Source organism: Kribbella sp. NPDC051952, assembly GCF_040680855.1.
Classification (GTDB): Bacteria; Actinomycetota; Actinomycetes; order Propionibacteriales; family Kribbellaceae; genus Kribbella.
In genome coordinates this window covers 1-49547 of sequence record NZ_JBFAXQ010000040.1, presented here as the reverse complement: position 1 = coordinate 49547, position 49547 = coordinate 1, and the positions used below count along the sequence as shown (strand labels likewise).

At 67.6% G+C, this 49547-nt stretch carries 53 protein-coding genes and 1 pseudogene; 33 read left to right on the top strand and 21 right to left on the bottom strand.

The features are described from left to right. Positions 1-75 precede the first annotated feature (75 nt). Positions 76-1320, bottom strand: a complete 1245-nt coding sequence (locus AB0L70_RS39195) for an AMP-binding protein (RefSeq protein ID WP_363691968.1) — start codon at positions 1318-1320, stop codon at positions 76-78. A 161-nt stretch (positions 1321-1481) separates the two neighbouring features. On the opposite strand from AB0L70_RS39195, the pseudogene AB0L70_RS39190 reads away from it, so the two are divergent. The 3 genes and pseudogenes from AB0L70_RS39190 to AB0L70_RS39180 form a co-directional block, all read left to right on the top strand. After that, positions 1482-1628, top strand: a pseudogene (locus AB0L70_RS39190) (restriction endonuclease); the annotation flags it as partial. A gap of 58 nt (positions 1629-1686) precedes the next feature. Next, a complete protein-coding gene (locus AB0L70_RS39185; protein WP_363691967.1) occupies positions 1687-2316 on the top strand; it encodes a nucleotidyltransferase domain-containing protein in 630 nt (209 codons plus the stop codon). After that, the gene (locus AB0L70_RS39180) at positions 2316-2693 is read left to right on the top strand and encodes a hypothetical protein (protein WP_363691966.1); all 378 of its coding nucleotides are present in this window, start codon (positions 2316-2318) and stop codon (positions 2691-2693) included. The genes AB0L70_RS39185 and AB0L70_RS39180 overlap by 1 nt, the downstream gene beginning before the upstream one ends. Here the strand turns inward: AB0L70_RS39180 and AB0L70_RS39175 are convergent. Next, positions 2686-3621 (bottom strand): DUF6454 family protein, encoded by a 936-nt coding sequence (locus AB0L70_RS39175; protein WP_363691965.1) that lies wholly within the window; start codon positions 3619-3621, stop codon positions 2686-2688. The genes AB0L70_RS39180 and AB0L70_RS39175 overlap by 8 nt on opposite strands. A 93-nt stretch (positions 3622-3714) precedes the next feature. On the opposite strand from AB0L70_RS39175, the gene AB0L70_RS39170 reads away from it, so the two are divergent. From AB0L70_RS39170 to AB0L70_RS39155, 4 genes are all read left to right on the top strand, one after another. Then, positions 3715-4332, top strand: coding sequence for an SIMPL domain-containing protein (locus AB0L70_RS39170; RefSeq protein WP_363691964.1), 618 nt, complete (start codon positions 3715-3717; stop codon positions 4330-4332). A gap of 149 nt (positions 4333-4481) precedes the next feature. Next, a complete protein-coding gene (locus AB0L70_RS39165; RefSeq protein ID WP_363691963.1) occupies positions 4482-5237 on the top strand; it encodes a hypothetical protein in 756 nt (251 codons plus the stop codon). Between the two features lie 68 nt (positions 5238-5305). Beyond that, positions 5306-6541 carry an Nramp family divalent metal transporter gene (locus AB0L70_RS39160; RefSeq protein ID WP_363691969.1) on the top strand — a complete coding sequence of 412 codons (1236 nt, stop codon included), beginning with the start codon at positions 5306-5308 and terminating at the stop codon, positions 6539-6541. Between the two features lies 1 nt (position 6542). Next, the gene (locus AB0L70_RS39155) at positions 6543-7337 is read left to right on the top strand and encodes a metallophosphoesterase (protein WP_363691962.1); all 795 of its coding nucleotides are present in this window, start codon (positions 6543-6545) and stop codon (positions 7335-7337) included. Here the strand turns inward: AB0L70_RS39155 and AB0L70_RS39150 are convergent. Further along, complete coding sequence (locus AB0L70_RS39150; protein WP_363691961.1) at positions 7302-7874, bottom strand: helix-turn-helix domain-containing protein; 573 nt, start codon at positions 7872-7874, stop codon at positions 7302-7304. The genes AB0L70_RS39155 and AB0L70_RS39150 overlap by 36 nt on opposite strands. Before the next feature lie 88 nt (positions 7875-7962). Here AB0L70_RS39150 and AB0L70_RS39145 point away from each other — a divergent pair, with 88 nt between their 5' ends. Further along, positions 7963-9027, top strand: coding sequence for a hypothetical protein (locus AB0L70_RS39145; RefSeq protein ID WP_363691960.1), 1065 nt, complete (start codon positions 7963-7965; stop codon positions 9025-9027). On the opposite strand, the gene dmpI is transcribed toward AB0L70_RS39145, so the two are convergent. Then, complete coding sequence (gene dmpI, locus AB0L70_RS39140; RefSeq protein ID WP_328526316.1) at positions 9028-9210, bottom strand: 4-oxalocrotonate tautomerase DmpI; 183 nt, start codon at positions 9208-9210, stop codon at positions 9028-9030. 85 nt (positions 9211-9295) lie between these two features. Beyond that, positions 9296-10168, bottom strand: coding sequence for a LysR family transcriptional regulator (locus AB0L70_RS39135; RefSeq protein ID WP_363691959.1), 873 nt, complete (start codon positions 10166-10168; stop codon positions 9296-9298). Positions 10169-10217: 49 nt separating this feature from the next. Here AB0L70_RS39135 and AB0L70_RS39130 point away from each other — a divergent pair, with 49 nt between their 5' ends. After that, entirely contained in the window at positions 10218-10634 is a 417-nt protein-coding gene (locus tag AB0L70_RS39130) for a DUF427 domain-containing protein (RefSeq protein WP_363691958.1), read from the top strand. Here the strand turns inward: AB0L70_RS39130 and AB0L70_RS39125 are convergent. Then, positions 10624-11403 (bottom strand): alpha/beta hydrolase, encoded by a 780-nt coding sequence (locus AB0L70_RS39125; RefSeq protein WP_363691957.1) that lies wholly within the window; start codon positions 11401-11403, stop codon positions 10624-10626. The two genes, AB0L70_RS39130 and AB0L70_RS39125, sit on opposite strands and share 11 nt — an antisense overlap. An 80-nt stretch (positions 11404-11483) precedes the next feature. On the opposite strand from AB0L70_RS39125, the gene AB0L70_RS39120 reads away from it, so the two are divergent. From AB0L70_RS39120 to AB0L70_RS39105, 4 genes are all read left to right on the top strand, one after another. Continuing rightward, the gene (locus AB0L70_RS39120) at positions 11484-12266 is read left to right on the top strand and encodes a GNAT family N-acetyltransferase (RefSeq protein ID WP_363691956.1); all 783 of its coding nucleotides are present in this window, start codon (positions 11484-11486) and stop codon (positions 12264-12266) included. A gap of 67 nt (positions 12267-12333) precedes the next feature. Continuing rightward, the gene (locus AB0L70_RS39115; protein ID WP_363691955.1) at positions 12334-14619 is read left to right on the top strand and encodes a helicase-associated domain-containing protein; all 2286 of its coding nucleotides are present in this window, start codon (positions 12334-12336) and stop codon (positions 14617-14619) included. A 115-nt stretch (positions 14620-14734) separates the two neighbouring features. Beyond that, on the top strand, positions 14735-16375 hold the full coding sequence (locus AB0L70_RS39110; protein ID WP_363691954.1) for a DNA repair helicase XPB: 1641 nt from the start codon (positions 14735-14737) through the stop codon (positions 16373-16375). Positions 16376-16615: 240 nt separating this feature from the next. Next, positions 16616-17233, top strand: coding sequence for an abortive infection system antitoxin AbiGi family protein (locus AB0L70_RS39105; protein WP_363691953.1), 618 nt, complete (start codon positions 16616-16618; stop codon positions 17231-17233). A gap of 43 nt (positions 17234-17276) precedes the next feature. On the opposite strand, the gene AB0L70_RS39100 is transcribed toward AB0L70_RS39105, so the two are convergent. The 4 genes from AB0L70_RS39100 to AB0L70_RS39085 all read right to left on the bottom strand — a co-directional run bounded on the left by AB0L70_RS39100 (position 17277) and on the right by AB0L70_RS39085 (position 20819). Then, the gene (locus AB0L70_RS39100) at positions 17277-18017 is read right to left on the bottom strand and encodes a DUF4145 domain-containing protein (protein ID WP_363691952.1); all 741 of its coding nucleotides are present in this window, start codon (positions 18015-18017) and stop codon (positions 17277-17279) included. A gap of 61 nt (positions 18018-18078) precedes the next feature. Further along, positions 18079-18789 carry an FCD domain-containing protein gene (locus AB0L70_RS39095; protein WP_363691951.1) on the bottom strand — a complete coding sequence of 237 codons (711 nt, stop codon included), beginning with the start codon at positions 18787-18789 and terminating at the stop codon, positions 18079-18081. A gap of 27 nt (positions 18790-18816) precedes the next feature. Continuing rightward, a complete protein-coding gene (locus AB0L70_RS39090) occupies positions 18817-19755 on the bottom strand; it encodes a dihydrodipicolinate synthase family protein (protein ID WP_363691950.1) in 939 nt (312 codons plus the stop codon). A gap of 8 nt (positions 19756-19763) precedes the next feature. Further along, complete coding sequence (locus AB0L70_RS39085) at positions 19764-20819, bottom strand: sialidase family protein (protein ID WP_363691949.1); 1056 nt, start codon at positions 20817-20819, stop codon at positions 19764-19766. Positions 20820-20884: 65 nt separating this feature from the next. Between AB0L70_RS39085 and AB0L70_RS39080 the strand changes: the two genes are divergently transcribed. The 5 genes from AB0L70_RS39080 to AB0L70_RS39060 all read left to right on the top strand — a co-directional run bounded on the left by AB0L70_RS39080 (position 20885) and on the right by AB0L70_RS39060 (position 27326). Then, a complete protein-coding gene (locus tag AB0L70_RS39080; protein ID WP_363691948.1) occupies positions 20885-22507 on the top strand; it encodes an ABC transporter substrate-binding protein in 1623 nt (540 codons plus the stop codon). Continuing rightward, on the top strand, positions 22508-23449 hold the full coding sequence (locus tag AB0L70_RS39075) for an ABC transporter permease subunit (protein WP_363691947.1): 942 nt from the start codon (positions 22508-22510) through the stop codon (positions 23447-23449). It begins immediately after the preceding gene. Further along, positions 23446-24363 carry a carbohydrate ABC transporter permease gene (locus AB0L70_RS39070; RefSeq protein WP_363691946.1) on the top strand — a complete coding sequence of 306 codons (918 nt, stop codon included), beginning with the start codon at positions 23446-23448 and terminating at the stop codon, positions 24361-24363. Before AB0L70_RS39075 ends, AB0L70_RS39070 begins: the two co-directional genes overlap by 4 nt. A gap of 207 nt (positions 24364-24570) precedes the next feature. After that, on the top strand, positions 24571-25263 hold the full coding sequence (locus AB0L70_RS39065; RefSeq protein ID WP_363691945.1) for a phosphatase PAP2 family protein: 693 nt from the start codon (positions 24571-24573) through the stop codon (positions 25261-25263). Between the two features lie 38 nt (positions 25264-25301). Beyond that, positions 25302-27326, top strand: coding sequence for an AAA family ATPase (locus AB0L70_RS39060; RefSeq protein ID WP_363691944.1), 2025 nt, complete (start codon positions 25302-25304; stop codon positions 27324-27326). Here the strand turns inward: AB0L70_RS39060 and AB0L70_RS39055 are convergent. The 3 genes from AB0L70_RS39055 to AB0L70_RS39045 are packed head-to-tail and all read right to left on the bottom strand — an operon-like array spanning position 27303 to position 30969. Beyond that, a complete protein-coding gene (locus AB0L70_RS39055) occupies positions 27303-28718 on the bottom strand; it encodes a hypothetical protein (RefSeq protein ID WP_363691943.1) in 1416 nt (471 codons plus the stop codon). The two genes, AB0L70_RS39060 and AB0L70_RS39055, sit on opposite strands and share 24 nt — an antisense overlap. Next, on the bottom strand, positions 28715-29740 hold the full coding sequence (locus tag AB0L70_RS39050) for a hypothetical protein (protein WP_363691942.1): 1026 nt from the start codon (positions 29738-29740) through the stop codon (positions 28715-28717). Before AB0L70_RS39050 ends, AB0L70_RS39055 begins: the two co-directional genes overlap by 4 nt. 38 nt (positions 29741-29778) lie before the next feature. After that, positions 29779-30969 carry an MFS transporter gene (locus tag AB0L70_RS39045; protein WP_363691941.1) on the bottom strand — a complete coding sequence of 397 codons (1191 nt, stop codon included), beginning with the start codon at positions 30967-30969 and terminating at the stop codon, positions 29779-29781. 88 nt (positions 30970-31057) lie between these two features. On the opposite strand from AB0L70_RS39045, the gene AB0L70_RS39040 reads away from it, so the two are divergent. Continuing rightward, positions 31058-31369, top strand: a complete 312-nt coding sequence (locus AB0L70_RS39040) for a helix-turn-helix domain-containing protein (protein ID WP_363691940.1) — start codon at positions 31058-31060, stop codon at positions 31367-31369. Positions 31370-31466: 97 nt separating this feature from the next. Further along, the gene (locus tag AB0L70_RS39035; RefSeq protein WP_363691939.1) at positions 31467-33728 is read left to right on the top strand and encodes a PQQ-binding-like beta-propeller repeat protein; all 2262 of its coding nucleotides are present in this window, start codon (positions 31467-31469) and stop codon (positions 33726-33728) included. Position 33729: 1 nt separating this feature from the next. Here AB0L70_RS39035 and AB0L70_RS39030 read toward each other — a convergent pair whose 3' ends face one another. Then, positions 33730-34551, bottom strand: a complete 822-nt coding sequence (locus tag AB0L70_RS39030) for a class I SAM-dependent methyltransferase (protein WP_363691938.1) — start codon at positions 34549-34551, stop codon at positions 33730-33732. Then, on the bottom strand, positions 34548-35159 hold the full coding sequence (locus AB0L70_RS39025; protein ID WP_363691937.1) for a TetR family transcriptional regulator: 612 nt from the start codon (positions 35157-35159) through the stop codon (positions 34548-34550). Before AB0L70_RS39025 ends, AB0L70_RS39030 begins: the two co-directional genes overlap by 4 nt. 239 nt (positions 35160-35398) lie before the next feature. Here AB0L70_RS39025 and AB0L70_RS39020 point away from each other — a divergent pair, with 239 nt between their 5' ends. After that, on the top strand, positions 35399-37777 hold the full coding sequence (locus AB0L70_RS39020; RefSeq protein ID WP_363691936.1) for a PQQ-binding-like beta-propeller repeat protein: 2379 nt from the start codon (positions 35399-35401) through the stop codon (positions 37775-37777). 290 nt (positions 37778-38067) lie between these two features. After that, complete coding sequence (gene tuf / locus AB0L70_RS39015; protein WP_363691935.1) at positions 38068-39255, top strand: elongation factor Tu; 1188 nt, start codon at positions 38068-38070, stop codon at positions 39253-39255. Positions 39256-39272: 17 nt separating this feature from the next. Here tuf and AB0L70_RS39010 read toward each other — a convergent pair whose 3' ends face one another. Then, complete coding sequence (locus AB0L70_RS39010) at positions 39273-39545, bottom strand: DUF4031 domain-containing protein (protein WP_363691934.1); 273 nt, start codon at positions 39543-39545, stop codon at positions 39273-39275. Next, positions 39542-40246, bottom strand: coding sequence for a copper homeostasis protein CutC (locus AB0L70_RS39005; RefSeq protein WP_363691933.1), 705 nt, complete (start codon positions 40244-40246; stop codon positions 39542-39544). Before AB0L70_RS39005 ends, AB0L70_RS39010 begins: the two co-directional genes overlap by 4 nt. A gap of 209 nt (positions 40247-40455) precedes the next feature. Here AB0L70_RS39005 and AB0L70_RS39000 point away from each other — a divergent pair, with 209 nt between their 5' ends. The 6 genes from AB0L70_RS39000 (at position 40456) to AB0L70_RS38975 (ending at position 44762) form a co-directional block, all read left to right on the top strand. Next, entirely contained in the window at positions 40456-41496 is a 1041-nt protein-coding gene (locus tag AB0L70_RS39000; protein WP_363691932.1) for a LacI family DNA-binding transcriptional regulator, read from the top strand. Positions 41497-41610: 114 nt separating this feature from the next. Next, complete coding sequence (locus tag AB0L70_RS38995; RefSeq protein ID WP_363691930.1) at positions 41611-41820, top strand: hypothetical protein; 210 nt, start codon at positions 41611-41613, stop codon at positions 41818-41820. Positions 41821-42034: 214 nt separating this feature from the next. Beyond that, positions 42035-42343 (top strand): hypothetical protein, encoded by a 309-nt coding sequence (locus AB0L70_RS38990; protein ID WP_363691929.1) that lies wholly within the window; start codon positions 42035-42037, stop codon positions 42341-42343. 57 nt (positions 42344-42400) lie between these two features. Next, entirely contained in the window at positions 42401-42802 is a 402-nt protein-coding gene (locus AB0L70_RS38985; RefSeq protein WP_363691927.1) for a hypothetical protein, read from the top strand. Beyond that, positions 42799-43248, top strand: coding sequence for a hypothetical protein (locus tag AB0L70_RS38980; RefSeq protein WP_363691925.1), 450 nt, complete (start codon positions 42799-42801; stop codon positions 43246-43248). Before AB0L70_RS38985 ends, AB0L70_RS38980 begins: the two co-directional genes overlap by 4 nt. Beyond that, entirely contained in the window at positions 43245-44762 is a 1518-nt protein-coding gene (locus AB0L70_RS38975) for a multicopper oxidase domain-containing protein (RefSeq protein ID WP_363691924.1), read from the top strand. The genes AB0L70_RS38980 and AB0L70_RS38975 overlap by 4 nt, the downstream gene beginning before the upstream one ends. Before the next feature lie 16 nt (positions 44763-44778). Here the strand turns inward: AB0L70_RS38975 and AB0L70_RS38970 are convergent, their stop codons facing one another. The 3 genes from AB0L70_RS38970 to AB0L70_RS38960 are packed head-to-tail and all read right to left on the bottom strand — an operon-like array spanning position 44779 to position 46108. Continuing rightward, the gene (locus AB0L70_RS38970; RefSeq protein ID WP_363691923.1) at positions 44779-45396 is read right to left on the bottom strand and encodes a DUF998 domain-containing protein; all 618 of its coding nucleotides are present in this window, start codon (positions 45394-45396) and stop codon (positions 44779-44781) included. Continuing rightward, on the bottom strand, positions 45396-45884 hold the full coding sequence (locus tag AB0L70_RS38965) for a Clp protease N-terminal domain-containing protein (RefSeq protein WP_363691922.1): 489 nt from the start codon (positions 45882-45884) through the stop codon (positions 45396-45398). The genes AB0L70_RS38970 and AB0L70_RS38965 overlap by 1 nt, the downstream gene beginning before the upstream one ends. After that, positions 45884-46108: a hypothetical protein gene (locus AB0L70_RS38960; protein WP_363691921.1), complete on the bottom strand. Its 225-nt coding sequence runs from the start codon at positions 46106-46108 to the stop codon at positions 45884-45886. The genes AB0L70_RS38965 and AB0L70_RS38960 overlap by 1 nt, the downstream gene beginning before the upstream one ends. Positions 46109-46232: 124 nt before the next feature. Between AB0L70_RS38960 and AB0L70_RS38955 the strand changes: the two genes are divergently transcribed. Genes AB0L70_RS38955 through AB0L70_RS38940 form a run of 4 tightly spaced genes read left to right on the top strand, consistent with a single transcriptional unit; the run spans position 46233 to position 48236 of the window. Beyond that, entirely contained in the window at positions 46233-46562 is a 330-nt protein-coding gene (locus AB0L70_RS38955; RefSeq protein WP_363691920.1) for a metalloregulator ArsR/SmtB family transcription factor, read from the top strand. 4 nt (positions 46563-46566) lie between these two features. After that, positions 46567-47034 (top strand): SRPBCC family protein, encoded by a 468-nt coding sequence (locus AB0L70_RS38950; protein ID WP_363691919.1) that lies wholly within the window; start codon positions 46567-46569, stop codon positions 47032-47034. A gap of 3 nt (positions 47035-47037) precedes the next feature. Further along, positions 47038-47643 (top strand): dihydrofolate reductase family protein, encoded by a 606-nt coding sequence (locus AB0L70_RS38945; RefSeq protein WP_363691918.1) that lies wholly within the window; start codon positions 47038-47040, stop codon positions 47641-47643. A 2-nt stretch (positions 47644-47645) separates the two neighbouring features. Further along, the gene (locus AB0L70_RS38940) at positions 47646-48236 is read left to right on the top strand and encodes a dihydrofolate reductase family protein (protein WP_363691917.1); all 591 of its coding nucleotides are present in this window, start codon (positions 47646-47648) and stop codon (positions 48234-48236) included. Here AB0L70_RS38940 and AB0L70_RS38935 read toward each other — a convergent pair. Continuing rightward, a complete protein-coding gene (locus tag AB0L70_RS38935; RefSeq protein ID WP_363691916.1) occupies positions 48215-48895 on the bottom strand; it encodes a peptidyl-tRNA hydrolase in 681 nt (226 codons plus the stop codon). The genes AB0L70_RS38940 and AB0L70_RS38935 overlap by 22 nt on opposite strands. Before the next feature lie 33 nt (positions 48896-48928). On the opposite strand from AB0L70_RS38935, the gene AB0L70_RS38930 reads away from it, so the two are divergent. Then, positions 48929-49547: thymidylate synthase (locus AB0L70_RS38930; protein WP_363691915.1), on the top strand; the 619-nt coding region annotated here is incomplete at its 3' end.

Sequence of the window (49547 nt, the reverse complement as noted above, 5' to 3'; positions counted from 1 at the left end):
GTCGGTCGCGTTCGCTCTGCCGACCCCCGATGCCGAGTGCGTGCGGGCGATCGCCGAAGGCGCGTTGCTGGGTCGCTACTCGTTCACGGCGTACACCTGGTCGATCGACTCGGCGGTCTTCTCCGGGTCGTTCCAGTAGCCGAGCATCACCGAGTACCCACGGGTGCACAGCTCGCCCGGCTCACCCCTCGGTACGGCGAGGCTCGTGACCGGGTCGATCAGCTTCACCTCGACGTGAGGCATCACCCGGCCGACTGTCGACGTACGCCGGTCCAGGTCGTCGTCGCGACGGGTCTGCGTCGACACCGGCGAGGTCTCGGTCATGCCGTAGCAGATCGCGACCTCGGCCATATGCATGTCCGCGACGCACCGCTTCATCACCTCAACGGGACAAGGCGATCCGGCCATCACGCCCGTCCGCAGACTGGTCAGGTCGTACTCGGCGAAGTCCGGCAGTCCGAGCTCGGCGATGAACATCGTCGGTACGCCGTACAACCCGGTGCACCGTTCGTCCTGCACGGCCTTCAGGGTTGCGGCCGGATCGAATCCGGGGGCCGGGATCACCATGCAGGCACCGTGGGTGGTGCAGCCGAGGTTGCCCATCACCATTCCGAAGCAGTGGTAGAACGGCACAGGTATGCAGAGCCTGTCCTCAGCGGTGAAGGCGATCGTCTCGGTGACGAAGAAGCCGTTGTTGAGGATGTTGTGATGGCTGAGCGTCGCGCCCTTGGGGAAGCCCGTCGTACCGCTGGTGTACTGGATGTTGATCGGGTCGTCGAAGGCCAGTTCGGCTTCCCTGTCGTGCAATTCGTCCACCGGGATGCGAGTGGCGTCGTCCCTGAGCGCGTCCCAATCGCCGGTGCCGATGTAGATCGTCTCTTCCAGCGACGGACAGTCCGGGCGAACCTCGTCGACCATCCCGCGGTAGTTGCTGGTCTTGAACTCGGTGTCGGAGATCAGGAGCCGGACGCCGGACTGGTTCAAGGCATAGGACAGTTCGTGCGTCCGGTAGGCCGGGTTGATGTTGACCAGGATCGCGCCGATCAGGGCGGTCGCGTACTGCGTGACCGTCCACTCGGCGCGATTCGGCGCCCAGATCCCGACCCGGTCGCCCTTCGCGATCCCCCGCGCCATCAGCCCGCGCGCGACCAACTCCACCTCGGCGCCGAACTCGTCGTACGTCCAGCGCCTTCCGGTCTGGACCTCCACCAGCGCGTCCCGATCGCCGTACTCGTGGATCGTCCGTCTCAGGTTGGCGCCGATCGTCTCGCCTAGCAACGGGACCTCGGACACCCCGGACGCGTACGACGGAAGGCTCATGGTTGTCATGCTCCCCGCGGTCAAAAGCCTCTGCAAGTGCACGCGCGGCAGGAAACAAGGGGTGGACGGCAAGCAATGTCCTTACCAACTCTCCGTCACAACGGTCGCACAGCGTGGTTGCACCGTTACCTCGATGGAGAGAGGTGTGAGGTGCCACCAAAGGCATCCTCATCACCACCAGCGGCTTCGGCCCCACCAGCTACCAGTTCGCCACCGGCAAGCCCCTCCAACTAATAGACGGCACCGCCCTCCTGTCCCTCTGCCACCACCACAACATCCCAGCCCGAATAATCCGCCGCGCTAGCTGAGCTATGTTCTGAAAAGTGGGCATATGCTTGATATAGTGGGCAATCGGAGGTGACGGCGGTGCAGTTCCCCGAGCCGGTGTCGAGTGTGATCCCTGGGCTGCACGGGCGGGTCCTCGGCGTGCTCGCGCGCACCGGGCGACCGCTGACCGGACGTGCGGTGACGTCGTTGCTAAGGGCACCGGCCAGTCCGAGCGGCGTACAGAAGGTTCTGGATGATCTCGTCGGCAACGGCGTGGTGATCGCGGAGCCGGCCGGCCGTGCGCGGCTCTACACCCTCAACCGGAATCACGTTGCCTATCAGGCGATTGATCACCTGGCGCGACTCCGAGACGTTCTGCTCGAGCGCATCAAGGCAGAAGCGGAGACCTGGGAGCTGCGAGCGAAAGCTGTCTGGCTCTTCGGCTCGACCGCCCGCGGGCAAGGCGACGCTCACAGCGATCTCGACCTGTTGATCGTGCGGCCCGACAAGGTCGACGAATCGGACCCGCGCTGGCTCGAACAAGTCGAGACACTGGCGGCACACGCAAGCCTCTGGTCCGGCAACTCGTGCGAAGTCGTCGAGTACAGCGCACAAGAGGTTCAGGAACTCATCAGTCACGGCGAGCGCCTCGTCACCGAACTGCGTCGCGACGCCGTACCCATCACCGGCACCACACCCCAGCAAACCCTCAACCGAAAGGCCGGCTAGTGACCTCACTCGACGAAGCCCGAGCCCACCTGGCAAAGGCTCGCGAGTTTCTCGAAGCGGCCGAGCTGACGAACGATCTCCAACTCTTCAACGCCGCGGCATCGAATGCGGTGACCTCTGGCATCAACTCCAAGGACGCGATCTGTCCTGCGTTGACCGGCCGGACCGAGAAGTCCGACAACCACGCGGAGGCGGTCGCGGAGTTGAAGGGCTCTGGTTCTGCCGGCCGGGACAGCAGTTCGACGCTGTCCCGGCTGCTGAAGCTCAAGTCGAAGTCGCAGTACCAGGCGGGCTCCGTGTCAGCCTCGGAGGCGACGAAGAGCGTCGGGTGGGCTGGCCGGTTACTGGACAGCGCTCAGGCCGTTACCCCTAGCTGAGGGGGGATTCGTAGATTTGGAGTTCGGTGCCTTGGGGGTCTTCGCCGTCGTCGGGGGCGGTGTAGAGGCGGAGTTTGGTGGCGGTTGTTTCCAGGGCTACTGGGTTTCGGGTGGCGTTGTGGTTGGTGGTGGGGGAGAAGGCTGGGAAGGGGATCTCGTGGAGGATGCGGTTGGTGCGGAGGTCCAGGAGGGCGAGGCCGCCTAGGTCGTACGTCGTGTTGTTGGGGCCGGGGAGGGTGGTCACGCCGCCGCAGAGTTGCTTGCCGCGGGCTGCGTAGTCGCAGTCCTGGTAGTCGAGGATGTGGGACTCGTTGGCGGCGACGTCGAGCTGACGGCCGGTGGGGGTCCAGTTGTAGAGGGTGCGGGATCCCCAGCTGACTCCGTGCACCTGACCGGTGGTTTGGTCGCGGACCACTCCCCCGACGTGGTCCTTCACCCGGAAACGCTCAGTCACCCGGTAGGTCTTCGGGTCGACGGTATACACGATCGCCCGTGAGTTCGGCCGGTACTCCGCCGCCGGCACCCACACGTTCCGCCCGTCGTAGTCGATCCCGCCCGGGTGGTACGCCGTACCCTCGCCGATCCGGATGTCCTTTTTCAGATTCCCCTGCCGATCCAGCACGAACAGGTGCCCGATCCCCTTGCCCGGCGTCCGGTCGTACCCGTCCACCGGCACCGGATACTTCACCGGCGCCTCCAGCACCTCCACGCTGGACAGGAAGATCAGATCCCCCACCAGCGCGAACCCCTGCGGGTGGTACGTCGGGAACTTCAACGGAATCCGCTCCACCAGGGACCACGCCGTACTCCGGTCCGTCTTTTCGAACGCGCGCGTGACACCGGAGTCCTTCCCGGTCGCGTCGGCGGTGGTCAATCCGGTGAGCAGGACACCGGCGAGAGCGGTGCAAGTGAGGATCCGGCTGCGCATCTGAGTCTCCTTGGGCGATCAGAGGTCGATGGTGCAGTGTGCAACGCCAGAGTGACACCCAAACCGACACCAGATGATGCCAAACTGGCCGCTATGGAGACTGGCGTGCGGGTTGTCGGGTCGGGACAGGTCAGTGCGGCGCCGGATGTGTTGCGGGTGTCGTTCAGCATCGAGCATGTTGCGCCGGATGTGGCGTCTGCGGTGGCGCGGGTGGCGGAGCAGACGGACGCGGTGACTGCGGCGTTGCGGGAGCAGGGGGTCGACGCCGCCGATATCGGGACCACGACGGTGAACGTCTTCCAGGAGTACCGCGAGAAGGAGACGGACAGGGCGTACCGCGGTTCGCATCAGCTGACCGTGACGACCAAGGACCTGACCGGGTTCGGCCGGCTGCTGAACGCGGCGGTGGATGCCGCTGGCAACGGCCTCGGCCTGAACGCGCTCCAGTTCGACATCGAGGACAAGAGCGAACTGCTCGTCCAGGCCCGTGAGCTCGCCTTCCAGCAGGCCCGCGAGAAGGCCGCGGAGCTCGCCGCGCTGGCCGGCTACTCGCTCGGCTCGGTCACCTCGGTCAGCGAAACCTCCGGCCACCACCCGATTCTCCGGGCGGCGCGAAACGCCAGCAAGAGCTTCGACGCGGCGGCGATCGCCATCACCCCCGGCGACAACACCGTCGAGGTCTCCCTGGAAATCGCCTTCTCCTGGGCCTGAACCGGCAACTGAGCGGCGCGATCGGCTTGATTGCGACCTGATTGCGGTCTACCACCTATTGCCCGAAAGACTCTCGTCGCGACCGCTCCCGGGTGGATAGGCTCCTCCCTCACGCGCCGGAAGGTGCCTGATCCTGGGGGAGATCTCTCATGCGACCTTTCGTCTCCGTTGCCGTCGCGGCCGGTCTCGCCGTGAGTCTGGCCGCCTGCAACGACTCCAAAACCAACTCGGCCACACCGAGCACCTCGACCAGCAGTGCGCCGGCCACCACCCCGGCGCCGACCCCCACCGCAACCGCCAGCAAGCCATCCGTGACGCCGGCCGCGCCCGCACCGCGGACCCAGGCCGCGCTCACCAAGGCCCTGCTGGCGTTGCCGGATCTGCAGCCCGGGTTCGCGATCGACCCCGATGCCGGGGGTGACGACGGGACCAAGCTGTCGTCGTCGAACCCGAAGTGCGCGAAGCTGGTCGAGCTGTTCAACGCCGACAAGTCGCCGGGCGCGAAGGTCGCCGTGACGCGCGGATTCTCCGGCGGCCAGAACGGCCCGTTCGTCGAGCAGACCCTCGAGGCGATGCCGTCGGCCAAGGCGACGGCTGCCCACCTGGCCGTGATCAAGACCGCGATCAAGTCCTGCACCAAGGCCAAACTGACCATCTCGGGCGCCGGATCCTCGACCATGACGGTCACCGAGGTCGCCGCGCCGAAGACCGGGACCGCTCCGGTCGCGGTCCGGTTCGCGGCCGACTCCGGGGCGCTGGAAGGCCTCGAGGTGTACTTCGCGTTCACCGGCCTGGACGACGTACTGCTGTCGATGAACTTCGACTTCGCGGACATCGGCGCGCCGATGCTCGCCGCCTCGGCGAAGGCGAGCAAGACGCTCGGCACGTCCACCACCGGCGCCTAGCTGTAACCAGCCTGTCTCAAAACCAGAACGGGTGTTGCGTTGTCGGTGCTGTCATGGAGACTGCTTCCATGTACGCACCGGCGCCACTGCGGCGGCAACTGAACCGGTCCGGGCTCCTGCTGCTCGGACCGGCGTTCGTCGCGGCCGTCGCCTATGTGGACCCGGGCAACTTCGCCACCAACATCGCCGCGGGGGCGACGTACGGGTATCTGCTCTGCTGGGTGGTCGTCGGGGCGAACCTGATGGCCGTCCTGGTGCAGTATCTGGCCGCCAAGGCGAGTATCGCGACCGGCCGGACGCTGCCGCAGCTGTGCCGCGACCACTTCAAGCGGTCGACGTCGACCGGGTTGTGGGCGCAGGCCGAGCTGGTGGCGGTCGCGACCGACCTGGCTGAGGTGGTCGGCGGCGCGATCGCGCTCAACCTGCTGTTCGGGATCCCGCTGCTGCTCGGCGGCGCGATCACCGGCGTCGTCTCGTTCGCCTTGCTGATCTATCAGTCGAAGCGCGGGCAGCGACCGTTCGAGGCGGCGATCATCGGGCTGCTGGCGGTCGTGCTGGTCGGATTCGTCGTGTCGACGGTCAAGTCCGAGCCCTCCGCGGCCGGCGTGGTCGGCGGCCTGGTCCCGCGGCTGGACGGCACGCAGTCGCTCGTCCTCGCGGCCGGCATGCTCGGCGCGACCGTGATGCCGCACGCGATCTGGTTGCACGGGGCCCTGGTCACCGACCGGCACTGGAAGACGATCCGCTCCGACGGCGGCAAATCTCGCGTTCTACGTGCCACGCGCGTGGATGTGGCGATCGCGATGGCCCTGGCCGGCGCCGTCAACCTCGCCATGGTCGTGGTCGCGGCGGCCGCGCTGAAGGGCACCGGCGCCGACTCGCTCGACGCCGCTCACGTTGCGATCGGCGACCGGCTCGGCCAACTCCCGGCGCTGCTGTTCGCGCTCGCCCTGCTGGCCAGCGGGTTCGCCTCCTCCTCGGTCGGGACGTACGCCGGTTCCGTCATCCTGGAAGGGTTCTGGAAGCGGCACGTCCCGCTGTCCGTCCGCCGGCTCATCACCCTGGTGCCCGCGCTGGTCATCCTGGCGATCGGCATCGACCCGAGCCGGGCACTGGTCGTTTCCCAGGTCGTGCTGAGCTTCGGCATCCCCTGCGCCCTGTGGCCGTTGGTCCGATTGACCGCTTCCCGGCGCGTCATGGGCGACCTCGTCAACCGTCGTGCGACTACTCTCGCCGCATGCCTGGTAGCAACCGCCGTCACGGCGCTCAACGTCGTACTGATCGTGCTGACGCTTCGAGGGTGACATGACCCGGGTGTTCGCCGTGAGTGACATCCACGGCCACCCGGAGAAACTCACCGCCTCGCTGGAGAAGGCGGGACTGATCGATGCCGACGGCACCTGGTCCGGCGACGACGCGCGACTGTGGTTCCTCGGCGACTTCTTCGACCGCGGGCCGGACGGGATCGGCGTACTGCGTTTCGTCCGTAAGCTGATCGAGCAGGCACCGGACGGGAGCATCACCGTGCTGCTCGGCAACCACGAGATCCTCGCGCTCGGGATGCGGAAGTTCGGCGACACGTTCGTCCCGCACGACGGTTTCAGCGCCCGCAGCTTCGAGCGCTCCTGGGCGCTGAACGGCGGCCAGGACCGCGATCAGGAGGAGCTCACCGACGACGACGTCGAGTGGCTGCTCGACCGGCCGATGCTCGGGCTGGACGCGGGCCACCTGCTGATGCACTCCGACACGGTCGAGTACGTCGAGTGGGGCGACACGATCGACCAGATCAACGCCTCGGCCAAGGCCGAGCTGCACTCCGACGACCTCGAGATCTGGTGGGAGATCTGGCGCCGGATGACCTCGCGGTACGCGTTCCGCGGCGGCAGCGGGCCGGAGGTGGCCCGGATCATGCTGCACCACCTCGGCGGCCACCGGATCGTCCACGGCCACAGCATCGTCGCCGACCAGCTCGGCATCGACCCGGCCAACCTGACCGGCCCACACCTGTACGCCGACAGCCTGGCCCTCGGCATCGACGGCGGCGCCTTCGACGGCGGCCCCTGCCTAGTCGTCGAACTCGAAGACCTCACTACGGAGTGACGCCACCACCTCGTCCAGGCAGGCCCTGAAGGTCTGCCGTCCGTCCGCGTCTCCCCACACGGTGAACGTGGTCTGGAACACGGCAGCCGCGAGCTGAGCCACCAACTGGGCCCGGTGCGGGTCCGAGCCGCGGGCCTCGAGTGCCTGCTGGAGTGCGACTGTCACCACGGCCAGCTTGGTGCGCTCGCGCTCCTGCAACTCCACGCTGGCGGCGATGACAGCACGACGTACGGCGGAATCCTGCGCGATCTCGACCAGCCGCTGCCCGATGTCGGCGATGGCGGCGAGCGCGGTCGGCCAGGGTGCGACAGCCGGATCGACTGCGTGGACGGCTTCCGCCACCGCCGCGGGGAGCCGTTCCGATCCGGCGAACAGCACCTCGCGCTTGTCCGGGAAGTAGCGGAAGTACGAGCGCCGGGTCAGGCCGGCGTGCTCGGCGATCTGGTTGATGGTGACCGCGTCGTACCCGTGCTGCGCGTAGAGCTCCAGTGCGGCCTTCCGCAGCCGGTCCTCCGCGCCGGGGTCCCATCTCGCCATGCACCGAGGATAACAACTGATGTCTCAGAGTGTCGTCAGCATGCTAGCCTCAGTGATAACACTCTGAGACATCACTGGGAGCATCACCATGGACGAGATCTGGATCCTCGGCGCCACCGGCCGGGTCGGCCGAGCCGTCGCCACCCGCTTGGCAGCCCAGGGCGTCACGCCGGTCCTGGTCGGCCGCGACGCCGAACGCCTCCGCAAGACCGGCGCCGACCTCGGCCTCGGCGACGTCCGTGTCGTCGTCGCGGACACCCTCGAGCGGATCACGGCCGAGATCGCCCGGCAGCGACCGGCCGTAGTCGTCAACACCATCGGCCGGTACGCCGAAACCGCCGTACCGATCGCCCGTGCGTGCCTACCGGGCGGGCACTACCTGGACCTGGCCAACGATCTGGTCAGCATCCCGCGGCTGCTCAGCCTGGACGCGGAGGCGTCGGCTGCCGGCAGCACCTTCGTGACCGGAACGGGCTTCGGTGTGCTCGCGACCGAGGCAGTCGTGGCGAAACTGTGTGAGGGCCGACCCGCACCGAGAGAGGTGCGGGTGGACGCATTGCCTTCGCTCGCGATGGAAGCCGGGCCGCTGGGCGAGGCGTTGGCCGCATCGATCGTCGATGGTGCGACCACCGGCGGACTGTGCTTCCAGGACGGCCGCCTGGTGAAGACCCGGCTCGCCGCGAACCCATTGGAGCTCAGCCTGCCGGACGGGGACAGCGTGAAATCGGCCGGTGCTCCGACCGGCGAGCTGATGGCCGCCCAGCTCGCGAGTGGGGCGCCGTACGTCACCGCCACGTCCGCGATGATGCCGACCGGGCGGATGCTGCGGGCGGCGCTCCCCCTGGCTGGATGGCTGTTGTCGATCCCGGCACTGGCGCGTTTCGCGATCCACCGGCTCGCGGCGGTTCAGGTCAAGGCGGCGCCGGCGCCGCGGCAGCACACCTGGGGACACGCGGTCGTCAGCTGGCCCGACGGCAGCCGGAGGGAGGGCTGGCTGCGGGCCGGCGATGCGTCCGCCTTCACCGCGGCCGTGATCGCGGAGACCGCCGTACGGCTGGCTCGCGGTGACGGCCGGCGTGGTGCACACACGCCGGCCGTCGCTCTGGGTGCCGAGCTTGCTGTGGCCGCGGGCGGCACCTTCCTGCTCGACTGACTACTTGTCGGCGGTGAGGGTGCCGCCGACGGCCCAGCTCTCCGGTGGGGTTTCCTGGATCCAGACCTGGACGCTCTGGGCCGGTACGCCGAGGCTGTCGACGAAGGCGTCGGTGATCCGCTGGACCAGCTCGCGCTTGAGTTCCGGGGTCCGCGGGCCTTGCAGAACGGTGACGACGGGCATCGGATGTTCCTTTCTCCGTGGGGTGTTGAGCCCATTCCAGTCGTCATCGCGGTGGTGAACGAGACGCAGATCCGATCCGCAGCCATCACTGAAATCGATCGGACGCCTTCCGGCACGCGGCCAGTAGCGCGGCGAGCTCACCGGTCACCGTCGTCCCGGCCGGCACCACCAGGCTCGTGGTCAGCGCGAGCCGCGGCCGGGGCCGGCGGAACACCACGCGCCCCTCGCGTAAGAGCTGCGCGTGGGACTCGTAGATCACGGTCCAGCTAGGCGTCCCGGCGCCGATCGCGGCGTGGGTGTCCTGCAGGGTGTTCGACTGCGGCCCGAGGACCGGCTCGAACCCCTCCGCCGCACAGGCGGACATCACCAGGTCGACGAGCGGAGGATTGTTCCGGCGGGGGGTGATCCGCAGCGGCATCTCGCGCAGATCTTTCAGTGGGATGTCGCCGGCCGGCGCGACCGAAGCGGGCAACGCGATCAGTACGGCGTCGTTCCAGACCGGGATGAACTCCAGGCCGGCGGCCTCGTCGGTTCCCCTGGCAAAGGCGGCGTCGAGCTGGCCCCCGCGGACCCGGTCCAGCCTTGCGCGGGTCGACGTACTGATCAGCTCGACCTGCACCTCCTGCGCGGCGAGCTCGGCGACCACTGTCTCCAGCCGTTCACCAAGGCCGGTGCTGGTGCCGAGGCGCAGGGTTCGCCCGGAGAGACCGATCGCGGCGGAGCGGGCCTGCTCCACCGAGACCAGGACGGCGCGGGCGGCAGGCAGGAAGCGCTGGCCGGCCTCGGTCAGCCGGATCGCGCGGGCCGAGCGGTCGAACAGCAGTACGCCGAGCTCACGCTCCAGCCGCGCGATCTGCTGGCTTACCCCGGGCTGGCCCATCCCGAGCTGCTCCGCGGCCCGGCCGAAGTTGAGCACCTCGGCGACGGTCACGAAGTACTCGAGCTGCCGCAGTTCCACACCACGATGATCGCGGATACCGGGAATGCCGTCGCCCCTGAGGTGGTTGTTGAAAACTGCACTGGCACCCGACAGAGAGCTGATGGCGATGGCGGACAAGACCGTGAAGATTCCTGGCCCGGACCACCCGATCACGGTCGGGAAGAATCCGGACCGGGTGGTGGTGAAGGTCGGTGACCAGGTGATCGCGGACAGCCGGGACGCACTGTCGCTGCAGGAGGCGAACTACCCCGCGGCGCAGTACATCCCGCGCAAGGACGTCGACTTCACGTTGCTCGAGCGCACCGACCACGAGACCTACTGCCCGTACAAGGGCGACGCGGCGTACTACAGCGTCCTCCCCGCCGGAGCGGACGGAGAGAACGCGGTGTGGACCTACGAGCAGCCGTACGACGCGGTCGCGGACATCCGCGAGCACGTGGCGTTCTACCCGAACAAGGTCTCGATCGAGATCATCACCGACTGAGAAAGTCGACAAGCACCGGGGCGAGCAGCTCTGGTGGTACGGCGTGACCCTGGTCGGCGAGTTCGGCGTACCGGGCCGCGGGCAGGACGCCTGCGATCCGGTGCGCCGCGTCGGCCATGAACGGCGGTGACGCGGTCCCGGCCAGCACGAGCGTCTCCTGCTTGATCTTGCGCAGCAGGTCGACCGGAGTGCGTCCGCCGGGTGCGCCGTGGTCCATCACGGCGAAGTCGTAGGCCAGCGTCGGGGCGACGTCCGTCATGCCCGGGGCCGCCGCGGTCTCGAGCGCGGCCTGCTTGGGCATGCCCGCCATCATCAGGAACAACTCGACGGCCTCCTGCCGACGGTCCTCGCGCAGCAGCTCGAGCACCTGGCCACCGTCGTCGCTCGAGTCGACGTCGTCCGGTCCGTACGGCGGCTCGTGCAGCACGACCTTCGTGAACGGCAACCCGGTGCTCGCCGCGATCGCTGCCAGCCCGGCGCCGGACGAGTGCCCGTAAACGGCCGCCGTACCGCCGAGGGCGGTCAGGAGCGCCCCGAGATCGTCCACTTCGCGCTGGACGGAGTACGCCGGATTGTCGCCACTGTCACCACGTCCGCGCCGGTCGTACGTGACCACGTCCGCCGAGGCGGACAGTTCCTTCGCGAGGGGCATGAGTGAGTGGCGGTTGCACAGCGCGCCGCCGACCAGGATCACCCGTGATCCGTTCCCCAGTCGCTCGTAGGCGATCGTCGTACCGTCCGCCGAGCTCACTTTCTCAAGGTTCGTCATGCACCGTACGTCGGAGCCGACTCGTCGGTTTCGACAAAGCCATAGCGCCGGTCTAGCCCGGGATGATTCACTTCCTCCCGATGATCAACAGAGTCGATGCCTACCTGCACGCGGTCCCACTGTCCGGCTCCTTCGCGGAGCAGGTCGGGCCGTTCACCCTCTTCCGCAGCACGACGATCTGGCCGTACTACGCGCGCCCGGTGCCGGGCACCGAAGCGACCATCGAACCGGCCGATATCGAGCTGGTGCGGGTCCGCTGCAGCGAGCTCGGGATCCCGCTGAGCTTCGAGTGGGTCGTCGAGACCTGCCCGTCGCTGGGAGCGGCGGCGGCCGCTGCCGGTCTGACCGTGGTCGAGCACCCACTGCTCGTACTCGACCGCGACGACTTCCGCCCGGAGAAGGCCGATGCGCGCAGCGAGATCCTGCCTGCCGAGGAGGACGTGGTCCGGCAGGCCCGGGCGGTCGCGAACCTCGCGTTCAGCGACCCGGGTACGGCGGTCGGCGTGGCCGGACCCGCGGAACGCGACACCGCGGCGGCCGAACTCGAGGACGAGAAGGTCGCCGCGCTGGTCGACCGCGCGTCGAAGGGCGTGTCGGTCAATGCGGGCGCGTTCACCGACGACGGCCTGGTCGCGAGCGGGACGCACCAGCCGGTCGGGTCCAGCACCGAGATTGTCGGTGTCGCGACCCTGCCGTCAATGCGCCGCAAGGGCCTGGCCGCGGCCGTCACCACGACCCTGGTCGAGCACGCTTTCGCCAATGGCGTCGACCTCGTCCTGCTCTCGGCGGAGACCGACGCCGTCGCCGCCGTCTACGAGCGCGTCGGCTTCCACCGGATCGGGAGCGCTGGAGCCGCCGAGTGACGGGCAGTCCGACCGATCTTGAGGAACAGTTAGTGATCGATGGGGGTCTGGCCGTACGGTTGTAAGGATGAGCACAACCGAGCGGAACCGCCCACGTACCCTCGCCGAGGCGTTGCGTACCTGGGACGACGGCGCGCTCGGTCACCTGCTCCAGAGGCGGCCCGACCTGGCGATGCCGATTCCGGCCGACACCGGGCAGCTGGCGGCGCGAGCGACGACCAACGCCTCGGCGGCGCGGGCGATCAACCGGCTCGACGAGTTCGGGGTGGATCTGCTCGAGTCGCTGTCGGCCCTGCCTGAGCCGGTGGATCTGCAGGCGTTGGCTGCCGGCGTGGGCCAGCCGGTCGAGGTGGTTCGGCCTCGGATGAGCGAGCTGCTGGATCTGGCGCTGGTGTGGGGTTCTGAGGACGACCTGCGGCCGATCCGCGCGGTGCATGAGCTGCTCGGTCCGACGCCGGCCGGCCTCGGACCGGTGACGACAAGGCATTTCGGCGATCTGGACCAGCTGATCGAGGACGCCGGGCCGGACGCGCGTGAGGTGCTCGACAAGCTGACGTGGGGTCCGCCGACCGGTTCGGTGGAGAAGGCTGAGCGTCCGGTGACGATCGCCTCGGCCCGTACGCCGGTGGAACGGTTGCTGGCCCGCGGTCTCGTCGTACCGCGGGATCCGAACACTGTCGTGCTGCCGCGGCAGATCGGTCTGCATCTGCGCGGTGGGCGCGTGCTGGCGTCTACCCGGCCGACGCCGCCGCCTTTGGACGGCAAGAAGGTCTCAGCGTCAATCGCCGACCGGGCCGCGGCCGGGGCTGCGATGGACCTGGTGCGGCTGGTGGATCGTGCCCTCGAGCAGCTTGGAACCGAGCCGCCGCCAGTGCTGCGTACTGGTGGGATCGGTGTGCGTGAGCTGCGCAGTCTGGCCGGCAAGATCGGTGCGGACGAGCAGGTCGCCGCAGCTGTGCTGGAGATCGCGTACGTCGCTGGACTCGTTGCGGCTGTGGAAGTCGGTACTAGCGAGCTTTGGCTGCCCACCAGCGCCTATGACGACTGGCTGGAGCTGGATCTGGCGCACCGCTGGGCTCAGCTGGTGTTTGCCTGGTTCGGTGGGCTCAGAGCGATCGGACTGATCGGTCGACGCGACAGTGGTGGTGCGACCGCGACTGCGCGTGAGCGGCTCATCAACGCACTCGCCCCTGACCTGGAGCGGTTGCTGGCGCCAGAGATCCGGGTGCTGACTCTGCAGGCGCTGGGCGAGGCTGGCGCGGGTACGGCGCCTGCCACGGGGTCTGTAGTCACATGGGTCGCGTGGCATCGGCCGCGGCGCGGCGGGCAGTTCCGCGATGAACTGGTCGAGTGGAGCATTACCGAGGCCGCATTGCTCGGGCTGACCGGTTTGGGTGCGTTGGCCGAGCACGCACGACCCCTGCTCGTTGCTGAGCCGGCTGTCGACGAACTGGCCGAAGCGATCAGCCCGCTGGTGCCGGACCCCGTTTCTGAGCTGCTGCTGCAGGCTGACCTCACAGCGGTCGCCCCTGGCCCACTGGTCCGGGTCGTGCAGGACGAACTGTCCGCGATGGCCGATGTGGAGTCGCACGGTGGTGCCGCGGTCTATCGCTTCAGCGAGAGCTCCGTACGGCGTGCCTTCGACCTCGGGCGAACTGCGGACCAGCTGCATGCGTGGCTGGCCGAGCACTCCCGGACTCCGGTCCCCCAGCCACTCACTTATCTGATTGACGATGTGGCACGGCGGCACGGCGTACTCCGGATGGGTACGGCGTCGACGTACCTGCGCTGTGATGACGAGACCGTGCTCACGCAGCTGCTGAACTCCAACCTGCCGGGTGTGCGGTTCAGGCGGTTGGCGGCGACTGTGGTGGTTTCCCCGTCGCCGCCGGACATGGTGCTGAACCGGCTGCGTGAAGCCGGGTTGGCCCCGCTGGCGGAGACGTTCGACGGCGTGGTGCACGTCACCGGTGCGGCGAACCGGCGGGGTGAGGCGCCACGACGCCGTACCAGCCGTGACTTCGTGGACAACCCGCTCGATCTCACCGACGAGCAGGTGAAGGCCGTGATCGAGAAGGTCCGCGCCGGCGACCGGATCGCGGCCGAACGACCCACCGAGGACGGCCTGATCCAGCCCACCGCTCCGGCCGAGACCATCGCGGTCCTGACCAACGCCGCCGAGGCGCACACCCGGACCTGGATCTCGTACGTCGACCACAACGGCACCGCCTCCGAACGCGTGGTCGAACCGGTCCGCGTAGCCGACGGCTGGCTCACCGCCTACGAAGACGCCACCGACCAACCCCGCACCTACGCCCTCCACCGCATCTCCACAGCCCGCCCCGTCGTTTGATCCCCGTTTCTTCCCTCCCTCCCCTCCGTTTTCCCTTCCAAGCACAGGCGGCGGTCAGCTGCTCGCTTGCGGGACGAGGCACAATGGAGGGTCGGGGCGAGGATAGGGAGCAGGCGTGACAGACGGTCCTTTGATCGTGCAGTCGGACAAGACACTTCTACTGGAGACCGCACATCCGGACGCGAACGACTGTAGGAAGGCCATAGCGCCGTTTGCCGAGTTGGAGCGCGCGCCGGAGCACGTGCACACCTACCGGCTGACGCCGCTGGGCCTGTGGAACGCCCGGGCCGCAGGGCACGACGCCGAGCAGGTGATCGACGTACTGCTCCGCTACAGCCGCTACCCGGTCCCACACTCGCTACTCGTCGACATCGCCGAGACACTGGACCGCTACGGTCGGCTGCGGCTCGAGAAGCACCCGCAGCACGGCCTGGTGCTGGTCAGCACCGACCGGCCTGTACTGGAGGAGGTGCTGCGCAGCGCCAAGGTCAAGCCGATGCTCGGCGACCGCCTCGACGACGACACCGTGCTCGTGCACCCGTCCGAGCGCGGTCACCTCAAGCAGACCCTGCTGAAGCTCGGCTGGCCCGCTGAGGACCTGGCCGGGTACGTCGACGGCGAGACCCACAAGATCGAGCTGGTACGCGACGGCTGGGACATGCGCCCGTACCAGCAGCAGGCGGTCGACTCGTTCTGGCACGGCGGCTCGGGTGTCGTCGTACTCCCCTGTGGTGCCGGCAAGACGATCGTCGGCGCGGCCGCGATGGCACAGGCGTCGGCGACCACGCTGATCCTGGTCACGAACACGGTCTCCGCACGGCAGTGGAAGGACGAGCTGCTCAAGCGCACCAGCCTGACCGAGGACGAGATCGGCGAGTACTCCGGTGCCCGCAAGGAGATCCGGCCCGTCACGATCGCGACGTACCAGGTGATGACGACGCGCCGGAAGGGCGTCTACACCCACCTGGAACTGTTCGACGCCCGCGACTGGGGCCTGATCGTGTACGACGAGGTGCACCTGCTGCCCGCGCCGATCTTCCGGATGACCGCGGACCTGCAAACCCGGCGGCGGATCGGCCTCACCGCGACGCTGGTCCGGGAAGACGGTCACGAGGGTGATGTGTTCTCGCTGATCGGCCCGAAGCGGTACGACGCACCGTGGAAGGACATCGAGGCGCAGGGCTGGATCGCACCGGCCGACTGTGTCGAGGTGCGGGTCGACCTGGAGCAGACCGAGCGGTTCGTCTACGCGACCGCGGAGCCGGAGGACCGCTACCGGCTGGCCGCGTCGACCCCGGCGAAGTCCCGGCTGGTACGGCGGATCGCCGAGCATCACGCGGGTGAGCCGCTGCTCGTGATCGGTCAGTACATCGACCAGCTGGACGAGCTCGGTGAACGGCTGGAATGCCCGGTGATCAAGGGCGAGACGACGGTCCGGGAACGGCAGCGCCTCTTCCAGGCGTTCCGCACCGGCGAGATCAATCGCCTGGTGGTCAGCAAGGTCGCCAACTTCTCCATCGACCTGCCCGAGGCGTCGGTCGCCATCCAGGTCTCCGGCACCTTCGGCTCCCGCCAGGAAGAGGCCCAGCGCCTGGGCCGCGTCCTCCGCCCCAAGGGCGACGGCCGCACCGCCCACTTCTACTCGATCGTCGCCCGAGACACCGTAGACGCCGAATTCGCCGCCCACCGCCAACGCTTCCTAGCCGAACAGGGCTACGCCTACACAATCGTCGACGCCGAAAACCTCTTCGCCTGATCCAAGGGAACGACACGCTGTAGTCAACAAGGTGACGCTGAGTCAGCGAGACTTCTTGATGCGGACGAGCGCAGGAGGTGCAGTGCCATATCCGACCAGATCGAGCAGTTGTTGCATCGCCGTACCGACCTCAGTACCTTTCTGGTCCATCTCACCCGTGATGGCGGGGGAAGCACCGCCCGGGAGAACCTGCTGTCGATAGCCGCATCCGGGGTCATAGAGGCGAGGTCGCCGTACGGAATGGCGGCTGACCTCGACACCTACCTCGCACTCACGACAGCGACGCAGCGCACTGTCTGTTTCTCCGAGACGCCACTCGAGCACACGTGGATGATGGTTCGAGACATTCAAGGCCGTCAACAGACGTTCCAGAAGTACGGTCTTGTGTTCACCAAGGCACTGTGCCGCCGGAACGGCTGTAACCCGGTCTGGTATCTCGACATCACTCGTGGGCACGACTGGCTGACCGTGCCGATTCGGGAGCAGATTCGACGGGCCGTCTCGGAGTCCCTCGACTCGACTGGACGAATAGACCCGCGACGACTGGCCGAGCAGAGTGTCCTGCGGATCACGCCGTACATCGAGCAAATGGGCAATCCGAGCGGCCGACGCAAAGAGTTCTGGTGGGAACGAGAGTGGCGCCACGTCGGCCACTTCGCCTTCAAGACGCCAAATCGTGTTGTCGCTCTGCTCGCACCGGAGGAAGACCATGAAGACACTGCGGCAGAGATTGCGGCACTCAGTTACAGCTGGCTGCGGCGCGAAGTTCCGCTCGTCGATCCTGACTGGGGCCTCGAGCGGATGATCTCCGCCCTCGCCGGGGTCCACGCGAACGACATCGGCCCCTGGCCGGAGTAAGACATCGGACCCAGGACCAAGCCGACCCCGCCATCTCGTGGCGTCAGGGACGTTGGATGCGACGCGACTTGTTGACCTTCTTCACGCGCTTGACGATGTCGGCGTCGCGTCGGTCATACAGATCGCGCAATGCGTGATCCAAGTACTCGGCACTCTCGATGCAATCAGTCGGGGTCAACTCGGACACCCCGTGGCTCCCCTGGTTTCCCACCCACTTGACCGCCATCAGAGACTGCGCGGCGACAGGTCGCTTGGCCTTGAATTCCTCGATGCGGGCATGGGTCGACAACTTCGTCCGCCGGCCGTTCCCCGCGGTCTTCCGAACCTTCTGCGCATCGAGCAACGACTCCACCGCGCGACGCAGACCGTTCGCTGCGGATGCGGGATCAGACCAGACGACTCGACTGGCCTCATCAATCCGGTCGATTACCTCCAGCGGAGTACCTGTCGGCGGCACCGCTAGCGGGAGTGCGGGAATCGCGAAGCGTAAGCGCAACACATCGCTGTACTGCCCGTTGGGGTCCCACGTGACTGCCCATTCTCCAGTGGCCAGTACGATCTCCCCGCAACCGGAGCGGCCGCACCGGAGAACACCCTGGAAGTACCCATTGATCCAATCAGGATCCCAGTCTTCATGATCGCGAGCGTTCTTGGACTGAGTCCCCTCGATGATCGTTACTGGATCCTTCAACATGAGCTGCCCAAGCTTGCAGGTCGGACAGGTAGAGACCGGCCAATTCGCTGGATTGAACCAGCCATCGAAGGCCCTCAAGTCGTCAGCCATGCGACAACTGTCCTACCTTCATCTGCTCACGTCCGCGCGACACCCGCGCAACCGGTGAGACCTATTCGCCTAGGCGGGTGTGGATTCCGTTGAAGTGGCTTTTCATGGAGCGGGCGAAGGCTTCGGGATCTCCTGTTTGTAAGGTGTTCAGGAGGTCTCGGTGCCACGCCGCCGCGTCCGCGGGGGTGTAGCGGGCGCCGGGTAGGCGGGCGTCGACCTGGGCGAAGGTTCGCCAGAAGACGGACAGCAGGTCGATGACCAGCGCGTTGCCCAACGGCTCGTAGAGCGCCTGGTGGAAGGCCCAGTCCTCGTCGGGGAAGTACTGCCCGTCGGCGGCCTTGCTCTCCATCCGGACGACGATCGGCTCGAGGGCGTCGTACCCGGCGGAGCTGAAGTGCGCGACCACGTCGTCGGCCATGCCGACCTCGATGGCCTGGCGGACCTCCAGTACGTTCTGGACGTCACGGAGGTCGCCGGCCATCGACTGGGACATCCGGAACGCGAGCCCGTCTTCCAACGACTGCAGGGAAACCTCGCCGACGTACGTCCCGTACCCGTGCCGGATCTCGATGATCCCGACCGCCTGCAAGGCCTTCATCGCCTCCCGCAGCGGGTGCCGGCCGACGCCGAGCTGAGCCATCAGGTCCTGCTCGTTGGGCAGCGGATCACCCGCCTTCAGCCCACGCTCGAGGATGTACGACTTCATCTGGTCGCGAATGAAGGACTGATTCCCCGCCGCTCCACGTGCCCGGCCGAGCCCACCCGTAGTCACTCGGTCCTCCCTCTCGATTGGGACCCGTCAGTGTAATCCGGCCCGGTCCAGCAAGGGACGAATCGCCGCGATCTCCGCCTCGTCCAGCGGGATGCACGGGTACGCCGTGATCGGGCAGTCGATCACGCCCAGCAGATGCAACCCGGCCTTGAACGCACCCAGTGCCGCCGAGCTCGCACCCATCCGCGAACGGTCGGCCACGTTGATGATCTCGAACAACCGGAACAACCGATCCTGCTCGGCCCGGGCCGCCGCCGCATCACCAGCGGTCGCCGCGTCGAACAACCGCACGTACCCGGCCGGATCTACATTCCCCAACCCGGGTACGACGCCGTCGACACCAAAAGCCAGCGAGGAATCGACAGTCACCTCGGACCCGGTCATGATCGCGAACCCGTCCAGGCCGGCCTCCCGACGCGACAGCACCAGCTGACGCAACGACGTCTCCTGACCACTGGAGTCCTTCACCCCGGCGATCACACCCTGCTCTGCGAGCGAGAGCACCAACGACGCCGGCAGCTTGGTCCCGGCTCGCGACGGGATGTCATACGCGTACAGCGGTGTGTCGCCCGCCAGCGACGCGAGCCGGACAAAGTGCCGCTCGATCTCCGCCGGGTGCGTGGCCGCGTAGAAGGGTGCTGTGACGACCAGCCCGTCCACTCCGGCCTTCAACGCGGCGGAAACGTGCGCACCGACCCGGGCGGTCGAGGTGTCGATCACACCGGCCAGCACAGGGACCTGGCCCGCCACCTCGGCCACGGTGGTCTCCAGCACAACCTGACGCTGCTCATCGGTCAGGAACGTGCCTTCGCCGGAGGTGCCGAGCACGAACACCCCGTCCACACCCCCGGTCAGCTGGTACTGGATCAACCGGGCCAGCGAGGTGGTGTCGACGTCGTACTCGGGCGTGAGCGGCGTGACCAGCGGCGGTACGACGCCGGTCAGCTGGGCGGAGGTGTCGGACAAGGGATCTCCTAACAATCGAAGGTGGCAAACCGCAAAGTGGCAAAGGAGGACGTCTCGCCCGCTTCGTAGAAGATCCCGACGCGGCCGTCAGGCATCAGGACCAGATCGGAGTAGCCGGCCATCCCGGGATGTACGACGAAGTCCGGCCGCCACGACTGCCCGGAGTCCGCACTCACGAAGACAGTCAGCTCACGGCGACTCGTCGGGTTGACCGGAGTCGACAACAGCAGCCGGCCGTCGGGCAGTGTCAGTACGCTCCCCTGGATCCCCGGCGCGGTGATCTCCGGGATTCCGGCGTACGGCGCATCGAGTGTCAGACCGCCGTCCGACGACCAGGCGTGCACGCGGGCCGGTCCGGTCCCCTTGTGGTTGCGGGCGTTGAAGTACAGCCGGCCGTCAGGCAGCTCGGCGACCGTGGTCTCATTCGCGTTGATCTCCGCACCGTCGTTGCGATCGACGAAGCCGACGGACCACGTGACACCACCGTCGTCGCTGAAGATGCAATGCCCACCGTTCAACCGGATCAGGTCATCCACGGGTTCCGAGGGCACGAAGGAATGGTTGGCCGGTACGACGAGCCGCCCGGACGTCAACGCGATCCCGTGGCACGGACCGGTCGCGTACCAACCCCAGTCCGACGGCTTCACCTGCGCGGTGATCTCCACGGTCGGACTCCACGTTGCACCGTCATCCGCCGAGCGCTGGACGAACACGCGCCGCCCGGTCTCCGGATCGGTGCCGCGGGCAAGCGACATCTCCACCGCGTCGGCGCCGTTCTCCACCGTCACCAGGACGATGTCGCCGCTCGCGGGATCGATCACCGGCGTCGGGTTGCCACACGTCTTACCCGGCACCGCAGAGATGACCTGCAGCGGCAGCCAGGTCCGGCCGCCGTCGAGCGAGCGCCGCAGCACGGTCTCGATCTCACCGGCGTCGCCGTGCCCGTGCAGCCGGCCCTCACAGAAGGCGAGCACGACCTCCCCACGCGCCACCACGGCCGGAATCCGGAACGTGTGGTACCCGCTGCCAGCGGGGTCGAAGACCTCCACGGGAGTGATTTCCACGCCTACTCTTGAAGACATAGGACGTACTATGTCATGGTGTGGCCCTCCGATGGAAGTGAGGCCTCATGCCAGTCAGCAGAAGATCTTTCCTCGGCGGTGGCCTGGCCGCCGCCGCTGTCGCGGTCACGGGTACGCCGCTGCTGGCGGGGTGCGCGTCGGACAAGAAGAACCAGACCGCGGCCAATCTGGCCGTGAAACTGCCCACGTACATGAAGTACGGCGAGATCAAGCCGGACCTGGTCGGCACCGACGTCGTACTGGACGGGTTCCTGAAATACCCGGCGAACCCGATCAAGGCGATCACCGACGCCCCGGGCGACGGCAAGCCGATCACGTTCCTGACCAACATCCCCGGCGCGATCCCGCCGGCGATGGACAAGAACCCGTTCTGGCAGGCCGTGAACCAGCGGCTCGGCTCCGAACTGCAGATCAGCATGGCCTCGAACGACGAGTACCCGGACAAGTTCGCCACCCGGATCGCCGGCGGAGACCTGCCGGACATCATCAACATCCCGCCGACGACCGTACAGATCCCTGGCCTGGTGAAGGCCAAGTGCATGGATCTGACCGAGCAACTGTCCGGCGACGCGGTCAAGAAGTACCCGTTCCTCGCGAACATCCCGGCCGAGTACTGGAAGGGCTGCGTCTTCAACGGCGCGATCTACGGTGTGCCGGTGCCGCGCGGGATGTCGCGTACGTCGCTGGCGCTGTACCGCGAGGACCTGCTGGCGGCCAAGGGGATCAAGAGCCCGGCGCCGAAGAACTTCCAGGAGTTCTTCGACCTGGCCAAGGAGATGACCACACCCAAGCAGAACAAGTGGGCCTGGACCCGGGTCCCGCTGTCGACGATCCGGCAGATGCTCGCGATCCCGAACGTCTGGAAAGAAGAAGGCGGCAAGTTCACCTCGATGTACGAGCACGAGGCGCAGCAAGAGGCCCTCGAGGCGGGCCGCAAGATGGTCGCCGCCGGCGTGATCAACCCGGACGCCTTCAACGACAAGGCCAGCGCCCGCAAGCAGTGGTTCAACGGCGGCACCGCCGTCTTCGACTACGACAGCTTCGTCGCGTGGAACCAGTACTACTCCGACAACACCGCCGGTGACGCGTTCGCGGTGAACATGCTCGACGTACCCGGATTCGACAGTGGCGAGGGCGCACCGTGGATGGGTGCGGCGCTGAACAACATCACCTCGTTCAGCAAGGACAGCAAGCACTCCGCGGACACCCTGCTGAAGGTTGCCAACTGGATGGCGGCACCGTTCGGCACCGAGGAGTACATGTTCCGCAAGTACGGCGTCGCCGGCCGGCACTACGCGTTGCAGGGCACGGACCCGGTGCCGACGAAGGTCGGTGTGGTCGAGACCGGCATCGGGCTGCAGTACATCAGCGACTCGACGCTGGCGCTGTACTGGGCCGGAAAGCCGGACGTACCGCAGAAGCAGTACGCGATCCAGAAGAAGGTCGCGGACCGGCTCGTGTACGACGCGTCGTACGGCCTGTACTCCGACACCCAGTCGAAGAAGCAGACGCAGCTGGCCAAGACGCTGACCGACCTGGAGACCCAGATCGTGCAAGGCAAGAAGCCGGTGTCGGACTGGACCGCCGCGGTGCAGACGTGGAAGTCGGCGGGCGGCGACAAGATGCGTACCGAACTCGAGCAGGCCCACTCCGACGCGGCAGGGAAGTAGATGCTCCAACGAACCAAGGTGCGGACGCAGCAGCTGAGTCTCGGCCGCCGGTTGCTCCGGGACCGCGTGCTGCTGCTGTTCGCGCTGCCGGGGATCGCGCTGATCATCGCGTTCCACTACGTGCCGCTGCTGGGCAACGTGATCGCGTTCAAGGACTACCAGCCGTTCCTCGGCATCGGCGGTAGCGACTGGTCCGGCTGGGCGAACTTCTCGGTGATCTTCAACGGCGACCCGGCGTTCCTGCGGGCGTTGAAGAACACCCTGATCCTGACCAGCCTGCAGTCGATCTTCGTGTTCCCGGCGCCGATCCTGCTCGCCCTGCTGCTGAACTCACTGTTCTCCGAGCGGATCAAACGGATCGCGCAGAGCATCCTCTACCTGCCGCACTTCATGTCCTGGGTGATCGTGGTCGCGCTGTTCCAGCAGATGCTCGGCGGCAGCGGGTTGCTGAACAACTACCTGCGATCACACGACCTGGCCACGGTCCACATCATCGGCAACTCGGAGCTGTTCCACGTCCTGCTGACCTCGCAGATCATCTGGAAGGACACCGGCTGGGCCACGATCCTGTTCCTGGCCGCGCTGTCCCAGATCGACTCGCAGCTGTACGAGGCGGCCAGCGTGGACGGCGCGAGCCGGATGAAACAGCTGTGGCACGTCACGCTGCCGGGACTGCGCGGGATCATCATCCTGCTGTTCATCCTGCGGCTCGGCGACTCGCTGACCGTCGGCTTCGAGCAGATCATCCTGCAGCAGCAAGCGGTTGGCCGCGACATCAGTGAGGTGCTCGACACCTACGTCTACAACAACGGCGTGATCGGTGGCGCCTGGGGCATCGCGGCGGCGGTCGGCCTGGTGAAGGGCATCGTCGGCGTGATCCTCGTCCTGACCGCGAACAAGGTCGCGCACATCTTCGGGGAGCAAGGGGTGTACAGCCGATGACGAGCCAGGTGATGCCGCGGCGGCCGGTGGCCCGCAAGATCGTGCAGGGCGTGCCGATGCCGTCCTGGCCGATGCGGATCTTCAAGGGCCTGGTCCTGCTGGTCTTCTGCGCGGTCGTGATCATCCCGTTCGTCGGAGTGATCTCGACCAGCGTCGCGCCGAACAAGCAGATCAACGAGTCCGGTGGTCTGGTCCTGTTCCCCAAGTCGGTGAACTTCTCGGCGTACGAATCGTTGTTCGCCGGCGGCGTGGTGACGCAGGCGCTGCTCGTCAGCATCTTCGTGACGGTGGTCGGGACGTTGCTGAGTCTGACCGTGTCCTGCCTGCTCGCGTACGCGTTGTCCCGGCCCGGGTTCGCGGCCGGGCGGCCGATTCTGCTGATCGTGCTGTTCAGCATGCTGTTCTCGCCCGGCATCATCCCGACCTACCTCACGGTCAAGGGCGTCGGGCTGCTCGACAGCCTGTGGGCGCTGATCGTGCCGACGATGGTGAGCGCGTTCAACGTCGTCGTACTGCGGGCGTTCTTCATGAACCTGCCGAACGAGATCACCGAGAGCGCGCGGATCGACGGCGCGGGTGAGCTGAAGACGTTCCTGTACATCGTGCTGCCGCTGTCCAAGGCCGTGCTGTCGGTGATCGGCCTCTTCTACGCGGTGGCGTACTGGAACGCGTTCTTCTCCGCGTTGCTGTACCTGAACGACTCCAAGCTGTGGCCGTTGCAGCTGGTACTGCGAACGTACGTCATCAACGACGCCCAACTGGGCAGCGCCGAACTCGGCACCGAGCTGCTCCCACCCCAGGCCTCGATCCAGATGGCGATCCTCGTCGTCTCCATCGTGCCCATCCTGATCATCTACCCGTTCCTCCAACGCCACTTCGCCAAGGGCGTCCTCACGGGAGCCGTGAAGGGCTGATCGCAACGGTGTGACGAGTGCGTCACAAAGCGCCGATCGGGGGTTGCCCAGGGCAACGCCAGGGTTGCGCCTGGGCAAACCCTGTGGGAACGCCGGGTACCGTCGATGGGTATGGGGATAGAGGCACTCGAGCGGGTGGGGCAGGGCGGGGAACAGCAGCAGAACCGGGCTCAGGTTTTCTGGAGGGTGGTACGGGAAGCAGTCCTGTTGGCCACCCTTTTCCTCGTGTACAGCGCGGGCCGGCAGATCGCCGCCCGCCACACCGGGTCCGCCTTCGATCACGCTCACGACGTACTGGCACTGCAGAGCTGGCTGCACCTGCCGAACGAGGCATCGATCCAGCACTGGGCCCTGCAGTTCCCGGCGCTGCTCAAAGGCGCGAACCTCTACTACGCGAGTGTGCACGCGCCGCTGACGGCCGCCGTGCTGCTCTGGCTGAGCATCTGGCGGCCGAAGGCCTACCCGCATGTCCGCTGGACGATGGTGTCGGTGACCGGGCTGGCGCTGATCGGGCACATCGCGTTCCCGTTGGCGCCGCCGCGGATGATGCCGGGGTTCATCGACACCGGGCTGCGGTTCGGGCAGTCGGTCTACGGTCCGGACCATTCCGGTGGGCCGGTGAACCAGTTCGCCGCCATGCCCAGCCTGCACGTCGGCTGGGCGTCGCTGATCGCACTGTCGATGATCCTGATCACACGGTCGAGGTGGCGCTGGCTATGGCTGCTGCACCCGATCATCACGTTCGGCGTGGTCGTGATGACCGCGAACCACTACTGGCTGGACGGCATCGTCGTACTGATCCTGCTGGCGGTCAGTCTGCCGCTGCTGCTCCGGCCCGGCCTGCACGACGACAAGCCGCGAACCCGTAATTCGGTTTCTCCACGGCGGGTGCTCAAGTAACGTAGCGAGGCTCCCCCACCTGCGCCGGAGGTTTCGCCATGCCCCCAGATACGTCCGACATCCTTCAGGTCGAGAAGGACTACCTGAAGACTTCCCGGGCCGCCCTGGCGGCGATGCGGGAGAAGACCGGCGCCCTGGAGGTCCACAGCGCGGACCGGGTCAACCAGGAGTACCTGCTCGCCGCGATCTGGCGGCGGATGAAGGAGCTCGAGGACGACCCCGAGGTGCCGCTGTTCTTCGGCCGGCTCGACTACCTCGAGCCCACCGACGAGACCTTCCACATCGGTCGCCGGCACGTGAACGACGCGCTGGGCGAGCCGCTGGTGGTGGACTGGCGCGCGGACATCTCGGTGCCGTTCTACCGGGCCAGCCGGACCGAGCCGATGGGTGTCGGCGTACGGCGGCGGTTCGGCTTCACGCATGGCGAGATGACCGCGTTCGAGGACGAGGACCTGACCTCGGCCAAGCCGGTCGACGAGCACAGCGACATCCTCGACGCCGAGATCGAGCGTCCCCGTTCCGGCCCGATGCGGGACATCGTCGCGACCATCCAGCCGGAGCAGGACGTGATCGTCCGGGCCGGGGTCGAGGACACCATCTGCGTGCAGGGAGCACCCGGGACCGGGAAGACCGCGGTCGGCCTGCATCGAGCGGCGTACCTGCTCTATGCGTATCGCGATCAGCTCAGCCGGGCCGGAGTGCTCGTGGTCGGGCCGAACGCGAGCTTCCTGCGGTACATCGGCGACGTACTGCCCGCACTGGGTGAGATCGAGGCGAAGCAGACGACAGTCGAGGAGCTGGTCGGCCGGGTGAAGGTCGCGGGACCGGGGCCCGCGGTGGTCGACGTACTCAAGGGTGATGCGCGGCTGGCCGAGGTACTGCACCGGGCCGTGTGGTCGCAGGTGCAGGTGCCGAAGGAGGCGCTGGTGGTGCCGCGGGGCTCGCACAAGTGGCGGGTACCGGCGTACGAGGCGGAGGAGCTGGTCACCGAGCTCCGGACCCGCGGCATCCGGTACGGCGCCGGCCGGTCGATGCTGCCGCAGCGACTCGCACACGCCGTACTGCTACGGATGGAGTCGGCCGGTGACTCACCGGACGACCGGGTGCAGGACGCGGTAGCGCGCAGCCGTCCGGTCAAGCAGTACGCCGAAGCACTCTGGCCGGCCGTGGACCCGGCCAAGCTGCTCTTCCGCCTCTTCACCGACACCGACCTGCTGGCCGAGCACGCCGACGGCATCCTCACCCCGGAAGAGCAGGCGCTGCTGGTCTGGGACAAGGTGCCGCGCTCGGCCGGTGCGGCGAAGTGGTCGGTCGCCGACGCCACCCTGATCGACGAGATCGCCGACCTGGTCGACCGGACGCCGTCACTCGGCCATGTGGTGCTGGACGAGGCGCAGGACCTCTCCGCGATGCAACTGCGCGCCGTCGGACGACGCTGCTCGACCGGCTCGATGACCGTGCTCGGCGACATCGCCCAGGGCACCACCCCGTGGGCGACACCGTCCTGGGACGAAGCACTCAAGCACCTGGGCAAGACCGGCGCCCACACCGAGGAACTGACCGCAGGCTTCCGCGTACCCGGCCAAGTGATCGAGTACGCCGCCCTCCTCCTCCCCCAGATCGCACCCCACCTCACCCCGCCCACCGCGGTACGACGGGCGCGCGGTGAGCTCACCATCTCCCGCGTACCCGACAGCCTGGCCGCCGCGGTCACAACGGTCGACGAGGTGTCCGCGCGACTCGGCTCGATCGGCATGATCGTCCCGGACGCGCTGGTACCCGCGACCCGTAAAGCCTTGCAGAACAAGGGAATCGCGTTCTCTGTGCTGGGTGACGACGACGATGTGGACGCCCACCTGGACGTCGTACCGGCGTCACTGGCCAAGGGCCTCGAGTTCGACCATGTGGTCCTCGTGGAGCCGGCCGGGATCGTGGCGGGTGAGGCCGACGAGCGGACCGGCCTGCGCCGCCTCTACGTCTGCCTCACCCGTGCCGTCACCTCACTCGCCGTCCTGCACAGCGAGGACCTTCCCGCTGTTCTAGAAGCCGCGCGACCCGCCTGAGCGCCGCGACGACCGCCGCGACGACCCGCCTCCGCTGGAGCGGGTCCGCGAGGACCACGAGCGCCGGGAACTGCCGCTCGACCAGCCACCGTCGTCGTCGTCCGAGCCACTGCTCGAGGACGCCGACCAGTTGCTCATCGAGGATCCGACGTCCGAGCTGAACCGGCTGAACCGTGCGCCCGGCCGGCGTGACCGCCAGCGAGCCCGCATCCGGTCACTGGTCCGCCGCGCGTCGTCGTCGGGGAACCACCAGCGCCGGCCATCGCCCTGCGACCAGTAGCCGTCGATGTACGCCGCCATGTCCTCGCCGACCATCCAGTACGGCCGCAGGTGGTCGCTCCACTGCTCGACCATCCGGACCTGCGGCTCCTCGCCGGCCTCTGCTCGCTGCTTGCAGGCAGCACACACGCTGACCTCGCGGACACTGCCCCGCTCCGGCTGCCACTCCACGGTGTCAGTACTGGGCCCGTGCCGCGGGTCGAAGAAGCAGGGTGCGGTCGGCTCGGGCATCGGCTTGCCGGCTCGCAAGGCTTCCAGGCAGACCAGCCCGTAGCGGGCTGATCCGAGCAGGGACGTCACCGCCTCGACGTCCTTGTCCCCCTTGGCCTCGTCCAGCCGGTGGCGTGCCTTCTCGACCGTGTCGAGCACATCCTTGGACAGTTTGGACTGCTGCGCGTCGGACGTTGTCGGCAGCGCGGAGACCTGCTGCGACAGCGCGATGACCTCCTCGTTCAGCAGCGGCTTGGTGAGGTCGAGGTGGTCCTTCTCGTCCTTCCGCCGGGCCCGGCGAGCACCCAGCGCGGTCAGGCCGTACCAAAGCCCGATCACTCCGGCCAGACCACCGGCGTACGGCGCAGCGTCCACGTAGAACGGCTTGTCGATCACCTGGGCTCGCTGGATGAACCGGTCCAGCATTTCCTCGTAGTCCGGCGCACAGCAGTCGACGGCCTGATCCACCGCATCGCCCACGTGGTACGTCGGCCCCTTGTCGGCCCGCTGGACGGCGTGGAACCCGCGTCCGTCGGACTCCGAGTCCGCATCGACCAGTACGGCGTACACACCCTCGACACCGACGCGGTCGTAGAGCTGGTCCGCGATCTCCTCGCCCTCCCAGGCGAGCTCCACGAAGTACGTGCTGTCCGAGGTGTTGATCTTGCTCGCGGGGATGACCGCGATCCGGATCGGTGCCGCCGCACTCTTCGCCGCGGCGTCGAGCTGGGCGACCTCGCTCGACGACAGCTCCTTGACGGCCGGGTCGACCCAAACGCCCGGGTCACCGAGGTTGCCGGCCACCGTGTTCATGTAGGCGTCGGGATCCCCGGCCGCGTGCGCCGGTACGGCGGGCAGCATCCAGATCGCGACCAGTGCGAACGCACCGAGTAGACGCTTCATCGTGTTCCTCCCGAGAGCCGGTCGCGGCAGGCACTGCAGACCGGGACTTCCCTGGCCTTCCCACCGGGTGGCGTGTACATCCAGTCCGTCACGGACGTGCCGTGCGACGGGTCGAAGAAACAGGCGGCTCGCCTGGCCGGTGCCGGCGTACCGGCAATCAGCGCTTGGGCGCAGGCCAGCCGCCAGCGTCCGTACTCGACCGTGGCGCGGACCTCGCGCAGCTTGTCGTCGTCGGGCTCACCGTCGACGACCCGGCCCGCATCGGCGTACGCATCCATCGCCGCTTGCACGTCCGCCGCTGTGTTCACGCCATCCAGACGCACGTCTGCGGCATCCAGTTCCTCACCGAACCGCGTCACGTCCTCACGCGCCAGCGACCGCCGTTCGGCCAGACTGTCCGCCTCATCGGGCAGAACGTCGTACGACGGCCGATAGAGCGCAGGGCCCTCATCCTTGCCGGGTCGCGACTTCCACCAGCGCAGTCCGAGGAAGCCGGCCACCAGCAGGAGGATCACGATCAGCACCGGCCAGAGCCAACCGGGTGGGCCGGTCTTGGCCTTGGGTACGTCGAGTTGGTCCAGCACACCGTTGAGCGTGCCGATCGGGTCGGACCGGCTGTGCTTGCCGAGTTCGTCGGTCAGGATGGTCGCGATCGGGGTATCGACACCGACCGCACTCCCCCAGGTGATCGCACCGCCGAACACGACCAGATAGATGCCATCGGCCCGTTGCCGATCCACCACCTTGTCCACATACGCGCGAGCGGCCGCACTGTTGTCACCGCTGCCGTCGTTGAGCACGATCGCCGGCACGACCGCGATCCGGATCGCGGGGTCGTGTCCCTTCACCCGCTCGGCCAGCTCGGACGCGTCCTGGTCCGGTACGAGCGCCTGCTGCGAGTCGTCGACGTACACCGGGGAGCTCGCCCAGCCGTCGACAACGGAAGCCGGATCGGGGCCGGGCACCGCCGCGGTGGGCGCGAGCACGGTGGAGACAAAGAGGACCCCGGCGAGCAGACGCATGGGCGCTAGCCTGCCCTAGCCGGGGTGTCACTCAGTGATCAGTCAGCTGCGGCTGTGAGGTAGATGTCCTCCTCGCGCTCCAGCTCCTCGACTCGCTGCAGACCCGGGTCACGCCAGAGCATGTACAGCAGGCCGAGCACGACCAGCGAGAGTACGGACGCCAGCAGCGGCAGGTAGCCCACTCCGATCGCCTGGATGACCAGACCGCCGACCACAGCAGACAGTCCGGCGCCCAGGTAGATCGCCGAGGCGTTGAGCGAGATCAGGAGACCGCCGCCCAGCTCCAGCAGCAGATTCTGGATCGGCGGGTTGAAGGCCCAGGTGAACATGCCCCACACGAACAGCGCAGCACCCGCGCCGATCTCTGTAGTGGTAGTGAGGTCCAGCGTGCCGACCACGGCAGTGATGCCGACCAACAGGACCAGGAGGGTACGAAGACTGCCGAAGCGGTCTGTCGCACGTCCTCCGATCAGGTTGCCGAGCACTGCGCCGACGCCGTACAGCAGAAGCAGGATGCCGGTCGCGTTACCGGTCAGACCGGCGGTGTGCTTCAGCAGCGGCACGATGTAGATGTAAACGCTGAAGGCGCCGAGCACTGCGAGGACGGTCATCGCGAGGATGATCTGCACGCGCCGATCGGCCACACCGGCGAACCGCTCACGCAGTCCGACCACAGGTGGCGCTGCCAGCTTCGGCAGCGCGGCCCGCTCGACGATGGCGACCAGTACGGCGACTGCCGTGATCAGCGCGAAGACGCCCTTGTAGCCGAGGGTCGGGCCGAGCAGACTGCCCGCCGGCACACCCAGCACCAGTGCGAACGTGAGCCCGCCGAACACGATGGCCACCGCCCTACCGCGTTCCTCGGGTGGCAGGAGTCCAGTGGCGAACAACGTGGCCGCGGGTGTGTAGACAGCAGCACCGAAAGCGGCCACGACCCGGCCGACGATCAGTACGGAGTAATCGGTAGCGACGGCGGCGATGAGGTTGCCCAGCGCGGCCAGAACGAGTGCGGCGATGAGGAGGGTACGACGCTCCCAGCGGCCGGTCAGGGTGGACAGGATCGGCGCACCGACGGCGTACGACAGGGAGAACGCGGTGGCGAGCTGGCCCGCGGCGGTAAGCGAGACATGGAGCTCGGAGCTGACATCGGGCAGCACGCCGGAGACGACGTACGCGCTGGTGCCGACGGCGAACGCGCCGGCGCCGAGCAGGTAGATCCGTGCGGACATCGGGGACCTTCCGGACGAGGTTCAGTACTTCGATAAGGATCGTACTACGATCTTCGTCGAACTTCGACCGGCGTCGTACTATGGACACATGAGCACCAAAATCCTGCCACAGCCCGAGCGCGCGGACATCCGCGTCGAGGCGGTGCTGCAGGCCCTCGGCGAGCCTGTGCGCCTGCAGATCGTCCGCGTTCTCGCCGAGCATCCCGAAGGCGTCTGCTGCGGCGACATCGAGCTCCCGGTCACCGCGTCGACCCGAGCCCATCACCTGAAGACCCTGCGCGAGGCCGGCGTCCTGTCCACCCACACCGAAGGCACCCGGCGGGTGAGCATCCTGCGCCGCGACGACCTGGACGACCTCTACCCGGGCCTGCTGACCGGCGTTCTGACCGCCCGTCAGTAACGAGTCGCGCACGCCGGGTGAACCCGCACGCCAACCGCAAGCTGGCGGTCGGGTGATCGAGCGGTGGTTGTAGGGGTGCGACTGGCAAACTGTTGCAGTGGTCGAGCTCCGCGCACGATGGGACGAGCTGGTGCCCGGCTCGGACTCACTGGCAGACGAGCTGGTCGCCCGCTACGTCGAGCGAACCCGACGGGCCTACCGGGACCACTACCTCGACGCCGTCCTGACCGCGCTGGACTCGCTGATCCAGCTCTCCACCGACCCGACCTCGGTCCGGCTCGCGGCCTGGTTCCACCGGGCCGTTCATGAGCCCGCCGGTACAGCCGCCGAGGACGCCGAGTCGTCCGCCCTGCTGGCCGAACAGCTCCTCCCACACTACGGCGTACCGCCGATCCGGATCGCCGAGGTCGCCCGGCTGATCCGCCTCACCGGCGACCTGGCCGCTCCCCCGCCGGACTCGTACGCACCACCGCGTCGCGATGCGAATGGCGACGTACTGCTCGACGCCGTCAACGCGGTCCTCGCCACCGACCCCAGCCGGTACGTCGTCCACACCGCCGAGGTACGACGCGACACGGGCGACCGCAAGGCCGCACTGGAGCAGCGGTACGACGAAGTCCGCGAACTACTCGACGGCCACCTCTACCGCACCCAACTGGCGCGGCAACGACTCGGACCGGTCGCCCGGGTCAACCTCGAGTCAGAGCTGGCCGGACTGGACAGCGAACTCCCAGCGCCCTGGCGTGGTTGGCAACAAGCCACTCTGACCGCCACGGCCACCTTCAGCGCGATCGCCGCCACCGTCGTGGCTATTGCCGCATCCGGTGCCTCCTGGCAGGTGCCGACCGCCAACAACGAGCCGGGCTGGCCTCCCGTCGTACTGGCCGCCGTTGCGTTCTTGAGCGCACCCCTGCTGTTCCGCTGCGCGCGCAGTGCGAGTCAACGCGCCCGACTCATCGCGGGCGCCGTTGTCGCGATCGCTGTCACCGGCCTGCTCGTGGCCTGGGCACAGGTCCCACGGACCAACCCAGCGGTCGGCGTCGGTCTGCGAGTGCCGCTGCTCATCGCCGCACTGCTCCTCCTGTTGCTGGCCGGCTCGGCCGCACTGGTTGCATCGCTACTGCGCACGAGGACGGCCCGGTTCCTCCCCGCCCGCAACCTCGGGCAACAGCTCGCGTGGCTCGCCGTACCGGCCGTCGTGGCCCTTGTACTGCTGCTGATCGTCCAACCGCTGGCGCGCAACTACGTGCTGAGCGCCAACGAGCGGGTGGACGGCACACCGCGCGAACCAGGCAAGGCTGTGCCGTCGACGCTCAACGGGACGGTCGCCTGGATCAGCAAGTCACTGCAGGGCGCCGGCGCCGAAGGAGCGATCGGGACCAGGTACGGCATCGCGATCCCACGTCAGAGCGGCGTGGTCGAGATGCTCGACGCCGCAACCGGCGAACTGCGCTGGCGCTACAGCCGGTCCGACTCCGACGAGCAGCCGAACATTGTTGCCACCAGCAACGGTGACTACGTACTGGCGGAGTTCGCCGACGTCGGGTACCTGCTGCTCGACGCGAATACCGGCCACCGCAAGGCCGCCTGGCCGGGCCGCACCCGCGACCATCTCATCCAGCAGGCCGAACCACTGCTGACCGGCGAGCCGTCCGTCGGTGGCTCCGGCAAACTGCACGGCGTCGACCCGGACGGCCACGAGCGGTGGACGTTCGAACCGGGCGGCTGCACGGACATCGGCGCCGTCTCCACAGCGGAGACCGTGGTCGCGTTTCTGGGCCACAGCTGTAACGACAAACCCGCCGAAATGACCGCACTGGATCTGAAGTCCGGCAAGCAGCTGTGGATCAAGGCCTCCGCCGACACCTACCGGCGACCGGTCGTCGTAGCCGGACTGGTGGTCGTGGCCGAGCCCGGCGGCGATTCCGACGTACCTGTCGCTCTGACCGCGATCGAACCGCGTACGGGCGACATCCGGTGGCGCTGGCCCGTGCCGCGGACGTGGGCTTGCCGGACGCTGCTCAACGCGTCCGGCAAGTACGTGATCGTCGTGGACTGCCCTGGACCGAGCACGCTCGAGAACCGCAAGACCGTGGTCACGGCCATCGACGCCAACACGGGTATGACCGCCTGGCAGACCACAGCGCTGGTCAGCCCGCGGGTGAAGGTCACCGTGACCGCCGACGGCCGCGTGATCTCACTGGGCCGCGGTGCGACCGGCTGTGTCGTCAACGTGATCGGCCGCGACGGACTACGTCAGGTCCCGCTGCCCACCGGCATCTCCTGCGGCCGCGACCCCCGTGCCATCGGCAATCTCGTCCTCACCTCCGGCACAGGGACCGTCGTCGCACTGCGGTGAGTCAGAAGCGATAGTGCAGTACGACGTTGCCGCGACGGGACAGCGATTCACTGTGCGCCGACAGCTGGTTCGCCCACCGCAGTCCGGTCGGGAACTGCTCCACCTCGGGCTCCCGGGTCAGCAGGACCTCCTTGACCAACTTGAGCTTCGGGTTCCAGCTCTCGGGCACCCGCGGGTCGTCGAACCCCTCGGAGCGCATGATCGACCGCACCGCCTTCGCGCCGGGGAAGATCTTCGCGGCCTTGACCGCGAACGTGGAGTACCCGTTGAAGGCGATCTCGCCACTCGGGAAGTGGTCGATGATCCGGTTCAGGATCGCGCTCCACTCCGCGAGCGTGAAGAACGCCAGCAGCCCGTCCGCGACCACGACCGCGGGCCGATCCGTGGGGAGCTTCTCGAGCCAGCCGGGATCAGCCAGATCGGCGGCCACGTTGTGTGCGCGCGGAAGGGCCGGGACCAGCTGTTCCCGTGCGGTGATGACGTTGGGGAAGTCGACGTCGTACCAATCGGCGGTCGACGGCAGGTCGATCCGGTGCGCTCGGGAATCCAGTCCGGCGCCGAGATCCAGCCCGATCGCATCCGGGTGCCGGGCGATGAAGTCGCCGGCGATCTGGTCGAGCTTCAGCGCGCGGTGGGCGATGTAGATCGCGCTGCTCGGGACGATCTTCAGCTTCGCGTAGTCGTAGTCGACCGTACTGACGATCTTGTCGGCGAGGGCGTCACCCAGCAACGGGTGGTCCCGCCGGTTGTCGAGAGCGCGGCCGCACAACGTCAGCCACAGACTGTCCTCGAGCTGATCGAACGCCGGCAGCGTGACGGTCATGACTCGCTCATCTCCTTCTCTAGTGCCCGCAGTGGGGCGTCATCGGTGTAGAGGCCGTGGGTGTAGAGCTCGAGCGTCGGCTTCGCCAGCCGCCGCAAGGTGTCCGGCCCGAACTTCTCGTCGCCGAGCGTCCGCGCCAGCGCCGGGGGCATCGTCAGCGTGCCCAGGCTGATCAGTACGTTCAGCACCGCCAGCGCGCGTGGGTCCGACGACTCGCGCATCGTGCCGGCGGCGACGCCGTTGCGATGGATCTCCTCCGACTCGGCGACGATCCGGTCGACGAAGGCCTGCGCGGTCGGCGCGTCGTCGGCCATCGCCCGCGTCATGTATCGGACGTGCATCAGATAGCCGTCCGGGTCCGCGAGGTACTCGCGCAACAGGTCGGGTTGACCGGCCGCGCGGCTCCGGCGCAGCAGGACTTCCAGGACATGCTCGTCGCACACGGTCCGCAGGCCCTCCTTGCTGCCGAAGTGATGGATCACCAGTGCCGCACTCACGCCGGCGGCCGCCGCGATCGCCCGTACGTTCGCCTTCGCGAAACCGTCGCGGGCGAACAGCTCGACCGCGGCGTTGCGAATCCTCGCCTGGGCGGTGAGGTCTGAACTCATGTTCAATACACTAAACACTTGTTCAGCTCAAGGCAAGTAGTTACAGGTAAATCTAGTAACTCCAGGTAATCAGGTGATGTGCGACGCGCTTCGGCGGGTTGAAATTCGATGCCCTGCGCATCCATCGCGGCGGCTGGGAAGCGGTCAGGTGACGAGCCGATATCGCTTTGGCCACGAGAGTATCCGTGACCCCCGGATCGGTCGGCCGAGACTCCCACCAGGTGCGAGACTCCCATGCCATGGACCTGCGCGACCAGTGGAATCGCCTGCTGCCGCACGCGCAGCCGTTGGGCGAGGATCTGCTGGCTCGTTACGCAGAGCAACATCGCCACTATCACAACCAGCGGCACCTGACCGAGGTCCTGCAGACCATCGACGAGTTGGCCGGCGCCTGCGACAACGCGGACACGGTCCGGCTGGCGGCCTGGTTCCACGACGCGATCTACGACCCGCAGGCCGACCCCGGCGAGAACGAGGAGGTCTCGGCGCAACTGGCCGAGCTCGAGTTGGCGGCGTACGGCGTCGACTCCGCGCGGGTGGAGGAGGTCGGGCGGCTGGTCCGGCTCACCGCGAAGCACGACTGCGAGCCGAACGACCGCAACGGCGCGGTCCTGTGTGACGCCGACCTGCGCATCCTGAGCCTGCCCGCGGAACGGTACGACGAGTACGCGGCCGGCATCCGTCAGGAGTACGGGCATATCGGCGACCGGGACTTCGCCCGCGGCCGGATGTCGTTCCTGCAGGGCCTGGCCGAGACCCGGCTGTACGCGACCCCGCGCGGGCACGACGAGTGGGAGCGGGCCGCCCGGGACAACGTCGCTCGGGAGGTCGAAGCCTGCGGCCCTAAGGCGGCCCGGCCGATCGGCGGGCTGATCCCGATCATCTACTTCGGTGCTGCCCTCGGTGTGGTCGTCGCAGCGTCGGTCCTGCTCGGCCGCGGCCTCGCCGCCGCCGCCAAGTGGCCGGCCGCCGCTGACGACCTCGGCGGCTTCCCGGTCTGGGCACCGATCGCGGGTACGGCGTTGTCGGCCGGACTCGCCTGCGCCTGGTTCCGCCGTACGCAGCAGCGGCTGCTGACCGTCCCGGCGCTCGTGTTCGCAGTGGTCGGTCTGGTCTCCGCGGGTCTGTGCTGGTGGCGCTGGCCGGCCGCGCAGCCCGGTGCGGCCATGTCGGAGCGCTGGCCGTACCTGATGCTCGCCTCGGTCGCCTTGGTACTGGCCGGCGCGCTCTTGGCGTTGGCACGTCGGCTTCGACTCGCACCGGCGTACGCGCAGGCTCCGCCACGGTGGCTCGGCCTCGGCGCCACTGTGGTCTGTGGATCCCTGCTGGCCTGGGTCGTGGTGTCGGCCGGTGAGCCGTTCGTCCAGGCCCGGCTGGAGACCGCCAACACAGTAAGTACGACGACGAACATCGAACCCAACCAGATGCCGGTACAGCTCGACGGGACGCTCGCCTGGAGTCGCGAGGTACCCGCAACCGGCGCCATCGCCGGTACGGCCGGTGGAGTGGCCGAACTGCGCTCGGACGGCGTGGTCGTGTCGGACGCGACCACGGGCCAGATCCGGTGGCGGTACTCGCGGGCCGACGTACAGGACGCCGCATCCAGTGGTTCCCGGGGGCTCTTGGTCTCCGGTGACGGGCGGACTGTCGCCGCCCACCTTCCTTATGGCTACCGCGAACCCGCGGGCATCGACCTGCCGACGTACGCCGTACTCGATGCGGTGAGCGGGCAGGTGCTGACCGAGGTCCACACGGACGGGACCGCACTGGCGGTCGACCGGGACCGGCTGCTCGTGGCGGAAGGCAACTACGTCGTGGCGCACGGCGTGAGCAGTCCGACCCACTGGCGGACCCAACTGCGCTGCAACGTGACCCAGGGCGAGCTGATGGGCGACCAGGCGGTCGTCGTCGACGCATGTGGTGGCAACAGTGCCGTCGTACGCGGTCTGGACATCAAGACCGGGGACCAGCGCTGGGAGGTCGATCTGAAGGACAAGTTCGACCTGAGCGCCGAGCTGGACCCGTCTACCTGGGTTGGCGATCTGGCCGCCGTACCTGACACCCGTGAGGTCTCCGGACTTATCTGGACCGGCGCTGCGGGCGGAACGCTTTACCAGTGGTCCATCGACGTCGGCGAGGGCCGGATCCTCTGGACTACTCCAGTCCCCGGCACACCGCGCCCCCGACTCGGCTCGTCGTCCTGCGACGCTCAGCTGGCCGCTACGCATGCTTCTCTCGTGCTGATCACCTGCCGGAACGCTACGGATCCGGGGCAGCCACAGACGTACGACGTCTCCGCACTGAGCCCCGCCGACGGGACGCCGCAGTGGCATCACTTGTTGGAGGTGCCGCCGAAGCTGCAGCAACCGGAGTACCCACGGGACGGGTTCGCACTTCTGCCGGACGGGCGAGTGGTCACCCTGATGCCGCAACGCAACGGCAGCTGCTCCCCCGTCCTGATCGGCACCACCGGCGTCCAGCCCCGCCCCATCCTCGCCGGCCCGACCGCAACCTCAGTAGCCCAGTCCGAAGAAGTGACCTGCAACAGACCCGCGGCCACAGTCGCCAGCGCCCGCCCCGTCTTCTCCGACGGCACCCGCCTCTTCGCCCTGAGCTGACCTCCCGGGAATTACGTTGCCGGAGGCAGCGTTGACATCTACCGTGATGCGCATGTTCCGCGTGGTTTTCGAGTTCGACCTGTCAGGCAAAAGCTTGACGGGCGCTCCCACGTGGGCGTCAGCAGATTCAGCAACCTTCACCGGCGCGCGAATCCGACCCTCCTCCTGCTGAGCAGGACCCGCGGAGGAGGGTGGTCGCTCACCGGCCCCCTCCGTGCGGGTGACAGCCGCGGAGGGCTGCCCGGAGGGTCCTGGCTCACACGAATCTTCTGACATCCAAAGGAATTCTCATGGCCAAGAGCCAATTCGTGCGGACCAAGCCGCACCTCAATATCGGCACGATGGGTCACGTCGACCACGGCAAGACGACCCTGACCGCCGCCATCACCAAGGTGCTCGCCGAGCGCGACCCGAGTGTGAACCGCTTCGTCGCGTTCGACGGGATCGACCGGGCGCCCGAGGAGGTCCAGCGCGGGATCACCATCAACATCTCGCACGTCGAGTACGAGACGGCGAACCGCCACTACGCGCACGTCGACATGCCCGGGCACGCCGACTACGTGAAGAACATGATCACCGGCGCCGCGCAGGTGGACGCCGCGATCCTGGTCGTCTCCGCACAGGACGGCGCCATGCCGCAAACGCGTGAGCACGTGTTGCTCGCGCAGCGGGTGGGCGTGCCGTACCTGGTGGTCGCGCTGAACAAGGCGGACGCTGTCGAGGACCCCGAGCTGCTCGACCTGGTCGAGCTGGAGGTCCGCGAACTCCTGTCGGAGTACGGGTTCCCGGGTGACGACGTACCGGTGGTGCGCGTCTCCGGCCTGAAGGCGCTCGAGGGTGACCCGCAATGGACCGGCGCGATCGGCGAACTGCTGGACGCCGTCGACTCCTACGTACCGGTGCCGGACCGTGAGCTCGGCGAGCCGTTCCTGATGCCGATCGAGAACGTGCTCACCATCAGCGGCCGCGGCACAGTGGTCACCGGTGCGGTCGAGCGTGGTTCGCTGAAGCTCGGCGACACGGTCGAGGTGGTCGGGCTCGGTCCGACGGTCACCAGTACGGCGATCGGTATGGAGACGTTCGGCAAGTCGCTGGAGTCCGCGGACGCGGGCGACAACGCGGCGGTGCTGCTGCGTGGCGTGAAGCGTGACGAGGTTCGTCGCGGCCAGGTGGTGGCGTTGCCGGGCAGTGTGCGGCCGCACCGGAAGTTCCGGGCGAACCTGCACGCGCTGTCCACGGCCGAAGGTGGTCGGCACACCCCCTTCGCCGCGGACTACCGCCCGCAGTTCTACTTCCGTACGACGGATGTCTCCGGCGGCATCGACCTGGGTGAGATCACCCTGGTCATGCCGGGCGACACCATCGAGCTCGGCGTAGAACTCGAGAAGCCCGTAGCCATGAACGTCGGCCTCGGCTTCGCCGTCCGCGAAGGCGGCCACACAGTCGCCGCCGGCACAGTCACCGAACTACTCGACTGACCCAACGGCCCTCAACCTCAACCGGTTGGGGGCCGTTGTCGTTTCCGGTGACGCAACCCGGCAGCAGTCAACCGAAGGACAAGCTCGCGGCTCGAGACCGGTACGGCGCCGGCTTTGACCAGGTCGTCGTACTTGTCGCTGGGGACGTCGTAGTGGTCTCGGTCGAAGCCTCGGGACGGGATGCCGGCGGACTTGGCGAAGGCGTGGAGTTCGTCGTACGACTCGTCGCTGACCAGGTGGGACCAGACTCTGTCCCAGGCCGGCCAGGCCGGTGGGTCGATGAGGATCATTCGCGCGCGTCCTGGGCGTCGAGCAGGTTGCGCCACGATCGGACGAAGCGCGAGTTCACGTAGGCCTTCGTCCACGAGCCGTCCTGGCGGACCGACGAGCCGACATGGAAACGCCGTACGCCGCTTTGGTACAGCCACGGCACATGCTCCGGCTGCAGACCACCGCCCGCCATCATCACGCTCGCGACCGCCGGGTCCTCCTTCGCCAGCTTGCAGAGGTCGTCCAGCCCGTGCCCGACCCCGAGCGACGACCCCGCTGTCAGTACGCAGTCCAGCCCGGGCAACGACCGCAGCGCCCGCCAGGCCGACGCCTGCTCCAGTACGGCGTCAACCGCGCGGTGAAACGTCCACGGCGTACCGGCGAACGTGCTGACCAGCGCACCGACCGACTCGACGTCCACCGAGTTGTCCGGCGTCAGGAACCCCAGCACGAACCCGTCCGCGCCGGCCGAGAGGTACGACTGTGCCATCGCGGTCAGCCGGTTCTGCTCGGCGCCGTTGATCGTGAAGGAGTCGGTCAGCCGCAGCATCACCCGCAGCGGCAGGTCGGTCGACCGCCGGATCGCACTGACCGTCGACACCGACGGCGACAACCCGTCCGCCTCCATCGACGCACACAGCTCCAGCCGGTCCGCCCCACCCTCCTGCGCCGCCTCCGCATCCGCCGGGTGCAGGGCAATGACCTCCAGCAACGTCCCCATGGGCGCAATCATCCCGCATGGGCCGTCCAACGACAGGAGGTAGTGGCCCGACGGCCCCCGGGTCCCGCCTGCCACTCCACCCAGGCTGCCTCCAGACGGCACCACCTCCTGTCGTTAGGGCCGGAGAAATAGGTGTTGCACTCCTCTGGCGTCTTCTGTATCGTTTTTCTAGAACGATTTAGAAGAACGATACAGAAAGGTGTGCAGAGATGGCCGGTGTCACGCTCAAGACCGTCGCCAAGGCTGTTGGGGTGTCCGCGTCGACCGTCTCCAACGCCTACAACAAGCCGGATCAGCTGTCCGCGAGTCTGCGGGAGCGGATCCTGGCCACGGCGCAGGAGCTCGGGTACGCCGGACCGGACGCATCAGCTCGCGCGCTCCGGAGCGGGAAGGCCGGAGCGGTCGGCGTACTGTTCACCGACCAACTGGCCTATGCCTTCTCGGACCCGTACGCGGTCGGCTTCCTGGCCGGCCTGGCCGAGGTCGCGGAGGAGTTCAGCACCAGCCTGATGCTGATGCCGATCAGCTCGACCGACATCGTCGGCGGCAGCAACGCGGTGCAGCACGCCGCGATCGACGCGGCCGCGATCTTCTGTGTGGAGAGCGGCCACCCGGCCCTCGACATCCTGTCCACCCGTGGCATCCCGACCGTGTCCACCGCCTTCGGTGAACACCCGGACCTGTCCTGGGTGGCCATCGACGAGGTCGACGCGGCCCGGAAGCTGGGCGAGCACCTGGCCCGGCTCGGTCACCGCGACGTCGTCGTACTGGTGGACGACAAGGCCGAAACCGTCGGGGAGACCGCGGTGGAGCTCGGCTTCGAGGACATCGTCTGTGCCGACTGCGATCTGCGGATCCAAGGTCTGCAGAAGGGGATGCCGGACGCCCGGCTGCGGCTGGTCTCCGGTGGGCACAACGCCTTCGCCTCCGGGCTGAAAGGAGCCGAGTACGTCCTCGACTCGCAGGATCGGCCGACGGCGATCGTCGGGCTGAGCGATGTGCAGGCGCTCGGTGCGATGGAGGCGATGAAGGTCCGTGGGCTGACCGCGGGCCGGGATCTCACCGTCGCCGGCTTCGACGACATTCCAGCCGCCGAACCCGCAGGGTTGACCACGGTCCGGCAGCCGATCAAGGACAAGGGGCGTGCGGTCGGCCGGATGCTCCTCGACCCGGCCAGCACCGAACGGCAGATCCTGATGCCGACCCAGCTCGTCGTCCGCGCCAGTAGCGGGCCCGCGCCGAAACGCTGACAACCACACACAACACCCAGGACCCACTCGGGTTCCCGGGGTGATTCCGCACGACTTCCGACGGCCGCCCGGTTCGTCGGCCGACCCAACACGCTCTCAGAAGGGAGCAGCATCATGACGTACTTCATCGCCGGCAACACCGCAGTCGAGAACGCGCGCAACCTTGCGCAGTCGGCGCTCCCGACCGCTCCCCAGCAGCCGTACGACGAGCCGGCCCCGCGTCGCACTCGTACGGTCCGGACCCGGCTCAGCGCCGTACTCCGCACCGCCGCCGAACGCGAACTCCGCCTGGCCAACCGAATCGACCCCACCCCCACCTGCTAATAACCCACCCCAAAACCCCACCCTGACTTTCCAGGCGTGGGGTTTTGTCGGTCCCGTCTGGCACACCCCCATCCCTCCACGCAGGGCGTGTGGATTTGTCGGTCCCGTCTGGCACACCCCCCATCCCTCCACGCAGGGCGTGTGGATTTGTCGGTGTCGTCTGGCAGGCTGATTTGCGATGAACGAGCCTGGGGTTTTGTTGACTGCGCGGGCCATGGTCTTGCATGACCTGGCTGCGCGGGGATTTGACGACGCCGTGATGGTGTCGTTGCTCGAGGACGCGGTGGCCGGCCGGCAGTGGTGGCTCGACCAGTGGCCGGACGGCGCCGAACACATCGCCGGACTGGTTGCGCAGGACGTGCAGGACCGCCTCGTCGACTCCGGCATCCGCTGGCCGCGCTGCACCGCCTGCGACGACCTGCACGACCACGAGCTCCGGATCGAGCCCGAGCTCGGCCCCGACCCGCACTGGGTCTGCGAACGCGCCGGCATCACCGTCTCACCCCTGGGGCACCTCACCTAGACCTCCGGGAGATACCTGATTGATCTACATGTAGGCAGCCTACTATTGTCTGTCTACATGAAGGCTCTCTACGCCCTGAGAGTGGTCGCCGGCCTGCACGCCGTCGCGATCTGCCTGCAGCCGATCCTCGCGGGCATCTACCTCAACGGCACCAGCCCGGCTATGCGCGTCCACGAGCCGCTCGGCCTCGGGCTCACCTTCTTCGGCCTGTTCCAGTTGGTCGTAGCAACGATCTGGTGGCGCTCCGGCGGCCGCCTCCTCGCCCCCGCGGTGGCACTGCTCATCACCGTCGGCGAGGTACTCCAGGTCTCGATGGGCTACAGCCGCCAGCTCGCCATCCACATCCCGCTCGGCATCGCCCTGGTCGCGACCTCGATCGCCCTCGCCTGCTGGGCCAGCCGCCAACGACCAGCAACCCGGCCCAAGAACCGACGCAAAGAACCGGCGGTGACGGCATGACCAGCACGATCGAGCCAACCGAACCGACCGAGAAGACCCAGAAGAAGGTACGGCGACCGCGCGCGAGCCTGTGGGCTCTCCGGACCATCCTCCTGCCGCACGCCGCATTGATCGTGGCGCAGCCGATCCTGGCCGGCTACTTCCTGTCCGGCAACGTCGACGCGATGGGCATCCACGGCCCGGTCGGCTCGAGTGTCGAACTCGTCGCGATGATCCAGCTCGTCATCGCGGCGATCTACTGGCTGGGCGGCGGTGGCCGGGTCTGGCCGACCGTCGTCACCGCGGGACTCGTGGTCGCCGAGGTCGCCCAGCTCATCTTCGGTTACCAGCAGAACTTCGCCGTCCACGTTCCACTCGGGACCGCGATCGTGATCACCGTCGTCTGGATGACCGTCTGGTCGTTCCGCCCCACCGCACGCCTGAGCCGCCGGGAGGCGAAGCGATGAACATGTCCCGCCGCGGATTCCTCGCCGTTGCCGGAGGCACCGGTGCGGCCGTGACCCTGACCAGCTGCGGCAGCGAGGCCAAACCCGCGCAAGCCGGTGAACTCCTGCGCAGCAAGGCCCCACTCCCCGAGCCGTTCAAGGTGCCACTCCCGATCCCACCGGTGAAGAAGCCGGTCCGCACCGACGCCACGACCGACTACTACCGCGTCGTACAGCGCAAGGCGATGGTAGAGATCCTCCCCGGCCTCAAGACCGAGGTGATGGGGTACGACGGCCTCCTGCCCGGACCCACCTTCGACGTACGGAGTGGGCGGGCCACTGTGGTCGAGCAGGTCACCGAACTTGACGCACCGACCGTCGTGCACCTGCATGGCGGTCACACACCCGCACCGAGCGACGGCTGGCCGCTGGACCTGCTCATGCCGACCGGTCACCAGCATGAGGGCCACCAGATGATGTCCGGCGGCGATATGAAGACGGGCAGTCGCACGTACACGTACCCGAACACCCAGCGCGCCGGCATGCTCTGGTACCACGACCACACGATGGACTACACCGCTCCACAGGTCTATCGCGGACTGTTCGGCGTACACATCATCCGTGACGACGAAGAGGACCGATTGCCCTTACCCAAAGGAGATCGGGAGCTCCCGCTGGTGATCGCGGACCGTGCGTTCGACACGAACGGCGCCTTCCTCTACCCGCTGGACTCCGACGGGATGGGGGTCGAGCAGAAGTACATGGAAGGCGTCATCGGCGACGTCACCCTGGTGAACGGCGCACCCTGGCCCGTACACGAGGTGGACGCGGTCCGGTATCGACTGCGGATCCTCAACGCGAGCAACGCCCGCCGTTACGAACTCGCCTTCGACAAAGGTCCGGCGACGTTCGTCCAGATCGGCAGCGACGGCGGCCTGCTGGATGCGCCGATCGAGCACAAGACCCTGGTGATCGCCCCGGCCGAACGCTTCGACGTGGTCGTGGACTTCTCCCAGTACCAGCCGGGTGACGAGGTCACGCTGGTCAACAAACTCGACAACAACGCCAACGTCCTGCGCTTCAAGGTCGCCCGCAAAGCCAATGACGACAGCAGTATCCCGGCCAAACTCTCGTCGTACGCCGTCCTTCCCAAGCCGAGCGGGGTAGTCCGGCGCGAGTGGAGGTTCCGGCGGGGTACGGCGAACGGGCACCAGGGGTGGACGATCAACGGCAGAGGATTCGACCCGAAGGTGATGCAGGCACAGGTGAAACTCGATCAGTACGAGATCTGGTCGTTCATCACCGACGTCCACCACCCGGTACACGTCCACCTGTCACCGTTCCAGGTCCTCAGCCGCGGCGGCAAGAAGCCCGGAGCGTACGACCACGGCTGGAAGGACACCGTCGACATCCGCCCGGCCGAGGTGGTCGAGGTGCTGATCAAGTTCACCGCCCACAAGGGCAAATACCTGATCCACTGCCACAACCTCGAACACGAAGACATGGCCATGATGGCCGCCTTCGAAACGATCTAGTGTCCGACTCAGGACACTAGGTACGCCGGAGCACGCGGAGCGCGAGTACGACGGTCCAGGCCCAGCCGATCGTCACGGTCAACCGCTGGAACAACCCGGCGACGTCCACCAAGGACGCCGTCTGGTTGAAGCCGGAACTCGCCAGCACGAAGCACACCAGATAGGCGGTTGCACTCAGCAACGAATACAGCAACCACTTGAGCCCGTGACCGCGGGACAACACGATCATCGCCGCAGCCAGGGCCACGAAGGCCGGCAGCGAGAAGCCGTCGTGTAGTGCGCCGGAGGTCGTGTAGTCGGAGATTGGCGGCGTACCGACCGGGAAGCCGCTGACCGGATCGGTCACGAACACTCCGGCGCCCAGCAAGCCCACTCCCCAGACGCCGATCAACACCGCTCCGGCACGGAGGCGGGAACGCCACAGGCCGACCGCGAAGGCGATCGTCAACAATCCGACGACCAGGAAGTTCGCCACCTGGATCCAGCCGTTGGCGCCGAGTTCGAGGGAGCTCACCGGGTGGCGGAGGGCGTCGTACCCGGAACCCTTGAAGGCGCCCTCGAGCAGGAACACCAGGATGAAGAGAGGACCGGCGACCAGCCCGCAGGAGACGAGTCGCCGGTCGAACCGGCTCATTAGCGAGTGCCCTGAGACAGCGCTTCCGCGGCCTTGGCCCGGAGGGCGGCCCGGTCGACCCCGGCGACCTCGAGGGCGCGGGCGACCCGGCCGCGATCGGTGTCGAGGATGCCGACCAGGATGCGGATCGGCCCGATCCGGCCGCCGAGCTTCGGCGGTGCTTCCATCGCACGCTTGAGAAGCAGCCGGGTCGACTCACCCATCTGCGGATCGCGGCCGGAATTCGGCGTTGCCGATGGCAACAAACCGACCCGGACCGCGATGCCCGCCACAGCCAGACTCTGTTCCCACTCGCGATCCAGGGCGGCCCGGATCGCATCCTCGGTCAGGCCCACCTCGGCCAGCATCTGCGCGGCTGACGTGGTCTCGGTCGCGGCCAGCGCGATCAGTACGTGCTCGGCCTCGATCGTCCGGGATCCGTCCCGGCGAGCCTCCTCGCGCGCGCCGCGAACCAGCAGCGCGCGAATGTCCTTCGCATCCGACGGCATCAACGCCTCCTCAGGGCGACACCCGCAGCGAGCAGCCGTCGGGCGTGTTTCTTGTGCACGGCCTGCCGGGTGACCCCCAGCACCTCGGCCACCTCGGACCAGCTCCAGCCGGCCCGCATCGCTTGCTCCACCTGGCTGTCCTCCAGCCGGTCGGCCAGCCGGCGCAACGCGACCACCGCGGCCAAACCGGCCGCGGGGTCCTCGGGATCCACCAACTCGGTCATGCAAGCAACTTAGGTTGACAAAGCCAGACTGTCAACCAGAGTTGCTAAAACTCCGGTCTTGACTCCATAGGCCGAGCATCCCTATATTCAACACATCAGTTGATCAAGGGAATGGTTGATAAACATGCCGGTTGACGATGACCAGCTCGATCGGGCCTTCACCGCACTCGGTGACCCGGTCCGGCGGGCGATGATCGCGCAACTGTCCCGCGGCCCGGCCACCGTCAACGAACTGGCCGAGCCGTTCCCGATCACCAAGCAGGCGGTGTCGCGGCACATCCAGGTGCTCGAGGCCGCCGGGCTGATCACCCGGACCCGGGACGGCCAGCGCCGCCCGTGCCACCTGGTGCCGGCCGCCCTCGAAGCCTTGACGAGCTGGATCGACGAGTACCGGCTCGAAACCGAACGTCGCTTCCGCCGTATGGAGGAAGTCCTCAGAACTGTGAAGGAGTAAGAAGATGAGCACCACGATCAACACCCCCGCAGGCACCCCGTTCGTCGAGGTGACCCGCGAGTTCGACGCCACCCCGGCTCAGCTGTTCCGGGTGATGACCGACCCCGACCTGGTCGGGCAGTGGCTCGGCCCGCGCGAGCTGGAAGCGACGATCGAGAAGTACGACGTACGCCCCGGCGGGACCTACCGCTACATCCACCGCGACGACTCCGGTGAGTACGCGTTCCGTGGCGTCTTCCACACCGTCGAGCCGGACAAGCAGATCATCCAGACCTTCGAGTGGGAAGGCGCACCGGGCGAGGTCTGCCTGGAGCGGATGACCTTCGAGCCGACCGAGAAGGGCGTCCGGCTGAACCAGCACTCGGTCTTCCCGACCGTCGAGGCCCGCGACGCCACGATCGAGCACGGCATGGCCTACGGCATCAACGACTCGATGGACCGCCTCGCCGAGCTCCTCGCGAAGGAGAGCTGAACCATGAGCCAGGTAGTCGTGGACATCTCGGTATCACTGGACGGATACATCACCGGTCCCAACGCCGGTGTCGACAACGGACTCGGGGACGGCGGGATGGCCCTGCACGACTGGGTCTTCCACGGCAACGATGCTGACAAGGCCGTTCTGGACAACTCTTTCGAGGCCACCGGCGCGGTCATCCAGGGCCGGAAGCTGTTCGACGTCATCGACGCGCCCGGCGGCTGGAGCGACGAGATGGGGTACGGCGCCAAGCCGACCGGCGAGGTGAATCCGCCGATCTTCGTCCTCACCCACTCCGCACCGGAGAAGACCCGGCTGGGCGACCGGTTCCACTTCGTCAGCTCCGTCGAGGACGCCGTCGAGCAGGCTCGCGCGGTTGCCGGGAGCAAGGACGTGGTCGTGATGGGCGGTGGGCAGGTCTGTCACCAGGTCCTAGCCGCCGGCCTGGCCGACGTACTGCGGTTGCACATGGCAACCGTCGTACTGGGCGACGGGGACCGGCTGTTCCCGGCCGTCGCCGCGCCCGCGGTCGGACTCGAGTTGGTCGAGTCCGTATCGACGCCGACCGCACAGCACCTGACCTATCGGGTCGTGAAGGAGAAGTAGCTATGGGCAACGTTATCGCGAGTGCGGTGGTGTCCCTGGACGGATTCGTCGCGGACACCGAGGACGGGGTCGGGCCGCTGTTCGACTGGTACGGAAACGGGCCGGTCGAGATCTACGGCACCGATATGGGCCGGCCGTTCCACGTCAGCGAGGCGAGTGCGGAGTACATGAACTCGACCTGGCCGAAGGTGAGGTCATGTGTGATCGGGCGCCGCCTGTTCGACATCACCAACGGGTGGAACGGCATACCGGCGGTCGGCGACCACGTCTTCGTCGTCACTCATGAGCCCCCGGCGGACTGGCCGTTCCCGGATGCGCCGTTCACGTTCGTCAATGGGATCGAGAACGCGATCGCACAGGCCAAGGAGCACGCCGGGGACCACGACACCACGGTGACCGGCGGCAACCTCACCGGGCAGGCGATCGAGGCCGGACTGGTCGACGAGATCGCGTACAGCCTGGTCCCGGTGCTGTTCGGTACCGGCCGGAAGTTCTTCGGGGACTACGTCGGTCCGCAGGTCATGCTCGACGACCCGCGCGTGGTCCAGGGTGACCGCGTCACCCACCTGCACTACCGCGTGAGCAAGGGATGATCCGCGATCACGGTCCGGGACCCGGGTTCCACCTCGGTGAAGCCCGCGTCCTGGACCACGGGTAGGCCGCTGGTCAGCAGAGCCGACCATTGCGCGGGGCTCGCCGTACGGACCGCCAACGCGAAGTCCGTCGCCTCCCACTCCTTGCGGGCCTCGGCGGACAGTTCCCACCAGGCGAGCTGCGCGGCATGACCACACTGCGCCATCGCCTTGCCACTGGACATCTCCAGCTTCGGATTCACCCACAGCACAGGTACGCCGGGCACCAGCGCCGGAAGCTCCTCGGGATCCTCGAAGTCGGTCCCACTCACCTGCAGATTGGCAAGCTCCGCTGGTACGGCGTCCACCGGGGTCGGCGGGAAGACACGAACCTCCGCAGTCACTCCGGTCATGGTGATCCCCGGAAGCGCCGAAGCCCGGCGCCACTCGATCCCCCGACAGCGCTTCACGATCTTCCGGATCCGATCGTCCTGCCAGGCCGTCATCGCCCCGGCCCACTCCCCCGCGCCCGCCGACTCCTCGCCGGTCGACCCGTCGCCGGTCGACCGCTCGTCGGCCAGGATCGCCAGCACCGCCCGCGCCGCCGTCTCCAACGCATCCGTCTGCCCCGGCCGCGCATTCTTTTCGACTCGCACCACGAGAGTGAGCACCTGTTCCACGCCGCGAGTCTGCCAGGGCTGTAAGTTGGCGGCATGCAGCAGTACCTGGATCTTCTACGGCACGTGCTGGACAACGGGATCGAGAAGGGTGACCGGACCGGGACAGGCACGCTGAGCGTGTTCGGGTACCAGTCGCGGTACGACCTGCGCGACGGCTTCCCGGCGGTGACGACAAAGAAGCTGCACCTGCGCTCGGTGATCGGCGAGCTGATCTGGTTCCTCAGCGGCTCGACGAACATCAAGTGGCTGCACGAGAACAACATCTCGATCTGGGACGAGTGGGCCGACGCGGACGGCGAACTCGGCCCGGTGTACGGCTACCAGTGGCGGTCCTGGCCGACACCGGACGGCCGGCACGTGGACCAGATCGCCGGCGTGATCGAGTCGATCAAGAACAACCCGGACTCCCGCCGGCACATCGTGAACGCCTGGAACGTGGCCGACGTGGACGGCATGGCGTTGCCGCCCTGTCACACGATGTTCCAGTTCTACGTCGCCGACGGCCGGCTGTCCTGCCAGCTGTACCAGCGGTCGGCCGACATCTTCCTCGGGGTCCCGTTCAACATCGCGTCGTACGCGCTGCTCACCGCGGACCGCCCGCAGGTCGTCCAGGCTGCCGTTGAAGCGGCGCTTCTCGGTCAGGACCGAAATC

Excerpts from the sequence above, each read along its gene's own strand:
- AB0L70_RS39165 (WP_363691963.1), top strand. The coding sequence starts at position 4,482 with ATGCGACCTTTCGTCTCCGTTGCCGTCGCGGCCGGTCTCGCCGTGAGT.
- tuf (WP_363691935.1), top strand. The coding sequence starts at position 38,068 with ATGGCCAAGAGCCAATTCGTGCGGACCAAGCCGCACCTCAATATCGGC.
- AB0L70_RS39150 (WP_363691961.1), bottom strand. The coding sequence starts at position 7,874 with ATGGCGAGATGGGACCCCGGCGCGGAGGACCGGCTGCGGAAGGCCGCA.
- AB0L70_RS38995 (WP_363691930.1), top strand. The coding sequence starts at position 41,611 with ATGACGTACTTCATCGCCGGCAACACCGCAGTCGAGAACGCGCGCAAC.
- AB0L70_RS38955 (WP_363691920.1), top strand. The coding sequence starts at position 46,233 with ATGCCGGTTGACGATGACCAGCTCGATCGGGCCTTCACCGCACTCGGT.
- AB0L70_RS38985 (WP_363691927.1), top strand. The coding sequence starts at position 42,401 with ATGAAGGCTCTCTACGCCCTGAGAGTGGTCGCCGGCCTGCACGCCGTC.
- AB0L70_RS39055 (WP_363691943.1), bottom strand. The coding sequence starts at position 28,718 with ATGAAGCGTCTACTCGGTGCGTTCGCACTGGTCGCGATCTGGATGCTG.
- AB0L70_RS39155 (WP_363691962.1), top strand. The coding sequence starts at position 6,543 with ATGACCCGGGTGTTCGCCGTGAGTGACATCCACGGCCACCCGGAGAAA.
- AB0L70_RS39100 (WP_363691952.1), bottom strand. The coding sequence starts at position 18,017 with ATGGCTGACGACTTGAGGGCCTTCGATGGCTGGTTCAATCCAGCGAAT.
- AB0L70_RS39195 (WP_363691968.1), bottom strand. The coding sequence starts at position 1,320 with ATGAGCCTTCCGTCGTACGCGTCCGGGGTGTCCGAGGTCCCGTTGCTA.
- AB0L70_RS39115 (WP_363691955.1), top strand. The coding sequence starts at position 12,334 with ATGAGCACAACCGAGCGGAACCGCCCACGTACCCTCGCCGAGGCGTTG.
- AB0L70_RS39160 (WP_363691969.1), top strand. The coding sequence starts at position 5,306 with ATGTACGCACCGGCGCCACTGCGGCGGCAACTGAACCGGTCCGGGCTC.
- AB0L70_RS39050 (WP_363691942.1), bottom strand. The coding sequence starts at position 29,740 with ATGCGTCTGCTCGCCGGGGTCCTCTTTGTCTCCACCGTGCTCGCGCCC.
- AB0L70_RS39105 (WP_363691953.1), top strand. The coding sequence starts at position 16,616 with ATGGCGGCTGACCTCGACACCTACCTCGCACTCACGACAGCGACGCAG.
- AB0L70_RS38940 (WP_363691917.1), top strand. The coding sequence starts at position 47,646 with ATGGGCAACGTTATCGCGAGTGCGGTGGTGTCCCTGGACGGATTCGTC.
- AB0L70_RS38970 (WP_363691923.1), bottom strand. The coding sequence starts at position 45,396 with ATGAGCCGGTTCGACCGGCGACTCGTCTCCTGCGGGCTGGTCGCCGGT.
- AB0L70_RS38965 (WP_363691922.1), bottom strand. The coding sequence starts at position 45,884 with ATGCCGTCGGATGCGAAGGACATTCGCGCGCTGCTGGTTCGCGGCGCG.
- AB0L70_RS38980 (WP_363691925.1), top strand. The coding sequence starts at position 42,799 with ATGACCAGCACGATCGAGCCAACCGAACCGACCGAGAAGACCCAGAAG.
- AB0L70_RS38950 (WP_363691919.1), top strand. The coding sequence starts at position 46,567 with ATGAGCACCACGATCAACACCCCCGCAGGCACCCCGTTCGTCGAGGTG.
- AB0L70_RS39040 (WP_363691940.1), top strand. The coding sequence starts at position 31,058 with ATGAGCACCAAAATCCTGCCACAGCCCGAGCGCGCGGACATCCGCGTC.
- AB0L70_RS39080 (WP_363691948.1), top strand. The coding sequence starts at position 20,885 with ATGCCAGTCAGCAGAAGATCTTTCCTCGGCGGTGGCCTGGCCGCCGCC.
- AB0L70_RS39070 (WP_363691946.1), top strand. The coding sequence starts at position 23,446 with ATGACGAGCCAGGTGATGCCGCGGCGGCCGGTGGCCCGCAAGATCGTG.
- AB0L70_RS38945 (WP_363691918.1), top strand. The coding sequence starts at position 47,038 with ATGAGCCAGGTAGTCGTGGACATCTCGGTATCACTGGACGGATACATC.
- AB0L70_RS38975 (WP_363691924.1), top strand. The coding sequence starts at position 43,245 with ATGAACATGTCCCGCCGCGGATTCCTCGCCGTTGCCGGAGGCACCGGT.
- AB0L70_RS38960 (WP_363691921.1), bottom strand. The coding sequence starts at position 46,108 with ATGACCGAGTTGGTGGATCCCGAGGACCCCGCGGCCGGTTTGGCCGCG.
- AB0L70_RS39005 (WP_363691933.1), bottom strand. The coding sequence starts at position 40,246 with ATGGGGACGTTGCTGGAGGTCATTGCCCTGCACCCGGCGGATGCGGAG.
- dmpI (WP_328526316.1), bottom strand. The coding sequence starts at position 9,210 with ATGCCCGTCGTCACCGTTCTGCAAGGCCCGCGGACCCCGGAACTCAAG.
- AB0L70_RS39060 (WP_363691944.1), top strand. The coding sequence starts at position 25,302 with ATGCCCCCAGATACGTCCGACATCCTTCAGGTCGAGAAGGACTACCTG.
- AB0L70_RS39010 (WP_363691934.1), bottom strand. The coding sequence starts at position 39,545 with ATGATCCTCATCGACCCACCGGCCTGGCCGGCCTGGGACAGAGTCTGG.
- AB0L70_RS39125 (WP_363691957.1), bottom strand. The coding sequence starts at position 11,403 with ATGACGAACCTTGAGAAAGTGAGCTCGGCGGACGGTACGACGATCGCC.
- AB0L70_RS39170 (WP_363691964.1), top strand. The coding sequence starts at position 3,715 with ATGGAGACTGGCGTGCGGGTTGTCGGGTCGGGACAGGTCAGTGCGGCG.
- AB0L70_RS39030 (WP_363691938.1), bottom strand. The coding sequence starts at position 34,551 with ATGACCGTCACGCTGCCGGCGTTCGATCAGCTCGAGGACAGTCTGTGG.
- AB0L70_RS39000 (WP_363691932.1), top strand. The coding sequence starts at position 40,456 with ATGGCCGGTGTCACGCTCAAGACCGTCGCCAAGGCTGTTGGGGTGTCC.
- AB0L70_RS39025 (WP_363691937.1), bottom strand. The coding sequence starts at position 35,159 with ATGAGTTCAGACCTCACCGCCCAGGCGAGGATTCGCAACGCCGCGGTC.
- AB0L70_RS39175 (WP_363691965.1), bottom strand. The coding sequence starts at position 3,621 with ATGCGCAGCCGGATCCTCACTTGCACCGCTCTCGCCGGTGTCCTGCTC.
- AB0L70_RS38990 (WP_363691929.1), top strand. The coding sequence starts at position 42,035 with ATGGTCTTGCATGACCTGGCTGCGCGGGGATTTGACGACGCCGTGATG.
- AB0L70_RS39045 (WP_363691941.1), bottom strand. The coding sequence starts at position 30,969 with ATGTCCGCACGGATCTACCTGCTCGGCGCCGGCGCGTTCGCCGTCGGC.
- AB0L70_RS39145 (WP_363691960.1), top strand. The coding sequence starts at position 7,963 with ATGGACGAGATCTGGATCCTCGGCGCCACCGGCCGGGTCGGCCGAGCC.
- AB0L70_RS39075 (WP_363691947.1), top strand. The coding sequence starts at position 22,508 with ATGCTCCAACGAACCAAGGTGCGGACGCAGCAGCTGAGTCTCGGCCGC.
- AB0L70_RS39120 (WP_363691956.1), top strand. The coding sequence starts at position 11,484 with ATGATCAACAGAGTCGATGCCTACCTGCACGCGGTCCCACTGTCCGGC.
- AB0L70_RS39020 (WP_363691936.1), top strand. The coding sequence starts at position 35,399 with ATGGACCTGCGCGACCAGTGGAATCGCCTGCTGCCGCACGCGCAGCCG.